General features: G+C 47.6%; 52 protein-coding genes (2 of these 52 only partly in view). 26 read left to right on the top strand and 26 right to left on the bottom strand.

The features are described from left to right. Nucleotides 1-334, top strand: the 3' portion of a protein-coding gene (locus MHB85_RS05605; RefSeq protein ID WP_341072598.1) for a hypothetical protein. Its footprint begins 167 nt before the window's first position; the window shows 334 of its 501 coding nt (coding positions 168-501); its start codon lies beyond the left edge, outside the window; it ends in the stop codon at nt 332-334. Nucleotides 335-438: 104 nt separating this feature from the next. Here MHB85_RS05605 and MHB85_RS05610 read toward each other — a convergent pair whose 3' ends face one another. Together MHB85_RS05610 and MHB85_RS05615 are read right to left on the bottom strand one after the other, a co-directional pair. Further along, nucleotides 439-1,323 (bottom strand): WYL domain-containing protein, encoded by an 885-nt coding sequence (locus MHB85_RS05610; RefSeq protein ID WP_091015659.1) that lies wholly within the window; start codon nt 1,321-1,323, stop codon nt 439-441. Then, the gene (locus tag MHB85_RS05615) at nt 1,271-2,626 is read right to left on the bottom strand and encodes a helix-turn-helix transcriptional regulator (protein ID WP_091015657.1); all 1,356 of its coding nucleotides are present in this window, start codon (nt 2,624-2,626) and stop codon (nt 1,271-1,273) included. Before MHB85_RS05615 ends, MHB85_RS05610 begins: the two co-directional genes overlap by 53 nt. 370 nt (nt 2,627-2,996) lie before the next feature. Here MHB85_RS05615 and MHB85_RS05620 point away from each other — a divergent pair, with 370 nt between their 5' ends. The 4 genes from MHB85_RS05620 to MHB85_RS05635 are packed head-to-tail and all read left to right on the top strand — an operon-like array spanning nt 2,997 to nt 9,535. Continuing rightward, nucleotides 2,997-4,490 carry a TROVE domain-containing protein gene (locus MHB85_RS05620; protein ID WP_341072599.1) on the top strand — a complete coding sequence of 498 codons (1,494 nt, stop codon included), beginning with the start codon at nt 2,997-2,999 and terminating at the stop codon, nt 4,488-4,490. Nucleotides 4,491-4,516: 26 nt separating this feature from the next. After that, nucleotides 4,517-5,317 carry a nucleotidyltransferase domain-containing protein gene (locus MHB85_RS05625; protein WP_341072600.1) on the top strand — a complete coding sequence of 267 codons (801 nt, stop codon included), beginning with the start codon at nt 4,517-4,519 and terminating at the stop codon, nt 5,315-5,317. Nucleotides 5,318-5,375: 58 nt separating this feature from the next. After that, a complete protein-coding gene (locus MHB85_RS05630; protein ID WP_192132903.1) occupies nt 5,376-6,860 on the top strand; it encodes a 3' terminal RNA ribose 2'-O-methyltransferase Hen1 in 1,485 nt (494 codons plus the stop codon). Continuing rightward, nucleotides 6,857-9,535: a polynucleotide kinase-phosphatase gene (locus MHB85_RS05635; protein WP_244660961.1), complete on the top strand. Its 2,679-nt coding sequence runs from the start codon at nt 6,857-6,859 to the stop codon at nt 9,533-9,535. Before MHB85_RS05630 ends, MHB85_RS05635 begins: the two co-directional genes overlap by 4 nt. Nucleotides 9,536-9,677: 142 nt before the next feature. Here MHB85_RS05635 and MHB85_RS05640 read toward each other — a convergent pair whose 3' ends face one another. Next, nucleotides 9,678-10,070 carry a RidA family protein gene (locus MHB85_RS05640; RefSeq protein WP_192132905.1) on the bottom strand — a complete coding sequence of 131 codons (393 nt, stop codon included), beginning with the start codon at nt 10,068-10,070 and terminating at the stop codon, nt 9,678-9,680. Nucleotides 10,071-10,346: 276 nt separating this feature from the next. Here MHB85_RS05640 and MHB85_RS05645 point away from each other — a divergent pair, with 276 nt between their 5' ends. Next, nucleotides 10,347-10,598: a hypothetical protein gene (locus tag MHB85_RS05645; protein ID WP_091015650.1), complete on the top strand. Its 252-nt coding sequence runs from the start codon at nt 10,347-10,349 to the stop codon at nt 10,596-10,598. Between the two features lie 60 nt (nt 10,599-10,658). Here MHB85_RS05645 and MHB85_RS05650 read toward each other — a convergent pair whose 3' ends face one another. Further along, entirely contained in the window at nt 10,659-11,579 is a 921-nt protein-coding gene (locus tag MHB85_RS05650; RefSeq protein WP_192133213.1) for an AEC family transporter, read from the bottom strand. Nucleotides 11,580-11,698: 119 nt separating this feature from the next. On the opposite strand from MHB85_RS05650, the gene MHB85_RS05655 reads away from it, so the two are divergent. From MHB85_RS05655 to MHB85_RS05665, 3 genes are all read left to right on the top strand, one after another. Beyond that, nucleotides 11,699-12,214 (top strand): mismatch-specific DNA-glycosylase, encoded by a 516-nt coding sequence (locus MHB85_RS05655; protein ID WP_192132907.1) that lies wholly within the window; start codon nt 11,699-11,701, stop codon nt 12,212-12,214. Between the two features lie 208 nt (nt 12,215-12,422). Continuing rightward, nucleotides 12,423-12,998, top strand: a complete 576-nt coding sequence (locus MHB85_RS05660; protein ID WP_192132909.1) for a sigma-70 family RNA polymerase sigma factor — start codon at nt 12,423-12,425, stop codon at nt 12,996-12,998. Beyond that, a complete protein-coding gene (locus tag MHB85_RS05665; protein WP_192132911.1) occupies nt 12,976-14,589 on the top strand; it encodes a DUF4179 domain-containing protein in 1,614 nt (537 codons plus the stop codon). Before MHB85_RS05660 ends, MHB85_RS05665 begins: the two co-directional genes overlap by 23 nt. Before the next feature lie 234 nt (nt 14,590-14,823). Here the strand turns inward: MHB85_RS05665 and MHB85_RS05670 are convergent, their stop codons facing one another. Then, nucleotides 14,824-15,885 carry a LacI family DNA-binding transcriptional regulator gene (locus MHB85_RS05670; RefSeq protein ID WP_179198482.1) on the bottom strand — a complete coding sequence of 354 codons (1,062 nt, stop codon included), beginning with the start codon at nt 15,883-15,885 and terminating at the stop codon, nt 14,824-14,826. A 157-nt stretch (nt 15,886-16,042) separates the two neighbouring features. Between MHB85_RS05670 and MHB85_RS05675 the strand changes: the two genes are divergently transcribed. Next, complete coding sequence (locus MHB85_RS05675) at nt 16,043-17,362, top strand: glycoside hydrolase family 125 protein (RefSeq protein WP_091015639.1); 1,320 nt, start codon at nt 16,043-16,045, stop codon at nt 17,360-17,362. Between the two features lie 299 nt (nt 17,363-17,661). Here the strand turns inward: MHB85_RS05675 and MHB85_RS05680 are convergent, their stop codons facing one another. Together MHB85_RS05680 and MHB85_RS05685 are read right to left on the bottom strand one after the other, a co-directional pair. Beyond that, nucleotides 17,662-18,717, bottom strand: a complete 1,056-nt coding sequence (locus MHB85_RS05680; RefSeq protein WP_091015637.1) for a Gfo/Idh/MocA family protein — start codon at nt 18,715-18,717, stop codon at nt 17,662-17,664. A 48-nt stretch (nt 18,718-18,765) separates the two neighbouring features. Further along, on the bottom strand, nt 18,766-19,653 hold the full coding sequence (locus MHB85_RS05685) for a sugar phosphate isomerase/epimerase family protein (protein WP_076214488.1): 888 nt from the start codon (nt 19,651-19,653) through the stop codon (nt 18,766-18,768). Between the two features lie 129 nt (nt 19,654-19,782). Between MHB85_RS05685 and MHB85_RS05690 the strand changes: the two genes are divergently transcribed. The 3 genes from MHB85_RS05690 to sigJ are packed head-to-tail and all read left to right on the top strand — an operon-like array spanning nt 19,783 to nt 22,958. Continuing rightward, nucleotides 19,783-20,679 carry an AraC family transcriptional regulator gene (locus MHB85_RS05690; protein ID WP_091015636.1) on the top strand — a complete coding sequence of 299 codons (897 nt, stop codon included), beginning with the start codon at nt 19,783-19,785 and terminating at the stop codon, nt 20,677-20,679. 58 nt (nt 20,680-20,737) lie between these two features. Next, the gene (locus tag MHB85_RS05695) at nt 20,738-22,057 is read left to right on the top strand and encodes a phytoene desaturase family protein (RefSeq protein ID WP_091015634.1); all 1,320 of its coding nucleotides are present in this window, start codon (nt 20,738-20,740) and stop codon (nt 22,055-22,057) included. Beyond that, nucleotides 22,047-22,958 carry an RNA polymerase sigma factor SigJ gene (sigJ, locus tag MHB85_RS05700; RefSeq protein WP_091015632.1) on the top strand — a complete coding sequence of 304 codons (912 nt, stop codon included), beginning with the start codon at nt 22,047-22,049 and terminating at the stop codon, nt 22,956-22,958. Before MHB85_RS05695 ends, sigJ begins: the two co-directional genes overlap by 11 nt. Before the next feature lie 101 nt (nt 22,959-23,059). Here sigJ and MHB85_RS05705 read toward each other — a convergent pair whose 3' ends face one another. After that, nucleotides 23,060-23,743 carry a serine/threonine protein kinase gene (locus MHB85_RS05705; protein WP_091015630.1) on the bottom strand — a complete coding sequence of 228 codons (684 nt, stop codon included), beginning with the start codon at nt 23,741-23,743 and terminating at the stop codon, nt 23,060-23,062. Between the two features lie 396 nt (nt 23,744-24,139). Between MHB85_RS05705 and MHB85_RS05710 the strand changes: the two genes are divergently transcribed. Then, the gene (locus MHB85_RS05710; RefSeq protein WP_192132925.1) at nt 24,140-25,057 is read left to right on the top strand and encodes a PD-(D/E)XK nuclease family protein; all 918 of its coding nucleotides are present in this window, start codon (nt 24,140-24,142) and stop codon (nt 25,055-25,057) included. Between the two features lie 167 nt (nt 25,058-25,224). Here MHB85_RS05710 and ald read toward each other — a convergent pair whose 3' ends face one another. Beyond that, nucleotides 25,225-26,358: an alanine dehydrogenase gene (gene ald / locus MHB85_RS05715; RefSeq protein WP_091015628.1), complete on the bottom strand. Its 1,134-nt coding sequence runs from the start codon at nt 26,356-26,358 to the stop codon at nt 25,225-25,227. Nucleotides 26,359-26,547: 189 nt separating this feature from the next. On the opposite strand from ald, the gene MHB85_RS05720 reads away from it, so the two are divergent. Continuing rightward, entirely contained in the window at nt 26,548-28,218 is a 1,671-nt protein-coding gene (locus tag MHB85_RS05720) for a PucR family transcriptional regulator (protein ID WP_192132927.1), read from the top strand. 59 nt (nt 28,219-28,277) lie between these two features. On the opposite strand, the gene MHB85_RS05725 is transcribed toward MHB85_RS05720, so the two are convergent. Further along, on the bottom strand, nt 28,278-28,568 hold the full coding sequence (locus MHB85_RS05725) for a hypothetical protein (RefSeq protein WP_143786504.1): 291 nt from the start codon (nt 28,566-28,568) through the stop codon (nt 28,278-28,280). Nucleotides 28,569-28,883: 315 nt separating this feature from the next. Here MHB85_RS05725 and MHB85_RS05730 point away from each other — a divergent pair, with 315 nt between their 5' ends. Continuing rightward, the gene (locus MHB85_RS05730) at nt 28,884-30,953 is read left to right on the top strand and encodes an nSTAND1 domain-containing NTPase (RefSeq protein ID WP_341072602.1); all 2,070 of its coding nucleotides are present in this window, start codon (nt 28,884-28,886) and stop codon (nt 30,951-30,953) included. Between the two features lie 46 nt (nt 30,954-30,999). On the opposite strand, the gene MHB85_RS05735 is transcribed toward MHB85_RS05730, so the two are convergent. The 5 genes from MHB85_RS05735 to MHB85_RS05755 all read right to left on the bottom strand — a co-directional run bounded on the left by MHB85_RS05735 (nt 31,000) and on the right by MHB85_RS05755 (nt 36,486). Beyond that, on the bottom strand, nt 31,000-32,691 hold the full coding sequence (locus MHB85_RS05735; RefSeq protein WP_341072603.1) for a sigma-54 interaction domain-containing protein: 1,692 nt from the start codon (nt 32,689-32,691) through the stop codon (nt 31,000-31,002). Between the two features lie 536 nt (nt 32,692-33,227). Further along, nucleotides 33,228-34,103 carry an SDR family oxidoreductase gene (locus MHB85_RS05740; protein WP_341072604.1) on the bottom strand — a complete coding sequence of 292 codons (876 nt, stop codon included), beginning with the start codon at nt 34,101-34,103 and terminating at the stop codon, nt 33,228-33,230. A gap of 29 nt (nt 34,104-34,132) precedes the next feature. After that, complete coding sequence (locus MHB85_RS05745) at nt 34,133-34,612, bottom strand: hypothetical protein (RefSeq protein ID WP_341072605.1); 480 nt, start codon at nt 34,610-34,612, stop codon at nt 34,133-34,135. Between the two features lie 126 nt (nt 34,613-34,738). Continuing rightward, nucleotides 34,739-35,296: a MarR family winged helix-turn-helix transcriptional regulator gene (locus MHB85_RS05750; protein ID WP_091015616.1), complete on the bottom strand. Its 558-nt coding sequence runs from the start codon at nt 35,294-35,296 to the stop codon at nt 34,739-34,741. A 266-nt stretch (nt 35,297-35,562) separates the two neighbouring features. Then, nucleotides 35,563-36,486, bottom strand: coding sequence for a proline dehydrogenase family protein (locus tag MHB85_RS05755; RefSeq protein ID WP_091015614.1), 924 nt, complete (start codon nt 36,484-36,486; stop codon nt 35,563-35,565). Nucleotides 36,487-36,805: 319 nt separating this feature from the next. Between MHB85_RS05755 and pruA the strand changes: the two genes are divergently transcribed. Both pruA and rpoN read left to right on the top strand, forming a co-directional pair. Next, nucleotides 36,806-38,353 (top strand): L-glutamate gamma-semialdehyde dehydrogenase, encoded by a 1,548-nt coding sequence (gene pruA / locus MHB85_RS05760; protein ID WP_192132932.1) that lies wholly within the window; start codon nt 36,806-36,808, stop codon nt 38,351-38,353. Between the two features lie 129 nt (nt 38,354-38,482). Further along, nucleotides 38,483-39,787, top strand: a complete 1,305-nt coding sequence (gene rpoN / locus MHB85_RS05765) for an RNA polymerase factor sigma-54 (protein WP_192132934.1) — start codon at nt 38,483-38,485, stop codon at nt 39,785-39,787. Nucleotides 39,788-39,907: 120 nt separating this feature from the next. Here the strand turns inward: rpoN and MHB85_RS05770 are convergent, their stop codons facing one another. After that, a complete protein-coding gene (locus tag MHB85_RS05770) occupies nt 39,908-41,341 on the bottom strand; it encodes an aspartate ammonia-lyase (protein WP_091015610.1) in 1,434 nt (477 codons plus the stop codon). Nucleotides 41,342-41,676: 335 nt separating this feature from the next. On the opposite strand from MHB85_RS05770, the gene MHB85_RS05775 reads away from it, so the two are divergent. From MHB85_RS05775 to MHB85_RS05785, 3 genes are all read left to right on the top strand, one after another. After that, entirely contained in the window at nt 41,677-42,954 is a 1,278-nt protein-coding gene (locus tag MHB85_RS05775) for a methyl-accepting chemotaxis protein (protein WP_017690252.1), read from the top strand. Between the two features lie 198 nt (nt 42,955-43,152). After that, nucleotides 43,153-43,998, top strand: coding sequence for a hypothetical protein (locus MHB85_RS05780; RefSeq protein ID WP_105600816.1), 846 nt, complete (start codon nt 43,153-43,155; stop codon nt 43,996-43,998). Between the two features lie 268 nt (nt 43,999-44,266). Then, a complete protein-coding gene (locus MHB85_RS05785) occupies nt 44,267-44,974 on the top strand; it encodes a stalk domain-containing protein (RefSeq protein ID WP_192132937.1) in 708 nt (235 codons plus the stop codon). Between the two features lie 84 nt (nt 44,975-45,058). Here the strand turns inward: MHB85_RS05785 and MHB85_RS05790 are convergent, their stop codons facing one another. Continuing rightward, the gene (locus tag MHB85_RS05790) at nt 45,059-46,033 is read right to left on the bottom strand and encodes a ring-cleaving dioxygenase (RefSeq protein ID WP_105600807.1); all 975 of its coding nucleotides are present in this window, start codon (nt 46,031-46,033) and stop codon (nt 45,059-45,061) included. 264 nt (nt 46,034-46,297) lie between these two features. On the opposite strand from MHB85_RS05790, the gene MHB85_RS05795 reads away from it, so the two are divergent. Next, nucleotides 46,298-47,059 carry a YwaF family protein gene (locus tag MHB85_RS05795; protein WP_192132939.1) on the top strand — a complete coding sequence of 254 codons (762 nt, stop codon included), beginning with the start codon at nt 46,298-46,300 and terminating at the stop codon, nt 47,057-47,059. Nucleotides 47,060-47,256: 197 nt separating this feature from the next. Here MHB85_RS05795 and MHB85_RS05800 read toward each other — a convergent pair whose 3' ends face one another. The 3 genes from MHB85_RS05800 to MHB85_RS05810 form a co-directional block, all read right to left on the bottom strand. Continuing rightward, nucleotides 47,257-48,051: an SDR family oxidoreductase gene (locus tag MHB85_RS05800; RefSeq protein ID WP_105600805.1), complete on the bottom strand. Its 795-nt coding sequence runs from the start codon at nt 48,049-48,051 to the stop codon at nt 47,257-47,259. A gap of 206 nt (nt 48,052-48,257) precedes the next feature. Next, nucleotides 48,258-48,518 carry a YqkE family protein gene (locus MHB85_RS05805; RefSeq protein ID WP_192132941.1) on the bottom strand — a complete coding sequence of 87 codons (261 nt, stop codon included), beginning with the start codon at nt 48,516-48,518 and terminating at the stop codon, nt 48,258-48,260. Between the two features lie 435 nt (nt 48,519-48,953). Next, nucleotides 48,954-49,601, bottom strand: coding sequence for a peptidylprolyl isomerase (locus tag MHB85_RS05810; RefSeq protein WP_192132944.1), 648 nt, complete (start codon nt 49,599-49,601; stop codon nt 48,954-48,956). Between the two features lie 255 nt (nt 49,602-49,856). Here MHB85_RS05810 and MHB85_RS05815 point away from each other — a divergent pair, with 255 nt between their 5' ends. Then, complete coding sequence (locus tag MHB85_RS05815) at nt 49,857-51,071, top strand: MFS transporter (RefSeq protein ID WP_091015596.1); 1,215 nt, start codon at nt 49,857-49,859, stop codon at nt 51,069-51,071. A gap of 102 nt (nt 51,072-51,173) precedes the next feature. Here MHB85_RS05815 and MHB85_RS05820 read toward each other — a convergent pair whose 3' ends face one another. The 3 genes from MHB85_RS05820 to MHB85_RS05830 all read right to left on the bottom strand — a co-directional run bounded on the left by MHB85_RS05820 (nt 51,174) and on the right by MHB85_RS05830 (nt 52,059). Further along, nucleotides 51,174-51,365 carry a hypothetical protein gene (locus MHB85_RS05820; protein WP_192132946.1) on the bottom strand — a complete coding sequence of 64 codons (192 nt, stop codon included), beginning with the start codon at nt 51,363-51,365 and terminating at the stop codon, nt 51,174-51,176. 39 nt (nt 51,366-51,404) lie between these two features. Next, nucleotides 51,405-51,776 (bottom strand): hypothetical protein, encoded by a 372-nt coding sequence (locus MHB85_RS05825; RefSeq protein WP_091015592.1) that lies wholly within the window; start codon nt 51,774-51,776, stop codon nt 51,405-51,407. Between the two features lie 121 nt (nt 51,777-51,897). Beyond that, nucleotides 51,898-52,059, bottom strand: a complete 162-nt coding sequence (locus tag MHB85_RS05830; protein WP_017690239.1) for a hypothetical protein — start codon at nt 52,057-52,059, stop codon at nt 51,898-51,900. 145 nt (nt 52,060-52,204) lie between these two features. Between MHB85_RS05830 and MHB85_RS05835 the strand changes: the two genes are divergently transcribed. Together MHB85_RS05835 and MHB85_RS05840 are read left to right on the top strand one after the other, a co-directional pair. Beyond that, complete coding sequence (locus tag MHB85_RS05835; RefSeq protein ID WP_017690238.1) at nt 52,205-52,486, top strand: hypothetical protein; 282 nt, start codon at nt 52,205-52,207, stop codon at nt 52,484-52,486. A gap of 189 nt (nt 52,487-52,675) precedes the next feature. Further along, nucleotides 52,676-54,538, top strand: coding sequence for a sensor histidine kinase (locus MHB85_RS05840; RefSeq protein ID WP_244660963.1), 1,863 nt, complete (start codon nt 52,676-52,678; stop codon nt 54,536-54,538). Nucleotides 54,539-54,614: 76 nt separating this feature from the next. On the opposite strand, the gene MHB85_RS05845 is transcribed toward MHB85_RS05840, so the two are convergent. Beyond that, on the bottom strand, nt 54,615-54,857 hold the full coding sequence (locus tag MHB85_RS05845) for an NHLP leader peptide family RiPP precursor (protein WP_091015589.1): 243 nt from the start codon (nt 54,855-54,857) through the stop codon (nt 54,615-54,617). A gap of 54 nt (nt 54,858-54,911) precedes the next feature. Further along, entirely contained in the window at nt 54,912-55,859 is a 948-nt protein-coding gene (locus MHB85_RS05850) for a hypothetical protein (protein WP_091015586.1), read from the bottom strand. Nucleotides 55,860-56,082: 223 nt separating this feature from the next. Between MHB85_RS05850 and MHB85_RS05855 the strand changes: the two genes are divergently transcribed. After that, nucleotides 56,083-56,820, top strand: a complete 738-nt coding sequence (locus MHB85_RS05855) for a hypothetical protein (RefSeq protein WP_105600800.1) — start codon at nt 56,083-56,085, stop codon at nt 56,818-56,820. A gap of 38 nt (nt 56,821-56,858) precedes the next feature. Here the strand turns inward: MHB85_RS05855 and MHB85_RS05860 are convergent, their stop codons facing one another. After that, nucleotides 56,859-57,671, bottom strand: partial view of an acyltransferase gene (locus tag MHB85_RS05860; RefSeq protein WP_091015584.1) — the 3' portion only. Its footprint extends 441 nt past the window's final position; only the last 813 of its 1,254 coding nucleotides appear in the window; the start codon falls outside the window, past its right edge; it ends in the stop codon at nt 56,859-56,861.

Genomic DNA, 57,671 nt, shown 5'->3' on the forward strand with positions numbered 1-57,671 from the left:
CAATCGTTGGGATATCACTGCAGCCGATGGGAGACATCTGGGAGTATTGCGAGCGAGGTTTAGTTTCTTTAGCAAAAAGTATGAGTATGATGATGGATCGCGCGGTACGTACGATGTGTCTGCTCCGGCATTCTCGCAGGAATATGATATCAGTGGAAGTGGTGGACGCATCGTGGCAAGTTTCCGTCGCACCAGCGGCTGGTTTAGTTCAGGGGCATTTGTATTGGATAACCAGTCGGACCAACTGGACACATATGAATTAATTGCAGTGGTCATGGGAGTGCATGCGATTAACAAGAGACGAAATTCAGCTGCCAGCAGTGGTGGGACCTAGTCAGGCTCATGCACAGCAAAAAGGTTTGGATGAGATCATCCAGACCTTTTTGTATACGGGTTTGTTTTTGAGCAAAGGGCTAGGGTTAACCGACTTTTACGAAATCAATGACCATCGGCTTTTGCGAGCGGTTTTTCCTCGGGTTGGCGGTGCTGAACTTCATTGGAGTATTCGGCATGTTTATCAGGCTCTTTTTCCGCATAACGGGCCAATGCCTTGGCAGCTGTTTCGGACATTCGCTCCCGCATCACTGTGTGGTCAGCAAATCGAACCCGTTTACCGAGAAAACGCATTTTGGATAAGACGTAATCCATCTCATTCCGTGGAACGGTCAGCTCGATCCGATATGTCTGCTTGGTTTCCATGTACTCGACCTGTTTCTCGAAGCAGGAGAAGGCATAGAGGATTCGGGACAGCTCCTGATTGAACTCAGGCAATACTTCGATGGTGATGGTCGTTTTACGCTTCTCTGTTATCGCAGCAATTCGGGCACTGTAGCCTGAAGCGCTATCCGGCTCAACCGGTTGGGCTTCCACGGTAACGATGCTGTGCAGCTTGGTAGACATGAGTTTGTCGAAGCGAGGCGCGTACCAGAGCACGTACCATTCTTTTTTGACCATGGAATACTCCAGTTTATACGGGAAACCAAATTCATCCTGGCTTGTGCGTCCATTGCGGACGCGGCCTGTCATTCGAAATCCCTGATGATGCAGAATGATTAGTCGTAACTGTCTGAGGAGTGGATGAGAGACACTGTTTTCCTCACTTTTGGCTTTTTCGGTCAGGTAATCCTGAAGGTTCAGGTCCTGCTCACCATTTAACATGTTGTGCATTTTATCCAACGTTACAGCGCTCAGGGCTTCTCTTGCGGCAGGGTGATTCAGCATCATGCGAAGCCAGGCCCGTTCCTGTGAGGTCCAGGTGAACAGTCCGGTTTCATTCAGTCGGGTCATCATCTGGTAATTGAACATCTTCTCGAACAGGTTCATAATATCCCGCAATCTCCTTCCATTCCTTGATCATCTCCTGGCGTAGTCTCTGAGGTGCGATGATTTCGCAGCTTGAGCCAAAACTTCGTAACCACGGTTTGATCTCGGTGGTACCGTTGACCTGGATTTCGTAGAGAAAGGTATGATCCGTTTCGGGTATGATCTTGCCCCATTGACCTTGCAGACGAACCCGATCCAGAATGAAGTTGCGCTGACCACGCTCCGGGTGGAAAAAGCGAGCTTGAACCGTCACGGTATTCCCCGTATCTACCAGCCAACTGTAGCGACTGATGTCAGTCCACTGCTGCTTCAACTCGAGCATGTATTCCTCTTCTACAGAATCCTCTTCCTCCAGTTGGGTTATGCCTTCCATGCGGAATTTCACGAAGCCGCGGCGACCCTGATATCCAATGACATACCAACGACCATACTGATGGTCATAAATCACTTCAAGGGGCACGATCCGGTTGGATCGTCCGCCTGCCTCCCGTTCAAAGCGTGGATTCGTATTCTGTGAACTGTAGCTGGATGGTTTTTTCGGTGAATAGTATAGGAACTGCACACGCTTGCGCTGACGAATCGCACTAAGCAGCGTGTAGAGATGAGCTTCGTCCAGGATACGAGAATAATAGTGATACTTATAGATATAGGGTTCGGTCGCTTCTTCTTGAGGAAAACTTGCCGTAATGGCTTTCTTCAGACTATCCCGCAACAAGTAACCTTGGACAGAAGGAACCTGGGTGTTCGCCATCATATCCACAAAATCATACAACTCCAGCTGTTCCTCCACTGTTAATTCGGTAAGGACATCCTGTTGCAAGGCATATCGATACGGTCTGCCACCAGGCTCTTTTCGTATAACCCCAACCTCTTCCAAATACTTCAGGTCGGAGCGAATGGTTTTCTCGTCAGGTAACGCCAGATCTTCCGGCAGATCAGCACAGCAGGCGTCAAGTAATTCCATTGCGGTCAGGGCTGTATCCTGTAGGGTATGCAAAAGGACAGAAAGGCGCTGAACTTCAGTCTCTTTCATCGACTTGGCGCGGAAGAGGAAGAGCAGCATGGGCTCTGCAGATTCTCCGTACTGGAAACGAACGAGGTCAGCTATTTCCCGACTTGCTTCGGCACCTGAACGTTGATCAGCGACGGTCTGCATGATTTCTTTTAACCGACGATTGGTTTTATCAAAGGTATGTACGGATATGCCAAGCCGTTCGGCGTACTGTTTGCGGTTATACGCACCGCTTGTTAGGGATAACATGCGTAAGAACTGAATTTCTTTGTCAAAACTCTCTCTTGCCATGAACATTCACTCCTTGTTATCCCTTCATTGTAGCAGGAAGAGTGGCGGGTTTCATTTAAACTTGTGAAGATTGACTCAATTTCAGAAAATGATTCGTCGCCATACTTTCGCCATGTTCGCGTGCAGATGTGTGAGGCATAATGAGGATGTGAAGCGGGGCAGCAACAAGCACTGTGGATCAAGGTTCCGAGGCGCCAGGGAGGGTTACTTCGACTGTTAATCGACCAGGTCGTTGGTTCGAATCCAATCGCCGCCGTTCATGGCGGTGTAGCTCAGCGGTAGAGCGGGTATTATACCTTCCCACCTTTTTCCTCGGAACATTTTATTATTAAAGTACAGCCATTAGACTCACACCAGGAGGTCATGAGTGATGAGCAGAGCGAAACAATTATTTAATCAACCTCAGCCAACGACACGTAATCATGGGGGCTACGGAGCCTATGAGCGATTGGTGGAGGAACAATATATACAGATGTTGATGACCAATACATTGAACAATACGTTCTATACCGATACCCAGCAACTGATGGACGACGCGATGGTCAGTCATCAGGAGATGGCTGAGGTGGATGTAGGGTTTATGGCGAGGGCTCTGGTCTATGCTCGTAATGAAGGTTTGATGCGGTTACAGCCTTTATATGGTCTGGCACTATTGTCCAAAGCGGATGTGGATCAGTTTGCCAAGGTGTTCTCCCAAGTGGTACAGACACCGGCTGATCTGGCTGATTTTCTGACTATTCTGAGAGGATTGGGGCGGGGGCAGGGCGGCCGAGCGGTGAAGCGTCAGGTGAGTCTCTTTTTGAACGGGATCAGCGAATACTGGGCGATCAAATACAACGGACACGGGCGAGGATACAGTCTGGGGGATATGATCGCTACAGCACACCCCAAGCCGATTGATATGAAGCAGCAAGCCTTGTTTCGTTATTTGCGCGGGCATGAGGTGGATCTTACGGAACTGCCGCAGTTGCAAGCGCTGGAAGAACTGAAAGCTACGCCCAACCCCGCAAGCCGGATGCATCTGATCGAGAAAGGTAAACTGCCGTATTCGGTGGTCACATCGATCATGCAGCCGACACGTACGGTATGGGAGGCGTTGATGTCCCAGATGCCAACCTTTGCATTGTTGCGCCATCTGAATGCAATGGATCGAGCGGGAGTTTTTGAAAAATCGAAAAATATCGATTACGTAACAGGTCGTTTAACGGATGCAGAAGCCCTGCGTAAGTCGCGCATATTGCCATTCCGTTTCGCCAGTGCGTATGAAATGATTGCGAGGGAAGAGCTGCGGGATGCTTTGCGACAAGCGGTAGAGCTATCCATTGGCAACCTGCCAACGCTGCCGGGAAGAACGGCTATTTTCCTGGATCGTTCCGGTTCCATGCAAGGGGATTATTTACGGATTGGTTCGGTGCTGGCACTGGCGCTTTACAAACAAACAAGAGGTAACGCACTGTTCTGGTTATTCGACCATATGGTTGAGGATGCTCGTCCCAAGATGGATGAGAGCATCCTTTCCAAAGCTCACCGGATTCGCGCACAAGGTGGAACAGACACGGGGCGGCCTGTACGCGAGCTTCGGGATATCGGAGAGAAAGTGGATCAGATCATGATGATCACCGATGAACAGCAGAATGAAGGCAGCCCGTTATATGCCGAGCTTGAGCGATATCGCCGGATGATGAATCCGGAGTTGAAAGCATTTATTGTGGATATAGCACCTTATCGGCAGGCAATGGTACCGCCACGGGATGGCAAAACCTTTTACATCTACGGTTGGAGTGAAACGGTATTGACGTATATTGCCGAGACTGTGGCCGGATATGATACACTTGCGAACCGGGTGAGAGCGATGGAGATTTAATTGAGGGAATTTGGAGGCGGCTGACTATGACCTACGTTCATGAAGAAATGAGAGATACGATTAGACAACAACTGAAGCAGATTGAACAGGAGCAGCAGGTACGGATCATCTATGCGTGTGAATCGGGCAGTCGAGCATGGGGATTTCCTTCCCAGGACAGCGATTATGATGTGCGTTTTCTGTATGTAAGACCACTGGAATGGTACTTGTCGATTGAGGATAAGAGGGATGTGATCGAACGTCCAATCAGTGATCAGCTCGATATCAATGGTTGGGATCTGCGTAAGGCTTTGAAGCTGTTTCGCAAATCAAATCCACCGTTACTGGAGTGGCTGCAATCCCCCATTCAGTATGATGAACAGTATGGCGTGGCACAGCATATCCGTGCACTGTCGCCATTGACCTTCTCACCCAAGTCCTGCATGTATCATTATCTGAATATGGCGAAGGGTAATTTCCGAGATTATTTACAAGGTGAGCAAGTGAGGATTAAAAAGTACTTCTATGTGTTACGCCCCTTACTCGCTTGTGGCTGGATCGAACGTTATGATGCGATGCCGCCAATGGCATTTGAAGAGCTGGTGCAAGAACTTGTCCCTGTGACTACACCGCTGTATACGGAGATTCATGAATTGCTGCGCCGGAAAAAGGCGGGCGAGGAACTGGATCTGGAGCCGCAGTTGCCAGCAATACAGGCTTTCTTAGCCGAGAAGATGGAGCATTTTGAACGACTGGCTGGCCAGATGGAGAATGAGCAGATTATTCAATTTGAAGAATTGGACCGGATTTTCCGTTTGGCATTGCAAGAGGTGTGGGGGAACAATTAGGGATTGATAACAACGGAAATCATAAAAGAGAATTAATTGAATAAAAGGAGGAGAACGGATGCATTTGATCTTGAAAGCAAGCGGCGCTGACGCGGGGATTGTATCCCATTTGTTAGCGAAGAACCCGCTGAATATATATGACCGCGTAGACAAAGGCGTACGTGTAAGAATGGTGTACACCACCGCTACAGAGAACGAAACGGAAGTGCTGATTCATGCCGAGCCAGATCCTGTGGATCTGGTCAGAGGCACACCTGATGGATATGACATTACGCAATATATCAATGATCGTGAGTTCGTGACCAGCAGCCTGTTCTGCTCCTACATACGTGGGGCGTTAGGAACGGCCCTGAATGGCAAGCCCAAGGAAGACTATGTGCAATGGGTAGGTCACTCTTTCGAATTGGAACTGACCTTTGGACCGGTGGCATCCGACCTGCCGGATCGGGTTGTGGAGGAATTATTCTCGCCATTGGGATATGCAGTTTCGATGGAACGTGGAGAGCTGTCTTATTCCTTTGATCTGAAAAATAAAAGCACAGTTCGCCATATCATCTTGCGTGGTCGTAACACGGTACAACATGCATTGCGTCAGCTTTTTCTGCTGATTCCAGTGCTGGATAATTACAAACACTATTTCATCAGTGAAGATGAGATCGATAAAATCAAACGTTACGGTGAAGGGTGGCTGGATGCTCATCCACTGAAAGAGCTCGTTGTGAAGCGTACGCTTCGTTTTGCCGAACTGATCCGGCAGTATGAGCGACAAGAGGGTGCCTTGTCTGCGTCTCTTGGACAGGAGAGAGAAACAGGTCACACCTCAGACACGGTTATTCAGGAGAATAACGTGGGACATCAGGAAGACAGAGAACAAGATCAACGTGAGTCCGAGTCCGTTAGCGATGGCGTACAATCAGAAACTCCTGTGCGGTTAAACGAGTTGCGTTATCGAGCGATTACGGATGTGGTGTCAGCGTTGCCAGTCAAACGAAGCATTGTGGATATGGGAGCGGGTGAGGGCAAGCTGTCCGCTCGTTTGGCGTACGTTCCCGGTGTGGAATCGATTCTGGCCGTTGAACCTTCCGGTCAGTCGCGGCTCCGGGCCATGGAGCGCTTCGCGAAGCTGGAGGGTCGTTCTGGAGTGGTGGCTATGCCGGAGCCGATCATCGGTTCACTTTTTTATTTTGACGAGCAGATGCAAAACCAGGACGTCATGATCCTGTGCGAAGTGATTGAGCATATTGAGGAATATCGTCTGAACAGAATTATGGATACAATCATGAACGAATATCAGCCAGAAGTGCTGCTAGTTACTACGCCAAACAAGGAATATAACGAAGTGTACGCAATGGAGCAGGAAAGCTTCCGTCACCATGACCACCGTTTTGAGTGGACCCGTGCGGAGCTGGCTATCCGGTGTGAGGAATGGACGCAACAGGGGAGCTATGGCTACGAGATTAAGGGTATTGGTGAGAATGCAGAAGGCTATGGACAACCTACCCAACTGGTCATTTTTGAGCGGAGAAAGGAGAGTCAATCATGAGGAGAAAAATGAGACCAAACGAAATCTCGGATGAAGGCAGAGAACGTCAGGATCGAAAAAGTGGGACGGAGGAAAGACAGCGTGAGATTCGTCTACCCCACGCAGGCATTGTCGTTCTCGTCGGCCCATCCAACAGTGGCAAAAGTACGTTGCTGGATCGCCTCGTTGAAGAAAGCGTCATTCGGCGCACGGAAGCCGTCTCGTCCGATCAATTCCGTATGCTGGTTGGAGATGATGAGTATGTGGATTGGAAACACCGTCCCCGCAGTGAAGCGGATGTGATCTATGCCGAGTATCAGCAAGTATCGGCCAAAGCCTTTGAAGCGATGGAGGCGATGCTCGCAACCCGCTGTCGTCTGAACAAGCTGACCTGGGTGGATGCGACACATCTGTATCCAGAGGATCGGGAGCGACTGATTCAGGTAGCAAGAAAGGCCCATGTGCCTGTGATTGCTGTTGTGCTGGATATTCCGGAAAAAGAACTGCTGGAACGTGATGCCCAGCGGGAGTATCCGCGTGGACGTCAACGGGTGAAACAACAGGTGCAGCAGTTCAAGCGCACATTACGCTCGATCCGTGAGGATGGCTTTGATGCCAGTTATGTGCTGAAGCAGCCGGATGAGATTACGTTTGTCCGCACATCCAATCCGCTGGTGACTGACATGGGTACAGGTATAGATATCATCGGAGATATTCACGGCTGTTACGAAGAAATGATGGAATTAATCGTGCGTCTCGGGTATGTGGACGAGGATGAAAGTGGCTTGTACCGTCATCCTGAAGGACGAAAATTGGTTTCAGTCGGTGACGTAACGAGCCGTGGGCCAGAATCATTAAAATGTCTGTTGTTCTGGCAACGTCATTGTGCCGCCGAGCTAGCCTACATGATTGACAGTAATCACGGCTGGAAGATTGCACGTTATCTGGATGGTCGTGATGTTACGCTGAATCATGGTGACGAACGGGTAGAGATGGAGTTGCAACAGCTTGAGCAGGAGCACGGTCAGGAGACGGCGAAGCGAGTACGTGCAGAGCTTAGGTCATTTCTGCTTGAAGCACCATCTCATCTGGTGTTTTCCCGGGACGGGGTAAGACAAGTCGTTGTTGCACACGCAGGGATTCGAGATCATTTTATCGGCAAACAGTCCAAACGCATTCAGGATTACTGCCGATATGGCGATGTGGATGGGATGGATGAGCAAGGTCGGCCGGTGCGCAAGGATTGGTACGTGGATCACAATTCGGGTGAATGCATTGTTTGGGGACATGATCCTCGTCCATATCCTACAATTGTGAATGATACAGTCAATATTGATCAAGGTGTCGTTTTTGGTGGCATGCTCACTGCTTGGCGAATGCCAGAACGTGAGGCAGTCAGTGTTCCGGCGAAGCAGGATTATGCGGGAGATCCGGATAGTCCATTAAAGCGCTGGGAACAGCGGCGTTTTGCTCCGCCTAACATACGTAAGTTCAAGGAGGGTTTCACGGTTCAGACAGCATCCAAACTGGATGTGTCTGTGCACGGTGAGGTGGCGAAGACGGCAATTGATACGTTTTCCCATTATACTGTACCGCTGGAAGAACTGCTCTACATCCCGCCTACGATGAGTCCGCCGCCGGGTGTATGTTCTGTGGAGGGATACCTGGAGCATCCACAGGATGCATTTCAGTATTATCGTTCTCAGGGAGTTACCCGTATGGTTGCCGAGAAGAAACACATGGGCAGCCGGGCCATTGTACTTCTTTTCCGTGATGAGCAAGCTGCGGTGCAACGAGTGGGTCGACCCATGCTGGGGAACATCGTGACAAGGACGGGACGATCCTTTTTTGATCCTTCGACAGAGCAGAGTGTGCTCTCGAAGTTACATGCGGACTTGACCGCAGATGGTTATTTTGATCGTCATCAGACGGAATTTGTACTGCTCGATGCCGAGATTGTTCCTTGGAATCTAAAAGCGCGTGAGCTGATTGCTTCACAATATGCACACGTTGCCGAAGCCTCCATGATGGATCGCTCTACGGTGCTGGACAAACTGCGTGAAGCTGAAGCAGCAGGTCGGAATGTAGATGAGTGGTTGCAGGAGACAGCAGGAAAACTTGCTAATGCCGAGACGTTCCGCGATGTATTCCAGAAATACTGCTGGGATGTGGAGGATATCGGGGACATTCGAATTGCACCGTTCCACACACTAGCACATAGCACGGGAGCATTTTTGGAGCAAACACATGAATGGCACATGGAACAAAACCGTGAGTTCGCTCGCATGTCGACCATGATGATGGAGACAGAATATCGCGTAATTGCAAATGAGGCGGATGAAGCGGATGTTATTCGTTGGTGGAATGAGATTACAGCGGAAGGACACGAAGGTATTGTCATCAAACCTGAAACGTTCCGCGCCTGGAATAACAACAAAATGATTCAGCCTGCGATTAAAGTACGAGGACGTGCATATTTGCACATCATCTATGGGATGGATTACCTGGCACCCGAGAATCTGTCTCGACTTCGTAAACGCAAAACGTCCAAAAAAGAACGTCACGCCTTAATGGAGAGTGCTTTGGGTATGGAGGGGATTGAGCGCTTTATACGCAGAGAGCCGGTGGAACGAATTCACGAATGCGTGCTGGCGACGTTATCGCTGGAGTCGGAGCGAGTAGACCCACGTTTGTAACTGTTAAAGCAAAAGAATAAGAAATAAAGATGAAGCGGGTTCGGAGTTAATCCAAACCGGCTTCATGTGCGTATAAACTTCGTTAAAGTGAAACCTCATCAGGCCATTTTACTTGGCGCTGCAACCTTTGACATGACCTGGATCAGTTGGTATGAGCAACGGCGCGAATCTCAATCAGTTGATGAGGGAAGGCGAGTCCGGATGTCCCAACCATCGTGACAGCCGGACGATGCGTACCGATGTACTCTTTGTACACGGCAACACATGGCTCAAGATGCTCCTGAGGATGAACCAAAAAAATCTCCAGTTCAGCAATGTTCGACTTGGTCACGTTAAATCCTGCGAGCACGCGATCCAGGTTATCCAGTGTCTGGCGAACCTGCGCTTCAATATCATCGACACCAATAAAGGCTCCCTGCATATCATGCGAAAATTGTCCTGCAATGTAGATTGTACCGTTAACACTGTATCCCTGAGCAACGCTAAATGCGTCTTCCCACGGGACACCGTGGCTATATATTTGAGCTGTAGACATATATTTCTCTCCTTTGGGAATTCAAGATAAGGTTAGTATAAACGGAGAAAAACGATTTGGGCAGTACGCACTTTCATGACAGTGACTATCCATAAGGATAGTGTGAACGCAGTGTTTGTAAGCCTAACGACTCATTCCAGAGAATCTTTATATCAGGATATTTAATTTAGGTATAACTAACTTAAGTCCTATATCCTTCCACTAGAATCTGGGTAATAATTATAGTAGGCAAGTGATTAATGGAATCTCATAACGTAACGATAGGGGGTAACCTGTATGGCATCTGTGATTCTGCTGGTGAAACAGACGGAGGACGATGAGAAGGTTATTTATCGCTTCGGACCGAATGAGCGAAAGATGGGGCTCATTGAGATGAATAAGATCAAGGAAAGTGTGAGGGAACTGGAACCTGTCCAGGTGGATGGGGTAAGTCCGAGTTTTTTCTTTAACCGAGCCGCGCAGCGACTGGTACGATGTTTATTCAGGGAAGGCGGCAAGTTCCCTGAACGAACGACATTTGAAACATAGTTTCAGCAACACAAAATAAGTCCACAACCCTGCTCATGGGTCATGGACTTATTTTTCATTTCAGAACGTTTTGGCAAAAGAGATCAGTGCTGTAATTGTAATAATGTTCAAGAGCGTAGAGATCAGCACTGTCTGGGCTGCAAAATCGGGTTCGTTATCGTATTCTTCCGCGAGAATGGATGCGTTGACACCGGTCGGCATACCCGAAGCGATAATGAGTGCCTGTGCAGCGATACCTTCCAACCCAAGCATTAGCACAATTGAAATCCCGATAGCCGGGCCAATCAGAAGTCGCAAAAATGTGCTAATATACACATCAAGACGGTATAGTTGAATTGGATATTTTACAATCTGTGCTCCGAGTGTCAGAAGCGCCACGGCAACCATACTTTGCTGCGCATAGGTCAGCGGCATGGACAGGAACGTAGGCAAGGGAACTTTCCACATGTGTAACAGAATCCCCAGCAAGAGCGCATATGGAACAGGCATTTTAAGAAAACCAATAATCACCGCACGGTAATTACCTTTGAGCTTCGCGCCCTGAATGGACAACACGCCATAGGTGAAAGTCAGTAATGCCTGCAAAGACATGACCAGTGCCTGAATGGAAGAGGCGAGTGGATCGCCGCGGAATACCAGTGCATTGATGGGCAGTCCATAGTTGCCTGCGTTATCCAGCATAATGCTGTTGTTGAAAGCAGCCTTCATGCCTTTATTCATCCGAAGCGAGCGCGCAAATACAGAACCTACAATATAGAGAATCAATACATATATCGCGTAAAAGAGTGTCACGGTCCCAAGCAGTTCGCCCGACATATCCGAGTGGTACATGCTCATAAAGACGGCTGCGGGGGTAATACAATAGAAATTGATTTTGGCGAGTGTGTACAAGTCCAGCTTGAACACCTTTTGCATCCAGGATCCGACGGCAATGAGGAGAAAGACGGGCAGGACGACTTCAAGCATGATGTCTGCAATCATTAGTTCAGCTTCCTTTTTCATGAAAATTTCATCCGATTTCGAAAATGCTTTGCTTATTATATCATTTTATACACAACCAGACGTGGAATAGGCTAAAAAAGATCAGGAGGTGTTGCATCATGATTCCAGATCATCTGGATGTTGGTTTATCGATATTGTTTATTGGCTTCAATCCTAGCATTACGTCTGGAGAGACGGGTCATCATTATGCGTACAAAGGAAACCGGTTCTGGCGCATTCTTGAACGATCGGGATTAACCCCGCGTTTATACGATGCACAGGAGGATGGAGAGTTGCTGAAGCTGGGATATGGATTCACGAATATTGTGGCCCGTCCCACCAGAGGTATGGAGGATATTACAAAGGAAGAGTACGCAGAAGGACGACAGATTTTACGGCAAAAGCTGGAGAAATACCGACCGGACATCGCTTGTTTTGTCGGAAAAGGTGTATACACCCAGTACAGCAAACGTGCCAAAGTGCAATGGGGATTCCAGGACGACCCGGTCGTCAAGGAAATTCAGGAGTTCGTCGCTCCGTCGTCCAGTGGGCTCGTGCGCATGTCGATGGATGAGATTGTGGCGATCTATTCACAGCTTGCTGATTTTGTTGAGGACAAGAGCAGGGAAAACTAAGAGGTAAGACAGCAGCAGTAATAGGCTACCACGAAACCTATAGAGAATGTGCAGCGACAATCACAGAATGTTGGTACGCAGAGTTCACCCTGTCGGCTTCGCCGATGAGGGCGAATTCTTTTTTTTGGATAAAGTGAGAGGTTTCGGGAACGGCTTCCGTCTATATAGTACAGAACCATGCATGGAAGCTGTAGAGAAGGGGGATTACATGACTCAACAGATACCGGAGGAGGAGCTTATTCAGCGCATTGTTGAAGGAGATAAGCAGTTGTTCTCCGTGCTTGTGGATCGATATAAAAATAAAGTCTACGGCATCATGCGCGGAATGGGCGCGAGTCATCCGGATGCACAGGATCTCGCTCAGGATACGTTTATTCGTATCTATCGTTATCTCCCGTCGCGGCGGGAGGGAAGCAGTTTCTCGTCGTGGGTGTACACCATTGCGGTGAATCGGATGCGGGATTTTATACGGGAAAAGAAACCCGTGATGATTGCGGTCGATCAGGGGATCGAAGCTGTCAGTAATGAAACACCGGAAAAACGTGTGCTGCATAAAGAGATGCAGCGTGAAATATACCGCCAGCTCGAACAATTACCTGAATCATATCGCCTGGTGTTATTACTAAAGTACACAAACGAGTTGAGCTATGAAGAGATTGCAGACATTACAGGCATGAGTTCAACCAAAGTGCGCAACGTCCTTTATCGCGGAAAAAAAACGCTGAGGAAGCAAATGGAACGCAAAGGAGGTTTAGCTACGTATGAAGCCTATTTCAAGGGATGAAGAGCGGTTGTGGGAAGAGCATCTGTATCGAGAGGAGCCGGATGCGGATTTTACGCTTAAGCTCATGCAGAAGCTGGATGGCGTGTCCATGGAAAGTGGCGAAGACGGAAGTCCATTCGTGAACAAATCCATGAGAGCGCATTGGATGCGCCGGACGGGGATCGCCGCAGCGGCAGTTGTGATGCTTGCCGGAGGGGCATGGTTTGCATTTGACCGTACTGCAGAGCCAGCGCAACCCGCAGTAAATGCTGTGGATCGTCTGCCATTGCCTAACATCCCTGTGCCTGAAGCATTGAAATATTCATATTTTGCAGATGATTACAAACGTCTTAAACCTCTTGGACTTGTCGTTAATCCGAACATCAATATTAATGACCAGGGCTATACGCTTAAAATTGAAGACGTGCTTGTAGACCGATCTCATATGGTAATGACCATGCAACAAACAACACCTGATGGATTAGGGTTATCACGGTTACTGTCTGAGATGGGGAGAATTCATGTTACGGATGAAGAGGGGCGACAGGTTGCTACTCTTGCAAGAGATACCAGAACTAAGGGTTCCGTAACTGAACGATTGTTATTCCAGTTTCATGATGAAATTCCGGATCAGGTGGTCGTGCGGGGTGAACTGCGTAATTTAAATGTGGGCAGATATTATGATTACGAGAAGAAATCCTACGAAGATAGAGATGTTACGGTGGATTGGAGCTTCCAATTCAATATCGATATGACCAAAGCCAAATCATTGGCTGTTGAAAATTCTATGGATAACACCTATACGACGCCAGAAGGACTAAAGCTTGATATGACACAGCTTGTACGCACGCCAAACGGAACCCGGCTTGACATGAATGTGAGTCTGGATGATAAGCTTCGTGCCAAAGTTAATGAGGATTGGGCGAACTATATGGGCATCATCTACCATCTTGAGATTCCTGAAACAAATGAATATCGAATTTTCAATGGAATAAGACCAGATGCCCGTCAAGCCAAGTTTCGACTCCAAGATCTGAGTGACTTAAGAAATGGTGGGCCGTTGAAGTTGTCGGAGACATGGGACCCTGCATTTGTTACGGTAGATGCGAAGAACATTCGCTTTGTTCTGGATGGTTACACCCTCCCGGTGAAGGAAGAGAAATCAGTGGAAGTTGATCTGGAGAAGAGGCGTAAGGACGCTAATTTTTATACTTTTGTACATTTTGAACAACTAGGAGATGAAATATTATTTTATGATTTTGATTACGAGCCACTGATGGAATCGTATGATCCTCCGAAGATTGATGTAAAGGAAGGGTATTCACTAGTTCTGAAGGGGAGTGGGACGTTCCGAAATGCTTTCATGGGTGATCGCTGGGTTGCAGTAGATTCGGATGGAAAAGAGTATCCTGTTGAAGTGAACGGTTATCCGGATCAACCTAATAATAACGGTGAATACGTTGAAGATGATCTGCAATTAAAAATTCGGGGGTTTAACGAAGAAAAGGGTACAAAATTCACTTTGAAAAGAACCGTAGTCAATAGAGAGTATCGCGATGTAAATTGGGAAGTGGATCTTCCGTCGTACAGTAGTCTGCCTTGGCTGAAATAACCACTAGTACAATTCTTAGACATGAAGTAAAAGAAGCTTCGAATGGATGATATAAGGATGGATGGATCAACAGATTTAAGTGTGAATGTAAAAGAAATATAAGGATATAAGCCTAATATACGAAAGAGGCCCTGCATAATGGTATGCGGGGCCTCTTTCGTATGGATCAGATTTAATGGGAAAGCAAATACCTAACGAATTCATCTTAAGAACAGAGCGGTTACCCGTACCGGATTACGCCGATTCCCTTGGAATCAACGTGGTCGATAACATAACCGTCTCTTTAGGTGTCCCCGGGCGTTCGATCCGACGTTGTAAAGCTTCAACGGCACGTTGTCCGAGTTCCTCTTTGCACAGATTAACCGTTGTCAGAGGCGGGGAGGAAGTCACCGCAGAGTGTACATTGTCGATACCGATGACAAGGCAATCTTTAGGTGTGGAGATGCCCATCTCCTGTAATTTGTGCATCCATTGCAAAGCAATATCATCATTAACACCAATCCAGGCATCGGGACGTTCGTCTTCTGGCATGTTTTGAATGTTAGTGGCTAACTGGTTAACCCATTCCCCGTTCTCATACGGAATATTCCATTCTCTGAAGCTGGTCGTATGACTGGTATCCACATGGAAATGATTTAAGGCCAACTCAATCCCGATCTTCCGCTGCGCGAAGCTCGCAGCACGACCATCATCTGTGATGAGGCCGATCCGTCGGCAATTCATAGACATCAAATATCTCGCAACAGTAATACCAGCTTCCAGATTATCATGGCTGATCGTATCACAATTCAGCAGTGGCTCCTGATGATCTACCAGAATAATAGGCCGACCCGTCTGAGAGAGTCTTTGCAGTACCGTATGAGAAAAAGCACCCATGACAATAATTCCTGCACAACGTTCCCAGTCCAAATGAGGAGCAATAGCTTTTTCGGGAGAAGTGTTCTCGTCTGTCACTCCGAGTGAGGGGGATACAATGGCATGATGCCAACCACGCTCATTACAGGCGGAGATCATGCCTGACAGAACACGTTGCCAGTAGTGGGGTTCACCGCGATTGAGCTGATTCATGCATATGAGAGCAAACGGTGGATCGGACGGGTCTGCATGGTTTGCAGTAGCAGGACTATTGCTAGCACCAGGAGTACTTTGGCGATATCCCAAAGCCCGAGCGAGTTCCAGTACCCGTGCGCGTGTCGCTTCACTGACACCCGTCTTGCCACTGAGTGCGCGGGAGACGGCATATTTGGATAATCCGAGCTGGTCAGCCAGCGTCTGAATGGATACTTTGCGTGACATATCATTACTCCTTCGTATGTAAGCGAACTGCATAAATCCATTGAGATGACCTCTAAGAATTGACGATCCTCTTCGGACACAGTACACTTACAAATAATAATGTTATTATAAATTATCATAACAAAAATAACAATAGAGTTATAAGGAGACGACATCCATGGAACAGTTCAGATTACCGAAAATCCCTATGCCACAACTGGAATTGCCACAAGCTGTGCAGGATATTCTGACTGAGGCGGACGAGCGTTTGCAACATCGACCGAGATTGCTGGCTCAGTTTCGAAATTGTTTTCCGAATACACTGGAAACGACCACGAAGCTACTGGAGGATGGGACAACCTTTGTGATTACAGGGGATATTCCCGCCATGTGGTTAAGGGATTCCGTAGAGCAGGTCATGCATTATGTTCCGTTTGCGAAGGATGATGAGAAGTTGCAGCGTATTATCGGAGGCCTGATCAAACGGCATACGTTCTACGCTGATATGGATATCTATGCCAATGCGTTCAATGAAACGGCGAATGGATGGCATTGGGATGCCAATGATGAGACGCAGATGTCACCGTGGGTATGGGAACGGAAGTTTGAACTGGATTCTCTATGTTTCTCCATGAAGCTGGCTTATACATATTGGCGGGAGACTGACCTGACGGATATATTCGATGAGCGATTCAAGAAAGTGATGGAGAATATCGTACAACTATGGGAGACGGAGCAGCATCACGCAGAGCAATCACCTTACCGGTTCATGCGGCGCAATTGTCCTGCCCATGATACGCTGCGTAATGAAGGATTGGGTATGCCGGTGAATTATACGGGGATGATCTGGTCCGGATTTCGTCCGAGTGATGATGCCTGTGATTTTCATTATAATATTCCGGCGAACATGTTCGCTGCGGTAACCTTGCGCCAGATGGGGGAGATCGCGAAGTGGGTGTTCCGGGATGAGCAACTGGTGAGTCAAATGGCTCGTTTGGAAGAAGAGATACGACACGGCATTTCTCTGTACGGTACATACCGTCATCCAGAGTATGGGCAGATCTATGCTTATGAGACGGACGGTTACGGCAACTTTTGTCTGATGGATGATGCGGGCACACCTGGACTGATGTCCATACCGTATATGGAGTTTTCTTCGGTGGAGGATGCTGTGTATCAGAACACACGCCGATTCATTTTGAGTAGGGAGAATCCGTTCTACTATGAAGGGAAGGTAGCCAAAGGGATCGGTAGCCCGCACACCCCGCCGGGATACATCTGGCACATGGCGTTATCCATGCAGGGTCTGACCGCAGACAATGATGAGGAAATGCTGGCCATGATTGAATTGCTGGAGAACACGGATGCGGATACGGGATATATGCATGAAGGCTTCCACGCCGATGATCCCAGCACGTTCACTAGACCATGGTTTGCTTGGTCCAATAGCCTCTTCTCACAACTGGTGTACAAGGCAATGAAAAAAGGAATTTTATAAAAGATACATTATAAAAAAAGAGTTCTTACTGCTCGAGAAGCAGCCGTTCCGGTTACGAATCGTTCTTTTGATCGCTGTTATCCCCGGATTTCCTGATCGACTTTTGTAAAGTCGAAATCCGGTGATAAAGGCGAACACTTCGTTTCTTCAGAATCGATTTCGTCCCCTACACTACTTCGTGTTTGTCAGAAACTTTTTTGTACCTTGTATAGGAGAGGGGAGTAGGTAAAAACAATAAAGCCCAAACTGCTGAACTTTGCAGTTTGGGCTTTGTTTAATTGAAAAACACAGGCGCTTTGCTATGTGTTTTTCAGTAGATCGGCGATGAAGACTTTCTGGCCTGTGCGGGCGCTTTCCAGGGAAGCGAGGACCATGGCCATGCTGAACTGGTTATCACTGCAATCGGTCTCAGGTAATCGTCCGGATTCCAGTGCGGCGAACATGTCTTCGAGACAGCCGTGGTGACCTGTTTTGTCCATGACAGGCAGTTCCGCTTCAATTCGCTCACTTGGCTGGAAAAAGGATGGTTTGCCGTCAGCATCCAGGCTTTGCGCAGCAAGCACCTCAGCATAGATGTCATCATGACCATCCCAGATGGCGGTTCCTTTTTCACCGATTACGCGCCAGCTTGCTTCCCATGATGTGGGTACACCCTCCGCGCACCAGGAACCGCGATAGTTGAATACGGACCCGTCGGACATCTCAAATATACATAACGCCATCGCATTGCCCTGATACCAGGAACCTGGAGGATTGAACTCATGGCAATACACCGATAAAGGGTTGGCTCCGAGAATATATCGTGCCTGATCAAATGTATGTATAGCCATATCGAGCAGCAGCGGGCTATCCATCAGATCCCGGAATCCGCCAAAGTGTGGCCCGAGGAAGAAGTCAGCCCCTGCGTAACCTACCTGCCCTATAGCTCCGCCGGAAATGAGGTGCTGGTAGGCGCGGATACGCGGATCGAAACGGCGGTTCTGCATGACGGCTTGAATGTGTCCTGTACTGCGAGCGGTTTGCACAATATCTGTGCAGTCGGAGAAGGACTCTGCCAGTGGTTTTTCGCCAAATACATGACAACCTTCCTTCAGCGCTGTCATAGCAATGCCGTAATGACTCGACGGAATCGTGACATCGAATACGATATTAGCACCAGTCGCTTGAATGGCTTCACGGATATCGGTGAACGTAGGGCAGGTGAGCCCATGTCTTGTAGCAAAAGCAAGGGCTGTCTGTTCATACAGATCGACCAGTCCCACGATTTCTGTATCTGGCCTTTGCAAGGCATAATCCGCCCACGTGTTTGCCATGGCACCGCAGCCGGCGATAATTACCCGATAAGGATGAGTCATGTTCTCATCTCCTTCGCATGGATTGTGTTATACAGCTCGCATGGTTTCCTATACCGGATTGGGCACAAAATCGCCGCCGCGGCATTGTTTCAAATATCGTAATGCATGCACCTGTCCGGTCATTTCAAGTTCGTCTTTGTAGACGGGATCATGCCAGCCTTCAATATCAATCGTGCCCTGATAACCGTTCTGACGCAGAATGGTGATAATGTCTGCCCAGTTGTTATCCCCGAAGCCCGGGGTGCGGTGCCAGACAAATTCCCGTGGACCGTGTACGCCGTATTCCTTGACAATGTCCCAGGCAATCGTGGCATCTTTACCATGTACGTGGAAGACTTTGTGAGCCCATTTGCGCAGCTGTGGAATCGGATCGATCAGGCTGGACATTTGATGGCAAGGCTCCCACTCCAAACCAACATTTTCATCAGGGACAGCATCAAACATCATCTCCCAGGCCGTTGGGTTATGGGCAATGTTCCAGTCGCCTGTCTGCCAGGTTCCCCCCATATCACAGTTTTCAAAAGCAATCCGTACACCCCGGTCTGCTGCCCGGCGTGCCAGTTCACCAAATACTTCCTTGAACCGGGGGATGGACTCGTTAATGGGTTGGTCGGTTAATCGTCCGGTGAACCCGGAGACGATATCTGCACCAAAGAGCTGTGCATGATCGATCACCCGCTCCCAGCTCGCCAATGTATCGGCGTTGTCTCCGGCTCCGGTGAGCGGATTACCAAATACACTCACCGCGGAGATGACGATACCTTGTTCGTCCACGATTTCACGGACACGTTTGGCTGTCTCTGCCAGGTCCAGGTCGCCAGTTGTTTGCCAGAAGGTCAGGTTAAATGATTCGAAGCCGTGTTGCATGATCTGCGGGATAACGCGGACGGCGTCCTGCCCGCCTACAAGGGTACCGATGCGTAATGATTTATTCATGGTTGTATTTCACTCCAATATTGGCTTATAGTACTTCGTGACACATTCATTATAGCCGTGGATTAAAGGGATGGCTCTAAACAATCTTGTGTAATAATAGTCGGATCTTGTGAAGAGGGGGAAGAAGTCGTGCTGGATCTGAAAGCGCTTCACGAAAATACCCGAATTGACCATAAATCACATCCATTTCAGCTGTTCCAAAATCGGTGTTCAGATATGAAAGCGGAAGAATGTATTCTGTATCTGCATTGGCATGAACATTTTGAGCTGATTATCATGCGCAAGGGAAGTGCGCTTTTTCATATTGATAGCAAACCTTATGTGGTTCGAGCAGGTGAGGTCATTATCATTCCTGGAGGTACATTGCATGTCGGATATGCTCTGGATGACGAGGATGTGCATTATGATTCCGTTGTGGTCAACCGTGCACTGTTCCATGATTTCACTCATGATCCTGTGCATGAGCAATATGTCGCGCCGTATTTGGAAGGAAGGGTGAGGTTTCCGGTCAAACCGGCAGAGGAAAACAAAGCCTGCACAGGCTATTATTCTTTGCTGAATGAAGCTGTGGAGGAAATGGCGTTACAGCCCCCGGCTTATCAGCTGGTAGTGAAGTCCAAACTGCATGCTTTGTTCACCCTGCTTGCGCGAACCTTTATGCCACAGCAGTTGCCGGATCGATCAGTGGGATCGTATTTTCCCAATCGCGAACGTTTCAAACAGTTGATTGCACAGATTGAAGCGGACCCCACAGGTAAAATGTCTGTTACGGAAGCGGCAAGCCACGTGGGATTGAATGCGTATCACTTCTGCAAAATGTTCAAAAAGCTGACCGGACGTACCTTTGTTGAATACGTGAACGGGTGCAGGATGAGTGAGGCAGAGCAACTGCTGCAAGGCAGTAGTCTGACCATTACTGAGATCGCCGCCAGAGTCGGCTGCGACAACGCCAACTATTTTACGAAACTGTATAAGCAATACAAGGGGATGACTCCCTCCCAGGGGCGGTTGAAGAAAGAAGGTTGAGTCACAAAAATGTTCCGTTCATCGTCATGTATGCATCAAGCGGAAGGGATTGATATACATGATACAGAATCACAATAAGCCGATATGGGATGTTGTCATTGTGGGAGCAGGCATTGCCGGATTAACCGCCTCAATATATCTGGCACGGGCGGGCCAGTCTGTACTGTTGCTCGACAAAGGAAAACATCCCGGAGGCCGGGCTATTTCGACTGAAATCGCAGCCGCACGCGTAAACTTGGGAGCCCATGCTCTCAGTAAGAGTGCGCTTCCCATTCTGAAAGAGGTAGGCGTCACACCTACCGGATCAGTACCGAAACCGCCAGGCACATTGGTGTTCGAAGGAACAAACGGCGGTTATAGGGCGATTCCTCTAGCACAGCTCTTGCTCGGATCGTTTTTGAAATGGGGGGAGAAGTGCCAGCTTCTTCGGTTCTACAGTTCTCTCCGAAAGGTAGATACATCCGTTTTGCATAACGTTAGTTTGCAGACTTACCTGGAAACCCTGGTTTCCAGTCCACGTGTACGTAGTGTCGTATTTGGGCTCGTTCGTTTGAGCACCTATTGCGATGCTCCTGATCAGGTAAGTGCTGGCGCTGTCATTGAACAACTCAAACAGGACCAAGTGTTGTATATAGATGGAGGCTGGCAATTCCTCGTTAGTCGGCTGACAGAACAAGCTCAGCAGGCGGGTGTATCCATCCGCACAAGCTCGGTCGTACGAGAAATTGTCGGAGGTTATCCCCAAATGATGGTTTCCTTAAAAGATGGTTCACAGTTGACGACTCGCCACGTGATATCCACTGCCGGTCCAATGGATACGTTAGCTCTCCTCAATCCCGCTCTTACACCCATGGAAGTGGAAGCCTATAAAAAGTTAACTCCTGTTCGTGCCGCGTGTCTGGATCTTGTCGTAACGGGGATGCCTCAACCAAAGACGAAATTTGTTTTAGGCGCCGATTACCCGTTGTATTACTCCAACCATTCCGCCGCGGCTTCCTTATCAGAGAACCCGGCAAACGAGGTTGTGCATGTCATGAAGTATTTGTCGGCTTCAATCCATTCGGACCCCACGCAGGATGAACACGAGCTTAAAGGCTTTCTTGATTTCATTCAGCCGGGGTGGCGCAAGCACGTCGTTCAGCAGCGTTTCCTTCCGCGAATGCTTGTCTCGCATGGCATCGTCACCGCAGCGAATGGCGGCCTCCCGGGCAGGCCTGGACCTGCGGTCAAAGGAAGACCCGGACTCTATGTTGCTGGCGATTGGGTAGGAGCTGAGGGGATGTTGATTAACGCATCTTTAGCGAGCGCGAAAGAGGCTGCTCAAATGATAATAGCAGGTAGAGAAAAAGATAAGGAAGGGATGTATCATGGAGCTTGATGTGGTATACAGAACGTACAGACCTCTTCTTCTTTCCATCGCATATCGTATGTTAGGATCTGTCACTCATGCTGAGGATTTGGTGCAGGATGCATTTGTAACGGTACAACAGCAGGATATCCATAAGGAGGGTGGCCCTGTTCGTAACCTAAAAGCGTACTTATGCAAAATGGTTACGAACCGTTGTCTGGATTACTTGAAATCAACACGTAAAAAAAGAGAGGTATATATCGGACCATGGCTGCCCGAACCTCTAGTGCAAGACTACATGGTTGCTCCAGGATCGGCTTCAGCAGCGGGGCAGGATCCACTCCAAACGATTGAACTGGAAGATACGATCTCGTACGCCTTTCTTGTCATGCTTGATCGGCTAACTCCGATTGAGCGCGCGGTATTTGTTCTACGAGAAGCCTTCGAATTTGATTATTGCGATATTGCAAACTTCGTGAACAAGACGGAGCTGGGATGCCGCAAGATTTACAGTCGTCTCAAACGTAAAATCCAAGACGAGCCGGAAGTTGAGTTGACCCCCAGCGCACAGTCCGAGCAGCTTGCACTTCGTTTCCTCCAGGCCACCTCTACTGGTGATATGGAAGAGCTCTTCAGAATGCTTTCGGACGATATCGTGCTGTATAGTGATGGTGGCGGTAAAGTCATGGCAGCAATTAAACCCGTTACATCAAGCCAGCGAGTTCTTGCGTTCATTCAAGGGCTTGTATCCAAAAGTGACAGCATGGGGGCTGTGCGGCTCGTCAAGATCAACGGACAACTTGGATTTGTATTAAGCAGCCCCTCCGAGGCATTCCCAACTGTTGTCAGTCTTGCGTTCAGAAACGACCGCGTTCAACGGATTTATCTCATGCGTAATCCAGATAAGCTGCGGCATTTGAATTTAGGGTAAGGTTTATTTGGGAGAGATGGCATTAGACAAACAAAACCCGGAGGATCGCCAATCTCTGGCGATCCTCCGGGTTATTTTATTGGAGTGAGTTTGCAACATGCTTATTTCATAAACCTGGAGAACAGACGATTGGCTTTCTTGGCGAGGTCGTCCATTTTGACATTGGCATGATCAAGCTGATTGTACCCCCATTTGATCGTCTGCAGCATGCGCGGAGATATGGGCGTTCCTTTAATCCGCGGATAGATGTTGTGATAAGCCCAGACGAGATGCTCCCAGCGATTGTCATTGCCGTCCTGAATATACTCGGATACGTCAATCACTTTCCCGCGTCCGTTCTGGAGAATTACATTTTTCAGATGAATGTCGCGAGGGTTCAACCCGCGGCTGCGAACGGCTTCTCGCGCTGCGTCCACATCGAGCATCACCTGCTCGGGGACGGGGATTCCCTTTTCCAAACATTCCAGCAACGTATCCCCGGGTTCAAAACTGATCACGAGCACATTCCGGCCGCTGCCGTAATAGGTAGGGAAGTATGGCAGGCCTTTGAGCTGCTCGTATACCTGTTTTTCATTTTCGAGTTTGTCCAAGGCATGATCCGAGTACATCTTGAAGGCATACTGCGGCAAGCCGTCATACGTAAATACAGCCGCATCCGTACCGGTGCCAATGCAATTCAATCCTTCTGCATCTCCGATGATGTTCACGAGCTCATTCCGGTCGCTTCCGATGACTTGGATCTGTTGTAATGCTTCTTCCGCCTGGAACCAATCCGGTCGATTCATGGGTGGTGCCTCCTTTTAGGATATGCCTGTACAATTTTTTTTCATATAATCTTTTTCTAATTAGCTTGTCTGGGGTTCGTTAGATTCCGTAAAACCTCGTGATCCATGTGATAAGGTGTGTGAGATTCGTTTGCGCTGGGCCCGCACTGGCCCCGGGCTATACCCGTACTAGCATCCAGGTCCCGGATTCGCTGCCCTCTATAAAGTATATTAAGCGTTCTGCTCCGCAATTTCATCTTTTGGTGATGTTACTATATAAACGATACGGATCGAATCGGAAACGGTTGCGTCTAAAGAAAATAACGGAAGCGCGCTTGCGGCAATGTTTCCCTGGCTTTATACTGTGAGCATTAAGGGATCTCATGCAGGTCCGGCATACAGAAAGGCAGATTACTTATGGCACAATACCCGCAGTGGTCTTATTCGCAGTCGCGGGCGAGTATGTTCGATGAGTGCCTGCGAAAATATTATTATCATTATTACGGTGCCCATAACGGCTGGAAGACAGACTCTGCTGATGAGATGCAGGTTCGTCTGTACCGTTTGAAGCAGCTCAGCAATCTGTACCTTGTCTTCGGGGACCTCGCGCATCGGATGTGTGAGTCGGCGGTACGCAGCAGGGAAGAGGGCAAAGATAAACCGCGTGAACATTTCCTGGAACAGACGATACGCAAGCTGCTGAATCAGGCGTATGTGGAATCCATGGACGCGGATCAGTGGCGGCTTAACCCCAAGAATCGCACGATGCTGTCCGAGATCTATTACGGCGATGATACGTTGAATGACCGAGTCGCCACGATTAAGGAACGGGCTTCGGCCTGTGTCAGTAACCTGTACCAGACGCTTACATGGGAGGACTTGTCCCGGGCAAGTACGGACATTCTGGAGGTTGAGAAATGGGATACCATGATGCTGCACGATACGCGCGTTTATGTGAAGATGGACTTATTGTATCGGCGTAGTAACGGCAATATTGTCATTGTGGACTGGAAGACAGGCAAGGAAGATGACTTCTCGGATCAGCTAATGCTGTACGCATCCTATGTGAGAGAGCACTACCGGGTTCCTTTGGAGCAGATTGAGCTGCGAGTGGAGTACCTGTTAACCGGGAAGCACCGAGAGTTTACCGCAACGGAAGAGGATATACAGAAGGTAGAAGAGAACGTAGGGCGTTACATCGAGGAGATGCGATCCTGCGTGGAGGATGAGTATTATAACCGCCCCAAGGACGTCACCTACTTCACAGCGATGCCATCGCACCGGTCCTGCCGGGATTGTAACTTCCGCGAAGTATGCAGTGAGCGAGCAGTCTGAAGCGCCAAAACCGGAGGAACCTAAAGGCCTTATACCAACCAACAAGCTATTCTATATGTGAAAAAAATCAAGAAGCGCGAGCCGGGTACATCATCTGCCCGACTCGCGCTTCTATTGCGTTCCACAGGCCTGGCGACTATGCGCCGGGTGGAACGATCAGTTCAAGATTACTGGACGGCGGCGGCATTCTCCAGCGCCTGACCCGCAGGAACATAGGCATGCCCGAGATCCCGGGCAACCGCCTCATACGTGATGTGTCCATTCAGCGCATTGACCGCGCTGCGAATGGACGAACTGCCGCGAATCGCGGCGGCTGCACCGTGGTTGGCCAGCTGCAGCGCATAAGGCATGGTGGCGTTGGTCAGCGCCACCGTAGATGTACGCGGCACAGCGCCTGGCATGTTCGCCACCGCGTAATGCACGACACCATGTTTCACATAGGTCGGTTCATCATGGGTTGTGATATGATCAATGGTCTCAACGATCCCACCTTGATCAATCGCCACATCCACAATGACCGAGCCCGGTGCCATCGTCTTAACCACTTGCTCGCTGACAAGTGTTGGCGCCTTGGCGCCCGGAATCAGCACCGCACAAATCAACAGATCTGCCGCCGCAACAGCTGTTGCAATGTTGGACGGGCTGGATACCAGCGTGTGGATCTGATTGCCAAAGATATCATCCAACTGGCGCAGACGATTCAGATTCAGATCAAGGATGGTTACATCCGCTCCAAGGCCAATGGCAATTTTGGCTGCATTTGTTCCCACCGTTCCACCACCGATAATGACCACTTTCCCCCGACTGACACCGGGTACACCGGACAACAGAATACCCTTCCCACCTTCGGTCTTCTCCAGTAACTGTGCTCCGATCTGGGAGGCCATGCGGCCTGCAACTTCACTCATAGGGGTTAGCAGGGGGAGGGCGCTGTTGACCTCCAACGTCTCATACGCAATAGCCGTTACCCGACTTTTAATAAGGGCTTTGGCAAGCTCCGGTTCCGCTGCGAGGTGTAGGTAGGTGAACAGAATCAGTCCCGGACGAAAATATCCATATTCACTGGCAAGTGGTTCTTTCACCTTGATGATCATATCGGCTTCGGTCCACACGGACTTGGCATCAATCCGAATCTCGGCGCCCGCAGTTTGATATTCATGATCCGTGAATCCACTGCCGATCCCGGCGCCTTGTTCAATCAGTACCTGGTGACCGGCTCTGATGAAATCAGCAGCCCCGGCTGGAGTCATTGCTACACGATTCTCATTATTCTTGATTTCTTTGGGAATTCCGATTCTCATCACCATGCACCTCGTCCATTTATTGGTTGTTAGCTTATACTACAAGTTTATGACTTGAATAATCGTTTTGCACCTTACTTGATGTCTAATTTTTAGGAATTGAACTCAACATATTGTCGAAAAAGACTGTTCAGGACATTTGTCCATGGACTATAATGTAAGAAAAAATAACACGAAGAGGGATAGCCATTGCGAAATGACCGTGTGTTTACGATCAAAGATATCCTTGCACGTCCGGTATTTGGCCGAGCACGACTAGCGGCAGGGAAGGATGGAGTGAACCGTCAGGTTGGCTGGGTTCATGTATTGGAGATTACGAATGTATCTCCATTCGTAAGCCCCCATGATCTTATTTTATCCACTGGACTGTGGCTTCAATCGGAAGAAGGGCGTGAAGAGTATCTGCTCCAGCTCATTGGCAGTGAGGCAGCGGGGTTATGTGTGGAGTTTGGTACCAGCATATACGGGATCCCGGAAGAACTGATTGAACTGGCGGACAGACACCAGTTTCCGCTGATCGTATTTGAGCAACCGGTCCGTTTTGTCGAGATTACACAGGATATTCACTCTCTGCTCATTAATCATCAACATCAACTGCTGAAAAGTCTCGAAGCATACTCCCGTCAGCTTCAGCAACGAACATTACAGAGTACGGATATGTCTGCTGTGCTGAATCTGCTACATGAGTATGCCGCCAAACCGGTGGTGTACATTTCGTCCATGGAGCCAGGCAGTTTTGTGCCCGAACTTCTTCCGGAGATGGAACAGGCCATCTATACCTGGTATGAGCAGGAGGTAGAACATCTGGATTTGAATGATTCGGATACCGAATTATGGTTCCACATAGACGAAGAGAAGGCTCTGTTGTGTCATCCGGTCGTCTGTTTTGGCCAGGTATTTTCGGCTGTAGGCATGATTGTACATCCCGCAGCTCCAGTAGAATATCTCAAGCTGTTGCTCGATTATACGGCGAAGGCGGCGGCAGCGCTCACGCTTCGTTCCCAGTTTCTTGAGGAGAAGATGGTCCGCAATCAGAATGAACTGATCCAGGATCTGATGAATGGCAACATCCATCAGGAGGAACAGGCTCAGACTCGAATGGGGCTTCGTTTGCTGGTGAAGGGGCAGTACTGGTTTGCAGGAGGGGTCATCGAGATTGAGCATCGATTGAAGGGTACAGGCCGGGAGCGAATGGAAGCGAATCATCAGGATGTTCTTGTCCTGCTGCGTTCCCTGCTCAAGAAGAATAATCTGCCTAGCTTGATTATGCTGAAGAACAACCTGGTATATCTGTGCTGTGCGAAGGAAGCGGTAACGGCCGCTGCACGTCATCAACTGCTGCGATTACTGGAAGGGATTGCCCAGGATGTAAAACGGTTTGCCAATCGTAACTTGAAACAGGTTATGATTCATGTGGGATTTGGCAAGTTACGCAACCGTTTGACCAGCCTGCCGGAGAGCCTTCAGGAGGCCTACCAGGTGATCGAAGTTTCGAGATCGGTAGATTCGATGGAACATGTTCACTTTTACGAACGTATGGGTATATATCAAATGTTAAAGGCGTTACCCCAATCCTTCCTGCAACCCTTTGTCCAGGATCACCTGGGTATGTTGATTGAACATGACAAAACGCATCACCTGCGATTGGTAGAGACGTTAGATGCTTACCTGCAGAACTTTGGTTCCAAGCGGGATGCGGCCGCCCAGTTATTTATTCATCGGCAAACGTTGTACAACAGACTGGAGAAGCTGGAAGAACTGATGGGTCCAGGTTACATGGATCAAGGGAGAAGAATCTGTCTGGAGATGGCGCTGCTGGCGCACGCGATGATTGAGAATGGACAGTGGCAATCCTCTTGATGAGGTGAAAGGGATGCAGGACAGACTGTGCATCGATCTTACACTACCTTGAGCACAGTCTAGCAGTTTTTACTAATTCGCCGGGTATGTCGTAATGAAGCAGGCAGGCGTTGCAGAGTGGAAGTGGAGCGTCGGCCCCGAAAAAGCTTCGTTTGACCGGAGGAAGGTGCCAGTGATAATGAAGAAGGAGCAGCCAGCCGATACGGGGGTGACGACCGGTCGGGACGTCCTTCCTGTTCTGCTTCATTATCCTCCATTGAAATGCCACTTTGGTGCAGCCATTCATTAAGTCGTTTGGGATTGATTCCAAGTTGTCCGCTCAGATTACAGATATCGAGGTTTATTCTCACACAAATCCGCCTTTCCTGGAATATCGGGCTGGTAGTAGGGAATGAAAGGGAAGCATGAATTCGAGATCAGTAAATGCTCATATGCATGTTGGCTGTGCTTGATCGGCGGAATGATTCATTACGTTGAGAAGAAGCGTGGAGGCGTCTATATACCGTGTTAAACGTTTCCATGTCCGCTGTTTTGAATATTTCCTATAAATTGGCTTTTAACAAGATTCTATCACTTCACATGCAATTGCGCGTCTCAATATAGTCTCAATTTTGTGAGAAAAAAAAGTATATTAAAAGTACCAGTATCTAGTACGGAGGACATATATGGGAAACAGTACTGAGGCTCAATACGACAAATATGTTGAGGATGGCAAACGTTTCATTGGTCGAACCAAAGAACTGACGACACTGGAGCGGTGGTTCAATCATCCGGAAGCCCCATTAACCATATTTTCAATTACGGGCATGGGAGGCATTGGTAAATCTTCCTTGCTTTCAGAGATGTTATCTGTCTCTCGGGATCGAGGTGCGACGGCAATCTGGATGGATGGTCGATCATGTGGGGCGACTCCTTCCGTTTTTATGGATTATTTGTCCTCGACATTAGGCTTGGAAACAATGGATAGTGAAGGATACCCGCGACCACTCAGCTTGCTGAAAGACACTTCGGTTGATAAACGATTGGTCCTGGCCGTGGATAATTATGAAGAACTCGCACTGCTGGAAAGTTGGTTCATGGAAGTCTTTATATCCAAACTTCCGTTAAGAGGGATACTTGTCATTCTTGCATCACGCCCGGAACTGGCATCCACCTGGCGGACACATCCCCGATTACATCAGAGGTTTATACAGATGCGGCTTCAACATTTCACAATTGATGAGATTACGGAATATATCACGGTGGCAGGCTTTCTGAATCAGGGGATGGCAGGTACCATTACGAGAATGACCGATGGACATCCGCTGGGACTGGCCCTGGCTGTAGAAGCTGCGGATCAGAGGAGGAATCTTCCGCAGTCGGAATGGGCTGAACTGTCACATATGATCAGTGCTCGATTATTATTGGAGCTTACGACACCCCGTCTGCATCCCGTAGTGGAGGTACTGACACTGCTTGAGACAGCCAATCAGGAATTATTATCATCCGTATTGGATATGAACGTGACAAAAGAAGAGTATCATATGCTGAGACAGATGTCGTTTATCCGTTCCGGCCCGGATGGTCTTGCCCTGCATGATATGGCCAGGGTGCATCTGTTGCGGGATTTCCGTCAACGTGAGCCACATCGGTTGCAGAGCATGCGTATCAAAATTGCGAAGTTACTGAAACAGCTGCATGAACAGGCAGGGTGCCATGAGCGTCGGCAAATAGCCCGTAAAATGCTGTTGCTCTGTCAGGAATCGATGCTTCAACACCGTAAATACGCGGATGTGTCTCGTGATTCCTTGTTCTCACCTCTTGAACCGATGAGAAGCGAGGACCTGCCAGTTCTACAGAGTTTGTTACAGCAATGGTGCGATTACAGCGTGGAACCATGGCAGGCATTATCCTATGGCCCCTTCCTGGATGAACTGGCACAACGTTATCCCGAAGGGATCGTATTGATGCGTGACAAGCTCGGCGAGACGATCGCCATGTTTATCACAGTACTTGTACATAGGGATAGCAGTGAGCTGCTCCTGAAATATTTTCCGAATGAGATACATGAATGCTTCACACCACAGGAGCTTGAGAGTGATCCGGATCAGAGTGATACGCACTTTGCTTTGCTGGCTGCGGCAAGAGATGATGTGCCGGGTTATACACGAGAAGAACTGGTAGGATACATGGCACTAGACCGACTGTCTCTGCTGGGTGATGGTGCGCGAGCCATGCTCGTTGCAACGAACCCTCACCTGAAACTATTTTTGCAAAGTATTGGATTCCGGATGCGAAGAACCCGCACTCGTGTCTGTGACAGATATGAAGACCAAGCGGACGTACTTGATTTGGATTTGCGTAGTGGACAATTCGGAGAGTGGGTCATGTCTCTGCTTGATCCGGAATCAACAGAGCATCGGATACAGCCGGAAACAACGGAATTGGATGGTGTAATTTGGACTGAACAGGATGTTCGCAAGATGTTGGGGGATCTTCGTTCCCCGGGAGAATTGCATGAATATGCTGGCAGGGTTAGAGGAGTAAAGGATGGAATCCAGTTACAGCTGTATGTCATGGATCTGTTGGAAGGCAGAGTACATGGCCTTTCTCCACAGGATCAGATGCTGTTATACGCGGCCTACTGGACGCATGCTGGCAATCCAACTGCCGCAGCCCAGACGTGTTCCATGAGTCGGGCGACATTCTATCGCCATATCAGAACAGCGCTGACTCGCTTGGCGCGGATTTTGTAGGGTTCTATTCATTCATATACTGATAATAAAGACAAGAAGAGGCTGGTCATAGACCAAGCCTCTTCATGCGATTATAGAGCGTTGCCCTGGAGATGCCAAGTTGCTTGGCGAGTGTTCGTTTGTTGCCACCTGCTGCTTTCAGATATTGAATTAGAAGTTGGGCCTCATGGTTGTCCAATTTTTGCTGGTAGGTAACACCGGAGACAAGTACGGAATCATCGGAGTGATCTAATTCGTCCACATTTGCAACCGCTCGAGGTTCTTTTTCTGCTCTTGCTCCCACCGAATCCTGACGTTGCTGATTTTCGCTCTTGGCATGTGAATGAAATCCAGATGTCAGTTGAACTTCGGACTGTTCTTGCATCGTGAGGGAAGTGAGGGTATCAGGCAGATATTCCTGCTTCACCTCACCATCTGTCGTCAGAATGGTCAGGCGTTCGATCACATTTCGTAATTCACGTACATTGCCTGGCCAATCATATTGGAACAGCAACTTGAACACTTCAGGTGGAACCAACTCAATATGACGGTTATAGAGCAATGAGAATTCTTGAAGGAACGTCTGGGTTAATTCATATATATCTTCCTTGCGCATACGCAGAGGAGGGATGACAAGGTTAATGACATTCAGTCGATAGTAGAGATCTTCTCGGAATTGATTGCGGGCAATCATACGCTGTAGATTCTGGTTGGTCGCAGCGATAATCCGGCAGTCGGCCTGTTTCACTCGTGTTCCCCCCACAGGAAAGTAACTCTTCTCCTGCAACACCCGAAGCAGCTTCACTTGCAATTCCAATGGCATCTCACCGATCTCATCCAGAAAAAGAGTACCCCCTTCGGCAAGCTCAATCTTGCCCTTTTTTCCTTTGGGATCCGCTCCGGAAAATGCACCTTTCTCGTAGCCGAATAATTCACTTTCAAACAATGAAGCAGGGATTGCCCCGCAGTTAATAGCGATGAACGGTGCAGTCTGCAATTCACGGAGATCATGAATGGCTTTGGCGAATAACTCCTTGCCTGTGCCGCTCTCCCCGAGAATAAGTACGGTTGCTGAGGTGGTACTGATCTTGCGAATGGTCTCCATGCACTGCTTGATGACCGGGCTGCTGCCCTTGATTCTGGCAAATGGATCTAATTCGGGACGTAGCCGAGCAACGGCTTTCTCCAGATGCTGGACTTTGGAGGTCATATGTAATAGTTCCTGATGTAGTCGGATTTCAGTTGTTATATCCACTTCGGCAGCAACTGCACCCACAATATGTCCATCCAGTTGGACCGGACGAGCATTAATCAGGGCGAAGAGGTCGGGCCGTGGCTGATGCTGTTTGCGATAGACCGTTTCGCCGGTATACAACGTCTTGAGAGATTGTAACCGATCTGGAGGGAAAAAGTCCGCTGCGGGTTGTCCAATGATGTCTTTTTTGCTGATCGAAAAAACATGCTCCGCGCCAGTTGTCCAGTAGGCCACTTTGGCATCTTCATTAATTAATGTCAGAGCTGAACCCGCTGTCTCCAGTGTGGTCTCAAAATAAGCTTCTATCAGGCGATGCGCATGCATCATGGCATGCAAAACATCGGATACGGCGATATATCCCAATAGGGGTCCATCATCCTGAATGAATAAATAAGAAGATGTGTCGAATAAGCAGAAGGCATCTACCAACGATGTTGAGGACGGAATGGTAAGTGTGGAGAGGTCTGTATCCAGAACATCCATATCCGTACGCAGTAAAGACATTAAATCTGGAAGTAAATGTTTCATCGATATCACCTCAGTTAGGGCATAACTTTCAGAACTGTACCTATTATAAGGAACTCTTATGATTTGAGTAGATGGAAATATTTGAGTGAGATAGTTAACCATATTATAGCTTTCAAAGTGAAATGTGTATAGATTTTTTGACATGAATCATACATAAGACAATCGGAAATAGTGGTTAATTTTGTTTTTGTAATGCTGAACTACGCGGTGTTTTCATCGTGGCAGGTGTACAGGCGAACCAATTCACCCTTTATCAAAACGGAGCCCATTCATTACGGAATCACTCACTGCATCGGCAGTTGATCTGCAGACCCTAGCAGGCGGAATACAGATCAATGCGAATGCCTCTATCCTAATGCTACAATTAGGTTAACTTTTGAATAATAAATGGGTGTGTACAGAAAATTAGACATTTAAAATTGTGGTTCTCTCTCTTTTAATTAGTGGCTGACAGTCTTCGGACGTAAATCATGGGAAGTTCTTAACTTTTCCTTATCTCATGTATGACTTGGTTACAGCCTTGGTTTAAATGTATCTTGATGCTCTCTCAGGAATGCATCGAGCGAGCGCGGCACTCTGCCAAGCAAGCGTTGAACGGTATCCGTCGGCTTCTCTGGCACAACGGTAGACATCGTCTGAATTTCCACAACGTGGTCTGCAAGCCATGGAGGCATCTGTCCATGTTCGATCAGATCCGTTCGAAGCTCCTCGGGTTTGAGGTTGAGGAATCCGATCGGTCGATTGAACAGGTTGGACATTTTATCTGCAATCTGTGCATAAGTGAATGCTTCGGAACCCGTCAGCGTATAGATGCGGTTCGCTGGTTTGGCTCTAGTCAGCACTTCTGTGGCAATATCTGCGATGTCTCGGCAATCAATGAAGTTGCATGGGGAATCTCCAATGCAGCCGAAGAATACATCTTGGGTTGTAATGGTTGGTGCGAGTCGGAGCAGATTTTGCATAAAAGCATAGGGCCGCAGCATCGTATATGTCATCCCGGATTTCACTAGAGCTTGCTCGATTTGTTCATGCCAGCCTGCTACAGCTACTGGTGAACGTTCGTCATATGCTGGGCTGGATATTTTGACGACATGCTCCACTCCTTCTTGCACAGCCATCTGAATAATGGATGTCTCTAGTTCCACTTGTTTAGGGTCGTTGGATAATGCTAGAAATAGTTGACTGGTACCCGCCAAAGCTCTGCGCATCGATTCGGAATCATTTGCATCGGCAGCACAGGTTTCAATCCCGGACAATGCCAAGTCCGCCATTTGTTGACGAAGCTTATCCGGCTTTCTACTTACTGCCCGTACGGGAATACCTCTTTCCAGCAAACGTCTCAAAAGTGCATTTCCAATCATGCCTGTTGCTCCAATAATAGTAATCATGTTTCAATCTCTCCTTATAATGAACTTGTTTATTTGGTAATGTAAGTTCGCCAGCGCCATGACATGATCGTACAAGCTATTGCACCGGACAATGGAAAATCGAACCCAATATGATCCAACCAAGCCCATGAAGAACTCGGGTTTACGATCTGCAATACATTAGAAATCCCCCATGCCGCCACAAAGCCAAACCCCGCGCCTGCAAGTGCCAAGCAGCCTACCACAATGACTCGGGGTGCTTTCGTCACCCACCGTGTGCGGTTCTCACGGTTGCGAAGCCAGAGTCCGGCACATAGAGCCATAAGCAGAGACGCCCCTCCAATCGTTGTTAAAGCTCGTAACTGAAGGACTTTATCAGCGGTGACGATTCCCCCGATGCTTGCCATGATGGCAGGAGACAAGTAGGCCGGGATTAATTCACGCCACAGCACAAAGGTTTTTTGGGGAGGTTTAGCGGCTCGTTTTGGATAAGCATCCTCGGAATGAACGGGGTCATTAAGGTTAACCATATCACTACTCCTTTTTTTGTATAGAAATCACTAATTTGCTTTCATCTATATATAATTAGGGACCTAACTATATGGGATGAAAATGGGCTAGTTGAACTAGCCCGGTTCCCTTTCTTCGTTATGCTCCTAGGATTTTGGTTCGAAGAAGTCACGTGACTCATCTGTAAGTGCAGCAATACCTTGTGTAACACGCCCCAGCAGGTTGAGAAACACACTCCTTTCCTCGATCGTAAGTAATCCGACCATCGCTTCCAGTCTGGCAAAATGTTCCGCAGCCATATCCGTTAGCTTCTTTGCACCTTTGGCGGTCAAAATGACTGACTTCTGACGACCATCAACGGAACTCGTCCGACGAGCAACCAGTCCGTCTCGTTCTAAAATCTCGATTAGACCAGTTACAGTAGCACGGGTTACACCCAGATTTTCCGCCAGTTGGGAGGGCAGTTCTTCCCCTTCGTGATCTTCAAGATCTGCCAACAGACGATATCGACCTGTAGATAAACCGAATCTGGAGAAATGGATTTCCGCAGCATGCCCAAGTTTGGCTCCTGCTACCATCAGTCTGGATGCGACAAGCACGGCTTGTGCATCCACGTCTAATTGATAGCGATCAACCTGACGCTTCGTTTGTACTAACGAAGGGATGAGGTACATATCAGTTGTTGATTTGTTTTGATTGTCCATAAATATAGTATGGTACCTAACTATATAGTTGTCAACTTTTGTTTAGACCATTCTATCCAGAAGCCAGGGATATATGAAGAAGCTTTATTTTGTTGATTTGGTCGATTTTCAGAATTTGGAGCCATTTTACGGAATAACGTTAATGAGGTTCCTAGGTTGGATGCTCTGGTAAAGTGTTCGTACTGAAAAAACCATGTGCCCAGAAAAAAAGAGGCAACATGGTTTTCTTTTGTCTTTTTTTATATATTGATCCAGCTGGAGAATAATTATCGGAACATATTCTTAACGACCATCCAGAGATTAGCCGGTTTTTCGGCCAAACGGCGGGTATAGTACGGATACCACATGGTGCCGTAAGGTACGTAACAGCGAATGCGATAACCTTCTTTGGCGAGACGTTCCTGTTCGCTCATACGCAGACCATATAACATCTGGAATTCAAAGGCATCCGGCGAGATTCCCCGATCCTTGGCGTATTGTTTCGTCCAGTTAATGATGTGATCATCATGCGAGGCAACCGCAGTGTATACACCCTGATCGAGGTGATTACGAATCATCGTTTTGAATTGATGAATGACTTCAGAAGTATTCTGATAGGCGACTGATCCGGGTTCTTTGTAAGCACCTTTAACCAGTCGAAGCCGGATGCCTTCCCGAATCATATCACGCGTATCTTCTTCGGTGCGATGCAGGTAGGCTTGTAAGACTGTGCCCGTATTGTGCAGTCCTTCCGAGTGCAGTCTTCGAACAATATCCAGCGTTGCTTGAGTAAATGGACTATCCTCCATATCAATTCGGACAAATAGATCATGCAATTTGGCTTGTGCGGCAACGGCCCGGATATTTCGATAGCCCTCTTCCGGGTCCAGTGCGAGGCCCATCTGGGTTGGTTTCAGCGAGACGTTGGAGTCTACGCCTTCACGTGCAATGCCTTCTACCAGTCGTACATACTCATCCCTGTACAATGCCGCTTCGCTCAGGCGGGTGATGCCTTCGCCAAGATGATCGAGCGTAGCCATAATGCCTTTATTATTGAGTATGCGGATCTCTTCGAGAGCTTCTTCCAAGGTGTTTCCTGCAATAAATTTGCCTGCCAGCTTCTTACCATATCTAATGGACAGGTTCTCTACAGCTTTGTTGCCTGCCACGGTTAATAAGGTTTTGCGATATATTTCCGTTCCCACACTCATTTTCGTCTCCTCCTTCAGCATTGTGCATCCTTAATTCAAGCAAGAAACGTGCCAGATTTGGTGATGGTCTACTATTTTTCATGGAGATTTTAACTTTATAAAAAGGAATCAAAAAATCTGGGGATAACAGCGATTGGAAGGTTGTTCTGTCATCGGAGTGGGCAGTGTGAACTTTCTTTAGTTAAATTTAATAAGAAAAATATTTCAGTTCCAACCGGAGTTGGCACGGATTTTGCTACATATATTTGGTGATGAGTAACATGCAAAATAATTCAGGCGAGCAGCCAGCGAATCCCACATCCTGAAGGAGGAATCATTGATGAATATCCCTTTTGTTAACGAACCATTCACACCCTTTGCGGTCCAGGCGAACCAGGAAGCATTTGAAGACGCACTTCGTCAGGTAGAAGCTGAACTTGGGCAGGAATACCCGATTATTATTGGTGGGCAAAAAATAACAAGCAGCCGCACGTTAACGTCCGTGAACCCCGCGGCCAAGAATCAAGTTGTCGGAACGATCCATCAGGCAGATCAGGAATTGGCCGAAAAGGCCATTCAGACAGCAGCGGAGACATTCCACACTTGGAAATATACCGATCCGAATGAACGGGCTCGTTATCTGTACAAAGCAGCTGCCATTATGCGCCGTCGCAAGCATGAATTCTCCGCATGGATGGTCTATGAAGCCGGCAAGACCTGGCCTGAAGCCGATGCGGATACAGCGGAAGCCATTGATTTTATGGAATTCTATGCACGGGATATGCAGCGACTGAGTGAACCCCAGCCCCTCGTGCGGATTGCAGGGGAAGATAATGAACTGAGTTATATACCGCTGGGTGTTGGCATTGTTATTCCACCTTGGAATTTCCCGCTGGCGATTATGGCAGGCATGACCTCTGCTGCACTGGTCTCCGGCAACACGGTGGTGTTAAAGCCAGCAAGTACAACTCCTGTGATTGCGGCGAAGTTTATGGAACTGCTCGCAGAAGTGGGCTTGCCGGATGGCGTCGTCAACTTTTTACCAGGGCCAGGTAGTGAAGTTGGTGATTATCTCGTGGATCATCCGCTTACCCGGTTTATCAGTTTCACCGGTTCCAGAGATGTAGGGCTGAGAATTAATGAACGTGCAGCACGTACAGCTCCAGGTCAGAAGTGGATCAAACGGGTTATTGCAGAGATGGGCGGCAAGGATTCCATCGTAGTAGACAGTGACAGTGATCTGGAACTCGCGGCAGAGTCCATTACCGCTTCGGCATTTGGTTTCTCTGGACAGAAATGTTCGGCGTGTTCCCGTGCCATTATTCATAAGGATGTATATGATGAAGTATTGCAAAAAGTGATTGAACGGACACAGAAACTGACGATGGGTAGTCCGCTTGAAGTGGGCAGTCAGGTTGGGCCGGTTATCGATGACAAGGCCTATGCAAAGATCACGGAATATATTGAAATCGGTAAGGGTGAGGGGCGTCTTGTGCACGGTGGCGGCACAGGGAATGTTGAAGGTTATTTCATTGAACCAACCATAATTGCCGATGTGGACCCGAAAGCCCGAATTGCTCAAGATGAGATTTTTGGACCTGTGCTTGCGTTCATCAAAGCAGAATCTTTCCAGGATGCTTTGGATATCGCCAATAATACAGACTATGGTCTGACCGGCGCGGTGATCTCACGTAATCGTGAACATCTGGAACAGGCAAGACGCGAGTACTTTGCGGGTAATCTATATTTCAACCGGAAATGTACCGGAGCACTGGTGGGCACGCATCCATTTGGTGGATTTAACATGTCAGGCACGGATTCCAAGGCAGGTGGAAGAGACTATCTACTGCTGTTTACACAGGCGAAGCTGGTATCGGAGAAATACTAAACAGATTATCCATGATCCGACTGAAATCTGCTTACAATCGTTTGAATAGTATGCTATTATCCCTGCAAATCCTTTTGTTCGTATAAGAAACACAGATGCTTATTGCCGAAGGCATAAGGAGGGTAACGGATGTTAGGTGTTCAGTTGGTACAGGAACAACGTATTCGGCTGTCCATCACGCCGAAGATGAAACAATCCTTTCATTTGCTAACGATGTCCGGACAGGATCTGACTCGTTACTTACTGGATGCGGCGGAAGAAAATCCAGTTCTTGAACTGGAAGAACAAGCTGCGCCCCTCGCCCGGATTCCACGGCGAATGGACCAGCGCAGGTATGATTCCTACGATCCGCTGCTTCAGGTCAGAGGTGCAGAACCTACACTGGAAAAGTTGCTGATTGCCCAAATTCGAGTGATGACACTTCCAGTCGAAATGGAAAATATGGCAGTATATTTGGCAGGGTGCGTTAATGATGATGGTTATCTGACAGTTGAACTGGCAGAGGTGCAAGCAGCAATTGAGCAACCGATGAGCAAAATTGCAGCGGGACTGGAGGTTCTCCAATCACTGGACCCTGCTGGTGTAGGGGCCCGGAATTTGCAGGAATGTCTGTTGCTCCAGATTAGACGTGATTCATCGGCTGCGCTGTATGCGGAGCGGATGGTGGAAGCGGGATTGGAAGCACTGGTTCCTTTTCACCCAGGTAAAACAGGGAGTCGATTAGGCATGACTTCACGGGAAGCTCAGACTGCCTATGACTATATTACACGTCTTGACCCCAAGCCCTGTCGATCCATCGGATGTACAGAACGACCACATTACATTATTCCAGATGCCATCGTAGGGTTGCGTAACGGTGAGGCCCATTTTAGCCTGCATGTGGCAGGTAACCCTCGTGTATCGATGAATGAAGCGTGCATCCGCTGGATCAGGGAAGAGGCTCCGGACACAATCTGGTCTACCCGCGTGGTAGAGGCGAGGGCGATCATTCGGAGTGTACACTTGCGGCGCAGGACTTTAGTGCGTGTGCTGGCGGCAGTGATGGAAGAGCAGAAGCACTTTTTGGTCAAAGGCCCATCCACGCTAAAACCACTTAATCTGGCTGTTATTGCAGAGAAGATTGGCATGCATGAATCAACGGTAAGTCGTGCGGTGAACGGTAAATACATTGAGACCCCGCACGGTGTATATGAACTCAGGGCTTTTTTTGCCTCGGGAATCCGTACAACGTCAGGGGATAAAACATCAGCATCAGCGGTGAAACGTAGATTAAAAGAAATCATTCGCACGGAACAGGCTCAGCGTCCATACTCGGATAGTCATTTAGCCACACTGCTCGCCGAGGAGGGGATTGTCATCTCCCGCAGAACGGTTGCCAAGTACAGGGAGGAACTTCAGATTCTGCCTTCCCTTGAGCGTAAACGGTGGGCTTAATCGAATAGCTGGCGTCTTATCTTCTCTGAATAAAAGAACCCCCGCAAACCGGATGAACGGTCTGCGGGGGTTCTTGGTAATTATTCGTGTTTGGGTTGCTGCATCAGTTTTCCTGATTACCTACATACGTTCCATATTACGCAGGAAGTGTTCTCCGGCAATCCCTGGTGTAGTCATCTGTTCCGGATGAAGAATCTCTTCCAGTTCTTCCGGTGTCAGCAGTCCGCGTTCCAGAATGATTTCTTGCAAGGTAAGTCCAGTTTTGAGCGCTTCCTTCACAATGGAAGCCGCCACATTATAACCTAAGTGTGGGTTTAACGCCGTAACCACACTGAAACTTTGTTTCATGATTAATTCGCAGCGCTCTCGGTTAGCTTCCATCTCTTCAACCGCATAACGTGTGAAAACATCGATACCGTTATTCATAATTTTCAGGGATTGCAGCAAGTTGAACGCAATAACTGGGCCCATGACATTCAGCTCGAATTGACCGGCTTCACACGCCATACAGATCGTATGGTCGTTCCCCATCACCTGGAAGGATACCTGGTTAATGACTTCCGCCATAACCGGGTTGACTTTGCCTGGCATAATGGACGAACCTGGCTGACGCGGTGGCAAGAGCAATTCATTGAATCCTGCACGCGGACCTGAAGCCATCAAGCGAATATCATTACAGATTTTGGAAAGGCTAACCGCACATACCTTCAGCGCCGCTGAAAGTTCCAGATAGGCATCTGTGTTCTGCGTTGCATCCACGAGATCCTCAGCTGTTTGTAGTGGTAGTCCGGTAACATCAGACAGGTGCTCTGTAACCTTGACGATATATTCGGGTTTGGCATTGAGTCCTGTACCTACCGCAGTTGCACCCATGTTAATGGTAAGCAAGCGGCGATTGGCGAATTCAAGACGCTCAATATCCCGTCCGATTACACGGGCATAAGCTCCGAATTCTTGTCCAAGGCGAATAGGTACGGCATCCTGAAGATGGGTACGGCCAACCTTGACCACATCGTTGAATTCCACTTCTTTTTTACGGAACGCATCCTGTAGTCTCTTCATGGTAGCGAGTAACGTCTCCGACAGTTGGTACGCCGCAATGCGCAATGCTGTAGGTACCACGTCATTGGTGGACTGGGACATGTTCACATGATTATTGGGATTGCAATGGAAGTAGTCTCCCTTGCTTTTGGTTAACAGTTCCAGTCCGCGGTTGGCTAAAATTTCGTTCATATTCATATTCATGGAGGTGCCTGCACCGCCCTGAATGGAGTCTACAATAAAATGATCCATATGATGGCCTTTCATCATTTCTTCAGCGGCCATAACAATCACATCGCCAATCTTGCTCGGCAGCATCTTCAACTCCATGTTGGTAATGGCTGCCGCCTTCTTCACCGCAGCCAGAGCCGTGATCAGCTCCCGGTGTACCGGAACGCCGGTAATCGGGAAGTTTTCCACGGCCCGGACCGTCTGAATTCCGTAATAAGCATAAGCCGGGATTTCTTTTTCACCGATAAAATCTTTCTCCGTCCGTGTGGACATAGTAGACATCTCGTTCGCCTCCAGTGGCATCAATAAAAATAGTTCGGCTTCAGCATTGCTGAAGCGCACTCAGTATATCATTTAAGCAAAATGGATGCCAATCTAAATCATTTGGCCTCTTGTGCCGATAATAAATAAAATTAGGGATATTAAATGGAATATTATTCAATTTTCAAGAAAGGGGGGGAGTGTCCAAGCTTGTCTTATACATTATGCGCTTTATGGTAGAGAAGTCATGCATGAACGGCAAGTATGGGGGGAATAGAACGTTTTCAGTGATGTATATCACATGATATTTGGTACTTGATTGGTAAAATAGGAAAAAAGGACTACGGGGTGTGCACATGAAATGGACTTTAGGAGCAAAGACTGTCGCAGGTTTGGTACTGATTTCGATTATTACCTACGGAACTAGCGGCTTTTTTATATTTTTTGTCAAAGACTGGATTACATTAGATATTCCGAATTGGGTATACATATCGATCATTTTAATCATGGGAGTATGCTGGAACGGGATTCTGGGATGGTTTGCATCACGCTGGCTGACTCGTCCAATCGTTCATCTGTCCCGGGCTGCACAGCAGGTTTCAGCGGGGGATCTGACAACCGAAATTCCGCAGCGACGCACGCAGGATGAACTTACCGTATTATATGATGCTTTTCGCGCAATGGTATCTAACCTTCGAAGCATTGTAAATGATATTGCAGACAGTACAAGAACGACTTCACAGAACGCACAGTCTCTGAGTGAAGCGATTACCCAGGCCGCTGAACAGATCGAAATGATGTCGGATGCGGTAGATCATATTGCGGTAGGCGTAGAAGAGCAGAAGGTCACTTCCCATCAATCTCTGATTACGGCGGATGAGATGCTGAACGATTTCCAGCGTATGCATAGTCAGTCCATGGACATGACAGAGATGTCGGGTCAGATGGAACGATCTGTGGATCATACAAAACAGACTTTCTCATCGTTGATGAAAGGGATGGACGAGCTGGCCGAGTCGCACAATCGTTCCCGCGATATTATGTTGTTGCTGGAGAAGGAAGCCTCCGATATCGAAGTAATTACCCAGTCTGTCAAAAACATCGCAGAGGAAACAGGGTTACTTGCCCTGAATGCTTCCATTGAGGCTGCACGAGCTGGCGAAGAAGGTTCTGGTTTTGCAGTCGTGGCGCAGCAGATCCGCAAGCTGGCAGACGAAAGTAAGGAATCGGTACACCGTATTAATGAGCTGATTAGTCGTGTGCAGCAGCGGATCAGGGAGACAGCCCAACTGTCTCATGAGCAGCATGGTCTCGTGGTTAATGAATCGGAGCGGACCGTCTCTGTGGATCAGACGTTGCATGAACTGACAGGAACAGTGGAAGTATTTATGAAGGGTGCGCATGATATCGGTTCCAAGATTGCAGAACAGACCGGTCGCGTGGAGCAAACGCACGGTCATGTGAAGAAGATCCAGGGGAAAGCCGGATCGTTCTCGGATGAGGCGAGACGAATTATGGATGCCGCACACGAAGAGACAGCCATCATGGAGGAGATTTCATCCTCGGCTGAAGAACTGAGACAATTAACCGATCGGTTATTGGACAAAACCAAAGCATTCCGGATGCAGCCTTAAGCTGTGTTCGGAATTTTTTTTGTTTTTGGAGAACAGTTTTGGCATGATAATTTGCTTATTCTGGTTAAAGCCGAACGTTCTTTCGTGAAAACGAAAATTTGTAAAGATTATTTTATGAAAGATTAACAAATTCGCAACTTGCAGGCGATAAATGAAGATATAATAGGATTATCACAACAGATAAAGGAGCCCAGTATATTGAAAACTTGGACAGGTATCCTGCTGATGATTATTTTGGCGGTAGCTACGATTAGTACAACTTCGGCTGCCAGAACCATGAATGAATCGCAAAAACAGCTTAACATAGATGATCAATCCAGCCAGACCGAAACGGTCGAGGCTTCCAATATAGATAAACTGCATGACACAGCGAAGACAACACAGGAATCCATTCCCGTGAAAGAGGAATACGTTTCGGTAGCTCCAGAGAATGAGAACGTCAGATTATACCCTATGAAAGTTGAGGGTTCAGGATATATATACAACGGAATGATTTTGGAAGTGGACGGCAAAGTGCAAGAATTTAGTGATTGGCAGGGAGAAGGCGGGTCTTACAAACCCGAAGTGCACGAGCTGGATCTGAATGGAGACGGCCAGAAAGAAATTATTGTTTTGTACACAGAAGGTCATGGAACAGGTATTTATTTGGGACAAGCACGTATCATTAATCCGGTAACGCTGGAAGAGATGAAGATGCAATCTCTGGATGAGATTGCGAAACAGCATGTGAAGTCAAAAGTTACGGTTAGATCAGACCGTGTGGATGTTGATGTCGCCGTTGATGGTGTTCAAGCAGAGCCTTTACGGATCGAGGAAGATACGAGTGACGGCGTGTATAACAAAGAGTTGGGATTCGGTGGAGTAACCTATTACAGTGTGGAGGATGGCCAACTTGTCGTATCAGCAGCAGGATCTTACGGTGCGGCTTTGTATGCGGGTGATCTGACATTCACTTATGAGTATCAAGATGGCGAGTGGAAGGCCGTAGATTTGAAGTACAGCATGGAAGTGTATGAAGAAGAATATTATGAATCTTTTGATTGATATCATCATGGTGATATCGTAGTGCAGCAGGATTTTGGAAGTTCTCGAATGTGAAATGTAGTGAGCATCTGAACAGAATATCTCCTTATCTGCGTTTGCAGACAGTGGGAAACAGGGCGAGGCTGAAAAAAATCGGGACATACAGCCTCGTTTTGTGCTGCCCACAGATAGGAACTATGTCCTAAAAATGCAGTAAACAATTGACATTATCACTTTAGTCGTTTAAATGTATAAAGGACAAATCATTTTACGTTCAGGAGGGATTTTGATGAAGAAAAAGGTTGTTCTGGGTTTGATGGTAGGCACATTAACGCTTGGGATCGGTACTGGTGCGCTCGCAGCAACAGGGTTGGAGCAGATCAAAGCCTATCTAAACAGCAAAATTACGTTGAAACTGAATGGCGAGACCGTGACAGCGAAGGATGCTAACGGTAAGACCGTATTGCCGATCACGTATAACGGAACAACGTATTTGCCAGTTCGTGCGGTTGGAACACTGCTTGGAACTGAAATCAATTATGACAGTGCAACTTCATCCGTCCTGATTGGCGGAACGAATGGATCTGCACCCGTAACCAACGGAAAAGTAACGCTGAGTGCACTTGGAACATCCGTACTGGGATCTACCGCTTGGCACACCAAAGATCCTAAGGATACCACATATAAAGGCAAGGATTACAAGGATGTTTATCTGCATAATGATCCTACGAAACAGGGGGATGATATTCAGATTAATACGGGTAAAAAGTATTCTTCTCTGCACTTGGAAATTGCCGCGCTGAAAGGGAATCAGGAGATTCATATCTATGATCAGGATCTCGCGACACTCAAAAAGTTCAATATCACTCCAGAAAGCGGTATGATGAGTCTAGATGTGGATGTTAAAGGTACAGATGCTGTCTATGTCGAGATTGTATCTGAAGATCCAGGTTCATCGCTGTTTGTGCCTCTTACCACATCTTACTTGGTTAAATAAAATAGACGTAATAAAAAAACGATTATCAACAATGAGGTAGCTGGATCAAGTCCAGAATACACATGGTGATAATCGTTTTTGGGTTTAACGAATGACGGTATCCAGCGGTTTGAGATTGGCTTCAATCTCGGCGCGGCGACCTTCGAGGAATGGAGGCAAAGCAAGCGATTCTCCCAGATGCTCCATTTCTTCATCTGTATCAAATCCCGGACCATCGGTTGCAAGTTCGAACAGAATACCGTTTGCTTCACGGAAATACAGGGAGCGGAAGTAGAAGCGATCTACAAAACCGGAGTTAGGGAATTGGAAGTTACGAACCCGTTCCACCCATTGTTTCAGTTCTTCTTCGTTATCCACACGGAACGCAACATGGTGTACGCTGCCACGTCCAGGACGCTCTTGGGCAAGGTCATTCCGTTCCTCAACATGCACCTCGGAGCCGCTACCACCTTCGCCGGATTCAAAAACGAGTACATCAGGTTGACCTGGAGTAAAGGCAGGGTAACTTCCTTTCGCTCTGAAACCGAGCAGTTCGGTAAGAACCGGAGCGGTAAGGGAAGCATCTTTTACCGTAAGATGGATAGGGCCAAGGCCAACAATGCCATACTCGGCAGGCACAGGGCTTTGATCCCATGGTTTACCACCAGCGACACCTGTATTGTTTTCATCCGAGACCAGAATCAGACGTTGTCCTTCAAAGTCTGTGAATGAGAGCGTCGCACGACCACCCCGTTCAACAATCTCTCCATGTGAGACATCGAATTCGTCAAAGCGCTGCTGCCAGTACGTAAGTGCCGCATCACTTGGAACGCGCAGTGACGTTGCCGAGATGCTGTTCACACCTTCACGAGTCTGTCCAGCCATCGGAATCTCGAAGAAGGTAAGTTCGGTACCCGGATTCCCTTTTTCATCGCCATAGAAGAGATGGTAGACGGATACGTCGTCCTGGTTGACCGTTTTTTTAATGAGGCGCAGACCCATGATGTTGGTGTAGAAACGATAGTTCTGATCGGCATGTGCTGTTAGAGCTGATACGTGGTGAAGTCCTTTGATTTGCATAATAATTCCTCCTAGATGAAGTGGGATAGTGTAAATGTTCAGTTGAACATTTGTTGAGTGCTGTATTTTTATCATTTCGATTAAGAAAGTTACTAACTTTTCGTTTGTTTTGTTTCTGAATTTATCTTAACATAAAGATATTTAAATTACAATGCTTATTTAGAATTCCAACTGGACAGCAATTTCATTCAATGGCAAAATGAAAAAGTTAACATTAAAGAGAGATACTGTTGGTGAGATCCTTGTAAAGGAGAGAAGAGATGCATGGCGTATCCACCATGGCTGGACCCTTATGATGCAGAGCCGTTTATCCTGTTCTCCACTTCACATATCGTTTCAATTAGCGTAATTACAGCATTGATTGTACTGATGTTTTTGCTTCGACACCATCTTCGATCATGGTCAGAGAGGGCACGCCGCATACTGCGAATTGTTCTGGCTTGTATGATGTTTGCCTGCGAAATCGTGCTGCAACTCTGGTATGTGTATGGAGGGATATGGAGTCTGCAGACGTCACTGCCACTCGAACTATGCAGTCTGTCTCTGCTATTATCGGCGTTGTTACTACTGACACGCAGTCGACTGTTACATTCTGCGCTGCTGTTTGCAGGCATTGCTGGAGCCCTTATGGCGATTCTGACTCCTAATCTGGGTTATGGTTATGCACATTTTCGATTTATTCAATTTTTCGTTGCTCATGCCTGTATCATTCTGGCTTTACTCTACATGACCTGGGTGGAACAGCTGCGACCTAGCTGGAGATCTGTAGCAGGTTCCATGATATTTGTGAATGTGGCGGCATTAATCGTATACGTTGTAGATGTCATGCTTGACGCGAATTACATGTTTCTAAGATATAAACCAAGTACACCCTCGGTGCTAGATATGTTAGGTCCGTATCCCATGTACATCCTTGGGGAAGAGATCCTGGCGCTAGTTTTGTTCTCGCTAATGTACGTTTTGCTCTTTGCCATTCCAGACTGGTTGAACCATCGTGTGAAAAAAGGTAAAAGCAATGCAGTTTAGCGGTAATCCTTGCATGCACCCGCCCGTATTATAATTCTCAGCATTTTGCATAATTCGAATTCTACCGCTCACTGGATTTATGCGAAATGCTCTTCACTATATATAAAACATCCCGCAGTAATCTGAACGGATCAGATCGCTTGCGGGATATTCGGGCGTTGTCCCTGAATGAGGCCGGGCCAACTTTTATTTATATGTTATCCACGGAGCAGAGATTCCGCACCATCCACATAGATTCGTGTACCTGTAACATGGGAGGCTTCATCGGAAGCGAGGAACAGAACGAGGTTTGCCACTTGCTTCGACGTTCCAGGTTCGCCCTTGAGCGGATGTTCGTGACCCTCAGGGAATTCAACAGGAATCTGTACTTCTTTCAGATCATCCGACGGGTAGGTGTTATCATCAATGTTGGTATCGATAGCTCCTGGGCAGACGGCGTTTACGCGAATCTTATAACGAGCCAGCTCCAGTGCAGCCATCTTTGTAAACGCAGTTTGTCCCGCTTTGCTGGAAGCGTATGCAGAGAATCCGATTCCTGAGAAGACCCGGTTACCGTTGATAGAACTGGTGATTATGATGCTGCCACCATGTTCTTTTAGATGGGGGATGGCATATTTGACGGTTGCAAAGGTTCCGCGCATGTTGATCTCCATCGTCTGGTCCCAGTCCTCCATTTCCATCGTTTCAATCGGGGCCATCGTTCCGTTAATGCCTGCATTTGCAAATATGATATCCAGCTTACCCGCTTCAGCCGCAGCCTGATTGATCGCCTTCTGCACATTATCCGGTTTGGAGATATCACATTCGATCACATACGCTTCTCCGCCAGCCTTTTCAATAATCTGCTTCGTTTCCTCGGCAGTTTCGGGTGTACGATCCAGCATGTACACTTTGGCTCCATGTTCGGCAAAACGAATAGCCGTAGCCTGACCAATACCCGATCCACCTCCAGTTACTATTGCGACTTTGCCTTCCAAACGTTGTTCAGTCATCTCTGATCCCTCCGTATGGTTAGATTATCGTTGTACGCTCTACTTCTACATACCCGGCTCAAGACTGATGAATCATATGTATCTATATCAAAAAGAACAGGACCGCAATACGGCCCTGTTCTGTGAGCAGATCAGCTTCATAATCTGTCTGCTGTAATATTATTTTGGCTTGTGTGATAGAAGACACCCTTAGGTCATGCTTTGGTTTACTTATGTTTCTTCCAGTCCATAGCGCTGTTGTTCAGCAGATATTCGAAGTCGTTATCCCGGCGCTTCTGCTCTGCTTGGCGAGCTTCTTCTGCTTGCTGACGTTCCTGCTCCTTAATTGCCGCTTCGGCAGCCTTCGCCTCATCTGCCTGAGCTTTCAGTTTCTCCAGCACATCACTGCTTAGCAGATCTTTCAGTGTTGTAGGTTTATCCTGTGCTGCTACTTTGGGAGCAGGGGGGCGTTTTTTGGATTTTGCCATAGGAAAATCTCCTTTCCAAACATGAATCAGGTTCCATTTATCGTACAGTAGTCATAGTATATCAGGTTCCCGTAAAGCATTCCATGAATCTGCGGAACAAAAGCAGGAAAACGAGGGTTGCGTGACGAATGAAAACGGGTATAAAATCATATACTATTACCGATACTGCGACTATTCCCTGGAGAAAGGAGTCGTTGTTCGTGGAAGTAAACCGTGGTTTACTGAAAGGGCTTGCATGGGGTGTTGCCTTTAGCTGCCCGTTATGGATTGCGATTATCGGCTGGTTACGTTTGATGGGATGGATGTATTGAGGATGATGCCGGAAGAGGTCATTTTTTATAAAGTCATATATGTAACCGTTATCATTAAAATCAATAAATAAAGCTCTGCCTTGCGTTTTCGCGCAGGACAGAGCTTTTGTTTGTTTAGACTTCATTAAGGCATTTTTACCGGTTCTGGATATTCCAGACCGTGGGTGTCTACCGTGACTTTTTTCATAACTTGATCCTTAACGGGTTTGTCACCTTCACCTATTTCCTGAGCAGCAATGTTATCAACGACTTCCAAACCTTCGGTTACTTTACCAAAGGAAGCATAGGAATTATCCAAGTGATCGGCATCCGCGAGCATGATGAAGAACTGGGATCCGGCTGAATCCAGATTATCCCCACGCGCCATGGAGATAACTCCACGAGTATGCTTCAGGTGATTTTTGTGACCATTAGATGTAAATTCACCCTTAATCGCATATCCCGGGCCACCTCGACCATTGCCCTCTGGATCTCCACCCTGAATCATGAAACCTGGAATAACACGGTGAAAGATTGTGCCATCATAGAATCCCTGATTCGCTAGTGAAATAAAATTGTTCACCGTATTGGGTGCAATTTCCGGATACAGCTCAATGACGATCTTCTGTCCATCTGCCATTTCAATGGTAGCTACCGGATTGGGACCCGTTGGTTCAACTGGAGCTGGTGTTTCTGTAGCGCCACTCGAAGGGCGTCCACAACCACTAATGACGATAAGCAGCATCGCGAGAACCAGCGAAACTACTGTGTTTTTTTTCCACTGTAAAGACATGAAAACGTTCCTCCTTGCATCTCTGCATTATATATTTTCTCCAAATCATATTTGGATATTTACCCAACTATCATACCGTTTTTGTGGACAGGATGGCAATGTAATACATGTGTTTGTGGTGAACAAGGGATGGCCTTCGTGGAATGATGGGTGTAAAATAAGGAAAATGCTTCCGCATCGGGACGTACGGGTCTGTTCCGTCCGCTCCAATACACGGCAGTCCCGGCGTCAGTAACGGAAAGGGCGTGCGGGTATATGAACTTCTCGTGGAAGCGCAATCTGGTCATATTGTGGATTGGTGTATTTTTTTGTAGCACCGCGTATTCGATCTCGATTCCATTTCTGCCCCTGTTTCTAAGTGCTGACTTGGGGGTTCGTGATCACCTGGAGTTATGGTCAGGACTGGCATTTGGCATTACGTTTCTCGCGAGTGCACTCGTGTCTCCGTTCTGGGGATCCCTGGCTGATAAATACGGACGCAAGCCCATGCTGATCCGGTCGGGATACAGCCTTGCCGTCTTGTATTTAATCAATTATTTCGTGCAGGACCCGTATTCGCTGATTGTTGTTCGATTGTTTCAGGGTCTGCTTGCAGGGTTTGTTCCGGCAGCGATTGCTCTGGTAGGTACGAATACACCTGAAGAGAAGACTGGTTATGCCCTTGGTATTATGTCCACTGCAGGAGCCACTGGTGGTATTATTGGACCGTTAATTGGTGGCGTGGTAAGTCATTATTATGGCAACCGGAATGCATTTTTGTTTTCAGCTATTGTTGTGTTAGTATCAGCAATCATCGCAACCTTCTGGGTAAAAGAAGAGAACTTCAACCGGAACAAAGCTCGTTCCCACGTCATGGATGACATTCGTGAAGCGAGAGCGAATCGTTTGTTTATGACGGTGCTTGGCATGATGGGTATATGTACGTTCTCCGTCATGATTCTGGAGCCACTATTGACGGTATATGTGATGGAGATGGGCGTTCAGCCGGATCGTGCCTCACTCAGCTCGGGTATTATTTTCTCAGCGGTGGGGGTAGCAACCGTTATTATGGCGCCGCGGTGGGGCAAGATTGGTTCAAGGATTGGATACGGTAAAGTGTTGATTATTGGACTGGTTGGTGGGGCTGTAGGGAATCTTCTGCAGTTCTTTACAACAGGTTATATCGCATTCGGCATTTTACGATTTGTGTATGGTTTATTCTTTGCGGCTGTATTTCCGGCAATTAACGCCATGATTGTGCAGGCTACCGCATCGAGTTTCCGGGGCAGGGCCTTTAGCCTGAATCAATCCGCTGCCCAGATCGGGACGATGGCAGGGCCGATCATTGGTGGTGTACTTGGGGGCTGGCTGCCGATACGCTGGATATTTATTATTAATGGAGTGGCATTGATCATCACTGCGATTGTAGCGAAGTGGTCAGGATTGGATCACAAACTGCCCGTGGCAAGTAAGGTTCCCGCTAAGCGATGATGCTGAATCACTAAGAGTAAGTGAACTTACAGGTAACAAAAAAGATGACGCTGTGAAATTACAGACGTCATCTTTTTTAAGTCTACTACGGATCTATATAAGTTAGTCATCCGTAGAGGGATAACGAGAAGCCTTCTCTTTGGGAATGGCATGCTCGACCGCATCACGTTGATCCTCATCCTCAAGTGCTTCGGGGAAGGAGTCTTCAGTGAATAGTCCGAAGTCCGGGTCAATATCTCGTTCGGTCACGAGATTATCCGGTTCATGCACATGCTTTTGGCGTTCTTCCTTCATCGTGTATGCACCTCCTCATTCAGGATGTCATAACAGCCGTTAATGGCGTGGTGGAATGTCGTTCTCTGGTTTAGCATCTGCACCAGCACCATTAAGCAGATCGGTACCATGCAACGCATCCGGATCGGGTGCAGCAGGATCAACCGGACTGTTCGGTTGCAGAAGATCTGCATCAGGTACAGATTCCAGCGGTGTCTCAGCCAAACGTGAATCCAATTCCGGCTCGTCCACAGCGGCTGCGGCTACGGGTGCCAGATCCGAATCTTCCGTTACAATCCGTCTGCCGGAAACTTCATCAAAGGTATCCATATCGCCTTCCGGGACTTCCGTCTCTGGGGGAATATCGCGGGACCTCTGATAACGGTCATAATAGCGGTCGCTCTCTTCGTTACTAATTGGTTTGTCAGACATGAGTAACACTTCCTTTCATTGTCGGTTGTCCAAAACTTCTTACCCCGTAGTTACCCAAAGCGCTAGTGTTGTAATCTTGCACAGGTTATTATCTCCGGGTGTTCACTACGATATGAATGCCTTAGAATTTGGGGAATACATATTTAACCAAGAAGTATAAGAATCCAAAAAAGATAATGATATATGCGGCATATTTAATAAATGTGGAAGCGACCATACTTGAATCCGATTTATGCTGAACATCCTTATGTTCCACCTCAACCGTACGATGTGGCTCATTCATTGTCATCATCTCCTTAGCGTGTTTGTTTGCTTTGAGAAACCATTACACCCGGAGCAAAGGATTGAATCGCAGCCACCGTTTTTACAGCTTTTCCTGTTTTGCCTATGTTATGATTAAGCTTGAATATGTAAGGGAGGAATTTCATGTGGACTGGTTCACACTGGGCAATATGATCACACGCATCCGTATCGGACAAAAGGCGTCCACACCCGGGTTCTCCCGTACCGTCATCCGTCGTCCGGATGGTTTGTTTTGGGTAGGCGGTATATGGTCCGGGCAAGTTGTACAGTTACGGGATTTCCTTTTTTCCGACATATGGACCATCTATGATGATGAGGAGACAGAGCAGTGGCTTGAATTTCGCAGTCAAGTTGAACAGAAAGAACGGGAAATGATAGTGAACCAGTTCGAAGACTTGCGTGATTAACCGGAAAACTTTAACAATAAAATGGAAATAAGACTATAAATCGACTTAAATGTGAAATTTCATTTTATCTCAAGAAGGTGACGTGACAAACGGTGGCGAATGATAAATGAGAGAATCTAAGATAGGGAAAATTAGAACTTTGAGGTGCTGTGAATGAAAAATGTGCCCAAAGCTATCGTCATCTTATGGATGAGTGTATTGATTATTCTAGGCATGCCACATGGGATAGTCTTTGCAACTACAGGAGCGGTTCAGCAACCTGTATCCATTACAGGGTGGGAAGTAAAATGGGGGAACGTTGACGATCAAGGGTTCATCAGTGAGGTTAAGGGAGCAGACGAGATATGGGAAAAGCAAGGCAGCGATAAGTTAGAGTATAGCAATACGGATCGATCGAATTCTTTATGGACTCGCCTGACCATCCCTGAGTTGAGTGAGGAAAGTTCAGCCATTCGATTTGAGAACATTAAAGGCAATCATATTGTTGTTTATCTGGAAGACCGCAAGGTCTACGAAAACTATCATTACAATTATGATAATAATGCTGTGTTGCTGCCCTTATCCAGCGAAAATTCAGGTGACACGCTTTATGTATGGTCACAAAATGAAAAAGGCCGTCTGGGGATACAAGGTACTGTTCAGGTTGGACCTTATGCCGCGTTACAGGAGAAATATATTCATAACGGACTTATTGATGTGATTTTGGGCGCGACCTTTGTTTTCACAGCGATTACGATGCTGAGTTGTACGTTCTTCCTTGGCAAATTCCATAAGGGATTATGGATCTCGCTATGCATCGTGATGGGTTCCATCGGCACGATGATCATCACGTACTCGCAATTTTTGTATACGTTCTATCAGGTATATGGTGACTTGTATTCCGTAGTCTTTGATCTGGCGATGCTGCTGGGTATGCCAGCGCTATGTTATTTTTTTGAACAGATTATCGGGCCAGGACTGCATGGAATCTTCACCAAACTGCGAAAAATACTATTCATATATTCAGTTATCGCTGTGTTCTCTCTATTTATCTATGTTACTTCAGGTGGGCAATGGGAGATCCTATACAATCTGCTCGTGCAGCGTGTGGTTGGCATTGTGCTGGTCATTCTACTGACGATCCTGCTGGTGGGTACCATCGCCAAAGCGCTGCAACGAAATCGGGAAGCTATGCTGCTTGCGACGGGATTTGGTACATTTGCCTTGATCAGTGTGGCTGAACTGTTGTGGTATTATCAGCGGAGTGGGACGTATCATCTGTTATGGTGGAAATGGTCCATGGTTGCATTTGTGATCTCGTTGATTGCCATTCTCGGAAGTCGTTTTGCCGAAAAACATACTAAAGTTCTAGAGTATTCCAAGGAACTGGAGTTGTTCAACAATGAGTTGCAGCGTTCCGAGAAGATGGAGATTATAAGCGAATTGGCTGCTTCCGTTGCCCATGAAGTACGAAATCCACTTCAGGTGACAAGAGGGTTTCTGCAACTTATGACAGAGCAGGAAGACAACAAAAATAAGGGGTATGTGCGTATTGCACTGGAAGAACTTGATCGGGCTTCGGGCATCATAACGGATTTTCTTACCTTTGCCAAACCTGAGTTTGACCATATTATCTCGCTCAATATTTCGGATGAATTCAATCATATTGAAGGCATTCTTGTACCGATGGCTAATCTGGAGGGTGGTAAAATCACCACCGACATTCCGCCAGATCTATATATTCGAGGCAATTCCTCGAAGTTCAAGCAGGCTTTTATCAATATTATCAAGAACAGTATTGAAGCTTTTCAGGGACAAGGCCAGATTGATATCTGGGCGTACAAGCAGGATGGAATGATTAAGGTGCATGTCAGGGATAACGGAGAAGGGATGGACGAGGAAGCACTCTCCCGGTTGGGCGAGCCTTATTTCTCCAATAAAATCAAAGGCACAGGCTTGGGCATGATGGTGACATTCCGAATTGTTGAAGCGATGCAAGGACAGATCAGCTTTACAAGCACCAAAGGGGTAGGAACAGAAGCGGTTGTATCTTTTGCCGAGTTCGTCGAATGACGAACTCACAGAAGGATACTGCGGCTTTTTTGTTCCTACCCCTGATTTCTTACCTACAAGATTAGCTCAACCCGAATTAACTTCTCCAAGGTCCGCAATTCACATCATAATTTACTTTGGAAGGATTGGGAGGTATGACAAGCACATAGTCATTTTGCTGCTCCTCAACAGTACGTACCTGAATGTGCTCCGGAATTACGATGCCGAACGCTTCACGAAGCGCCTGCTTCGGATTGGAATGCAATTGTTGTCTGAAGTGCTCGTCAGTCCAGGCCTTTTCAATAATATCCTCATGCAACGTTTTCTCTGATACCATCATCGTCAACATTCCCTTCATATTTAGAATTAAACTGAACCAGCTTAGTCCTTATGCTCAGAATCCCAACTGTTGCTCGCTAATCCAGTGATGAAACCCGCCTTGGAGGAGCCGTTTCTTCCGTTGTGTAATGTCCTGAATAGCTTGTACTAAAGTGCTACATAAATAAGAATTAAACGCCTCAAGATGCGATATTCCTAAGTTAGACGATGTTAGTGTACGATCATAGTGATAAGCAATGTCTACGTAAGAGTTCATGAGTTGTGTATTGTATACATTGTCATGTATACGGTCGCTTAGAGGATGAACTGGATAGTTGTGATTCAGTGCTGCGGATATGTGGGAGAGGTAGCTGTTGTAGTTTCCATGCACAGCATCTTGTTGCGTGTCTGTGAAGTCATCGGTCATCTGGAGGGTCATGAGTGTGATGTTGATGGCAGAACACACAGGGATGATCCGGTCGGACTGATTCAGCAGAAGCAGTGCACCAGTAGCTCCAATGAGCAGAGGGGCAGCCTTTTGCGCAATCAACAAAGGATTCTGTTGGAAAAAATCAATGGAATGCTCACCCGTAACACTCACGGCCCAATCCACTACATATTGTCTGAAATAGACCCAGAACGTGGAGGAAGGATCGAATAATTCCGAGTAAGATTGAAGTGCATCCATGTAGTATAGATTACCAAGAGATAACTTCAATGTGGCATTCTCCGGTTGTTCATCCATCACGTCGTCCTGATTCAGAAAATATAACATGTGAATGAGACAGGCTGTACTTAATTGGTGTGCTTTCTCTGCGGGTAGTTTATCTGAGTGTTGCATCCAAAGTGGAATGATGTACCCGATGTAACTGTGTCCCGAATCTCGTAACAGCGGATTAACCGAACGAAGCTGCTCTAATGCATGTCCTGACAAGGGTTCGGGATATTCCCGTACGAGTTGTTCCGCTGAAGCAAACACGACCTCCAGATCGGATCTAAACGGATCTAACCAATCTTTCCGCATTATTACATATCGTCCTTCCTGCGATAAGGTGGTCCAGGACTGTTCAACTGATATAGATCATGAAGTTACATTCATTATAGCGGAAATAAAATGAAAAAAATAGGATTTTTTGTGATCAATTGTGAGAAAAATGATGACTTTTGTATTTTATGGCATAAAAAAGTGGATTTTAGGCTCAAACTAGGAAGGCACAGGATTTCGACATCGGAAAGGCGGCAGAAAAATGATAATGAAATGGAAAACATGGATGGCAGCCGGATTGGCAGCCGTAGTCATAACAGCAGCAACAGGACTTGTGGCATTTGCTGATCCAGCACTTCGAGTTGAGGAACATGACGATGCGTCTAGCGCTACTTCCTCAGGCAAACAAGCGAAGCCATGCATGCAGGCAGGACACGGTTTGTTTATGATTGGTGAAACGGCAGACCTGCTTGGGATTGGCCTTCGGGATCTGAAATCACAGATGGAACTGGGTAAGACGTTGTCCCAGATTGCCAAAGAGCGCAAGGGACTTAGTGAGGAGCAGTTATTGCAGAAGTTGAAGCCTACATTGGCGCAACGTCTGGATCAAGCCGTAGACGAAGGTTGTCTCACCAAGGAACAAGCTGCAGCTACGAAGGCGGACATGGATACCAAGTTGAAAAAGGTCATCAATACCCCACTTCGTGATTTACGGCGTGAATTTGCCCACCATGGCAAACGTTCCATGGTGGATAAGGGCGAAATTGCCCGGTTTATTGGAGTCACGCCTGCTCAATTGCACGAGCAACTTCAGGGAGGGAAATCTCTGGCTGAGATTGCTCAGGCAAAAGGCATTAGCGAAACGCAGCTGGTGGACAAGCTGAAGGAACAATTAACGGGTGATCTGAAGAGATTTGTGAATCAGAAGGGCAACGTGCATCCAGCCCCGGGTCCCCAGGAACCTGTTCCTGGACGATCAACTTCGAGTGAAGTGAAATAAAGAAGAGCGTCTCCATAAGGGGACGCTCTTCTTTTATTTTAAAACGGCTTACTCGTTCCCGGACTGCGAGTTGCGCCGGGTGACGGAGTTCGCTCAGGTGAGTTTCTTTTGTCCACAGCAGCTGTTGGATTGGGGGTTGAACGTGGTTTGCGCATTAACCCTACCGTGAAACGTGAGCCAGGAAGCTTGGATAATACCCAACTGATTGCAAGAGCAATACCAACCGTTACAAGGAACGATAGCAACGTTACAGGCAGATGCCATCCACTGAGTTGAAGCGGTCTGGTTACATAAGCGATCGCGTAGATCACCAGTGCATGAACCAGATATCCACCAAATGAATAGCGGCCAATCCAGGCTAGCAATCGCTGAAACCGTGTATCTTTGCCCTGCATCAGTACAAGGAAACCATACATCATAAGCATTTGAGCCATAATGATCAGGAATGTGGTTGGTTTCAGATAGGTGGAGATATTCAGATTAACAACATCCCCGGAACCGCGCAGCACATCGTAACCAAGCCATATATACATCCCTATAAACAGACAGATCGTCCATGGCAGTACCTTCGTAGTCCAACTCCTCCAGCTATCCACTGACCAGGCACATACGGCACCCAGTAAAAAGTAGAACCAGTACATCACCCATGAATAGGAGCGATATTGCAGCAACGTTGACCAAGGCTCAGACATGGATTCTGTCCAGCCCCCCATATTATAGTAGGACCATTTCATAAGCAGGCCGTAGAATGAAGCTGCCAAGACAATGAGTGCCACAATGATTTGCATGGGCGTGAAACGTGAGGCGTTCTGGATACGACTCTGGATGGCTTTTGCTCCTGTCCAGAACAG

The organism is Paenibacillus sp. FSL K6-4396 (assembly GCF_038002525.1).
Lineage (GTDB): Bacteria > Bacillota > Bacilli > Paenibacillales > Paenibacillaceae > Paenibacillus > Paenibacillus amylolyticus_B.

Excerpts from the sequence above, each read along its gene's own strand:
- MHB85_RS05610 (WP_091015659.1), bottom strand. The coding sequence starts at position 1,323 with ATGAACCTGTTCGAGAAGATGTTCAATTACCAGATGATGACCCGACTG.
- MHB85_RS05615 (WP_091015657.1), bottom strand. The coding sequence starts at position 2,626 with ATGGCAAGAGAGAGTTTTGACAAAGAAATTCAGTTCTTACGCATGTTA.
- MHB85_RS05620 (WP_341072599.1), top strand. The coding sequence starts at position 2,997 with ATGAGCAGAGCGAAACAATTATTTAATCAACCTCAGCCAACGACACGT.
- MHB85_RS05625 (WP_341072600.1), top strand. The coding sequence starts at position 4,517 with ATGACCTACGTTCATGAAGAAATGAGAGATACGATTAGACAACAACTG.
- MHB85_RS05630 (WP_192132903.1), top strand. The coding sequence starts at position 5,376 with ATGCATTTGATCTTGAAAGCAAGCGGCGCTGACGCGGGGATTGTATCC.
- MHB85_RS05635 (WP_244660961.1), top strand. The coding sequence starts at position 6,857 with ATGAGGAGAAAAATGAGACCAAACGAAATCTCGGATGAAGGCAGAGAA.
- MHB85_RS05640 (WP_192132905.1), bottom strand. The coding sequence starts at position 10,070 with ATGTCTACAGCTCAAATATATAGCCACGGTGTCCCGTGGGAAGACGCA.
- MHB85_RS05645 (WP_091015650.1), top strand. The coding sequence starts at position 10,347 with ATGGCATCTGTGATTCTGCTGGTGAAACAGACGGAGGACGATGAGAAG.
- MHB85_RS05650 (WP_192133213.1), bottom strand. The coding sequence starts at position 11,579 with ATGATTGCAGACATCATGCTTGAAGTCGTCCTGCCCGTCTTTCTCCTC.
- MHB85_RS05655 (WP_192132907.1), top strand. The coding sequence starts at position 11,699 with ATGATTCCAGATCATCTGGATGTTGGTTTATCGATATTGTTTATTGGC.
- MHB85_RS05660 (WP_192132909.1), top strand. The coding sequence starts at position 12,423 with ATGACTCAACAGATACCGGAGGAGGAGCTTATTCAGCGCATTGTTGAA.
- MHB85_RS05665 (WP_192132911.1), top strand. The coding sequence starts at position 12,976 with ATGAAGCCTATTTCAAGGGATGAAGAGCGGTTGTGGGAAGAGCATCTG.
- MHB85_RS05670 (WP_179198482.1), bottom strand. The coding sequence starts at position 15,885 with ATGTCACGCAAAGTATCCATTCAGACGCTGGCTGACCAGCTCGGATTA.
- MHB85_RS05675 (WP_091015639.1), top strand. The coding sequence starts at position 16,043 with ATGGAACAGTTCAGATTACCGAAAATCCCTATGCCACAACTGGAATTG.
- MHB85_RS05680 (WP_091015637.1), bottom strand. The coding sequence starts at position 18,717 with ATGACTCATCCTTATCGGGTAATTATCGCCGGCTGCGGTGCCATGGCA.
- MHB85_RS05685 (WP_076214488.1), bottom strand. The coding sequence starts at position 19,653 with ATGAATAAATCATTACGCATCGGTACCCTTGTAGGCGGGCAGGACGCC.
- MHB85_RS05695 (WP_091015634.1), top strand. The coding sequence starts at position 20,738 with ATGATACAGAATCACAATAAGCCGATATGGGATGTTGTCATTGTGGGA.
- sigJ (WP_091015632.1), top strand. The coding sequence starts at position 22,047 with ATGGAGCTTGATGTGGTATACAGAACGTACAGACCTCTTCTTCTTTCC.
- MHB85_RS05705 (WP_091015630.1), bottom strand. The coding sequence starts at position 23,743 with ATGAATCGACCGGATTGGTTCCAGGCGGAAGAAGCATTACAACAGATC.
- MHB85_RS05710 (WP_192132925.1), top strand. The coding sequence starts at position 24,140 with ATGGCACAATACCCGCAGTGGTCTTATTCGCAGTCGCGGGCGAGTATG.
- ald (WP_091015628.1), bottom strand. The coding sequence starts at position 26,358 with ATGAGAATCGGAATTCCCAAAGAAATCAAGAATAATGAGAATCGTGTA.
- MHB85_RS05730 (WP_341072602.1), top strand. The coding sequence starts at position 28,884 with ATGGGAAACAGTACTGAGGCTCAATACGACAAATATGTTGAGGATGGC.
- MHB85_RS05735 (WP_341072603.1), bottom strand. The coding sequence starts at position 32,691 with ATGTCTTTACTGCGTACGGATATGGATGTTCTGGATACAGACCTCTCC.
- MHB85_RS05740 (WP_341072604.1), bottom strand. The coding sequence starts at position 34,103 with ATGATTACTATTATTGGAGCAACAGGCATGATTGGAAATGCACTTTTG.
- MHB85_RS05745 (WP_341072605.1), bottom strand. The coding sequence starts at position 34,612 with ATGGTTAACCTTAATGACCCCGTTCATTCCGAGGATGCTTATCCAAAA.
- MHB85_RS05750 (WP_091015616.1), bottom strand. The coding sequence starts at position 35,296 with ATGGACAATCAAAACAAATCAACAACTGATATGTACCTCATCCCTTCG.
- MHB85_RS05755 (WP_091015614.1), bottom strand. The coding sequence starts at position 36,486 with ATGAGTGTGGGAACGGAAATATATCGCAAAACCTTATTAACCGTGGCA.
- pruA (WP_192132932.1), top strand. The coding sequence starts at position 36,806 with ATGAATATCCCTTTTGTTAACGAACCATTCACACCCTTTGCGGTCCAG.
- rpoN (WP_192132934.1), top strand. The coding sequence starts at position 38,483 with ATGTTAGGTGTTCAGTTGGTACAGGAACAACGTATTCGGCTGTCCATC.
- MHB85_RS05770 (WP_091015610.1), bottom strand. The coding sequence starts at position 41,341 with ATGTCTACTATGTCCACACGGACGGAGAAAGATTTTATCGGTGAAAAA.
- MHB85_RS05775 (WP_017690252.1), top strand. The coding sequence starts at position 41,677 with ATGAAATGGACTTTAGGAGCAAAGACTGTCGCAGGTTTGGTACTGATT.
- MHB85_RS05785 (WP_192132937.1), top strand. The coding sequence starts at position 44,267 with ATGAAGAAAAAGGTTGTTCTGGGTTTGATGGTAGGCACATTAACGCTT.
- MHB85_RS05790 (WP_105600807.1), bottom strand. The coding sequence starts at position 46,033 with ATGCAAATCAAAGGACTTCACCACGTATCAGCTCTAACAGCACATGCC.
- MHB85_RS05795 (WP_192132939.1), top strand. The coding sequence starts at position 46,298 with ATGGCGTATCCACCATGGCTGGACCCTTATGATGCAGAGCCGTTTATC.
- MHB85_RS05800 (WP_105600805.1), bottom strand. The coding sequence starts at position 48,051 with ATGACTGAACAACGTTTGGAAGGCAAAGTCGCAATAGTAACTGGAGGT.
- MHB85_RS05805 (WP_192132941.1), bottom strand. The coding sequence starts at position 48,518 with ATGGCAAAATCCAAAAAACGCCCCCCTGCTCCCAAAGTAGCAGCACAG.
- MHB85_RS05810 (WP_192132944.1), bottom strand. The coding sequence starts at position 49,601 with ATGTCTTTACAGTGGAAAAAAAACACAGTAGTTTCGCTGGTTCTCGCG.
- MHB85_RS05815 (WP_091015596.1), top strand. The coding sequence starts at position 49,857 with ATGAACTTCTCGTGGAAGCGCAATCTGGTCATATTGTGGATTGGTGTA.
- MHB85_RS05820 (WP_192132946.1), bottom strand. The coding sequence starts at position 51,365 with ATGAAGGAAGAACGCCAAAAGCATGTGCATGAACCGGATAATCTCGTG.
- MHB85_RS05825 (WP_091015592.1), bottom strand. The coding sequence starts at position 51,776 with ATGTCTGACAAACCAATTAGTAACGAAGAGAGCGACCGCTATTATGAC.
- MHB85_RS05830 (WP_017690239.1), bottom strand. The coding sequence starts at position 52,059 with ATGAATGAGCCACATCGTACGGTTGAGGTGGAACATAAGGATGTTCAG.
- MHB85_RS05840 (WP_244660963.1), top strand. The coding sequence starts at position 52,676 with ATGAGTGTATTGATTATTCTAGGCATGCCACATGGGATAGTCTTTGCA.
- MHB85_RS05845 (WP_091015589.1), bottom strand. The coding sequence starts at position 54,857 with ATGATGGTATCAGAGAAAACGTTGCATGAGGATATTATTGAAAAGGCC.
- MHB85_RS05850 (WP_091015586.1), bottom strand. The coding sequence starts at position 55,859 with ATGCGGAAAGATTGGTTAGATCCGTTTAGATCCGATCTGGAGGTCGTG.
- MHB85_RS05855 (WP_105600800.1), top strand. The coding sequence starts at position 56,083 with ATGATAATGAAATGGAAAACATGGATGGCAGCCGGATTGGCAGCCGTA.